Here is a 57,671-nt window from a genome sequence, read left to right as displayed (position 1 = left end):
TGCCGAGTTCTTCGTGCATCGCCGCCAGCGCCGGCGGCAGCGGACGCGCATCGAAGGCTTGCGCACGCAGCCACACGCCCTGATTGGCGGCGAGCAGAGTGGCGGCGGCGACCTGTTCGGTCAGCTCCAGCACACGAATCGCATCACGCGCGGCGATGGTGCCCATGCTCACCTTGTCCTGGTTGTGGCACTCGGTGGAGCGCGAGAACACGCTGGCCGGCATGGTGTTTTTCAGCGCTTCGGCGGTCCAGGCGCTGGTGCCGATCTGCACAGCCTTGAAGCCGTGATTGATCATCGCCCGATCCGCCGGCGCGCCGGAGAGGTTGCTCGGCAAGCCGTGGTTGTAGCGCTCGTCGACCAGCAGCGCCAATTGCCGATCGAGCAGATCGGCGACGTTGGCCACGAGGTTTTTCAGGCTGTCCATGGCGAACGCGATGTGGCCGCCGTAGAAGTGCCCGCCATGCAGAACGCGCTCGGCTTCGGCGTCGATGATCGGGTTGTCGTTGGCGCTGTTCAGTTCGGTTTCGATAAAGCCGCGCAGCCAGTTCAGGCTGTCGGCCAGCACGCCGAGCACATGCGGCGCGCAACGCAGCGAGTAGCGATCCTGTAGGCGATGCAGTGGCGCGGTCGGCGCGTCGATCGCCAGATCCTTGCGCAGCCATGCGGCCACCTGCATTTGCCCCGGATGCGGTTTGGCGGCGAACAGGCGTTCGTCGAAGTGCTCCGGATTACCTTGCAGCGCGACGACGTTGAGTGCGGTGATGCGTGTGGCCAGTTGCAGCAGGTAATCGGCGCGGGCGAAGGCGAGGCAGGCGAGGCCAGTCATCACCGCCGTGCCGTTCATCAGCGCCAGCGCTTCTTTCGGGCGCAGTACCAATGGCGTCCAGCCGAGTTGGCGATGCACATCGGCAGCCTGACGGCGCTCGCCACGGAACATCACTTCGCGCTCGCCGGACAGGGTTGCGGCGACATAGGACAACGGCGTCAGATCGCCGCTGGCACCGACCGAGCCTTCTTCGGGAATCAGCGGCAGGATGTCGTATTCAAGAAACGCATGCAGACGCTCGAGCAGTTCCACGCGCACCCCGGATACGCCATGACACAACGACTGCAAACGCGCCGCCAGCACCGCACGGGTGGCTTGTGCGTCGAGCAGTTTGCCCAGGCCGCAACCATGAAAGGTGTAGAGATGACGCGGCAGCGCCTCGACGTGATGCAGCGGCACCGCGACCACGCAGGAATCGCCGTAACCGGTGGTGACGCCGTAGATCACGCCTTCCTTGTCCAGCAGCGAATCGAGAAAACGCGCGCCCTTGGCGATGCGCTCGCGATAGTCGGCGTCAGCCTGCAACTGCACGGGCGCCTGACGGTTGGCCAGGGCCAGCACGTCTTCGATGCGCAAAGGGCGTTCGCCGAAGGTTACCGGCTCATGGGTTGGCGTCGTCATCGGTTTTCCAGAAAGGGTAGAAGTTGAACCATTGCTGCGGGGCTTCGAGGCAATAGTGACTCAGGCGCTGCGCGTAGCGGGTGGCCCACTGATGAATGACCTGCTCGCGCTCGCGGCGTGTCCACACCACGGCGTCGGCGAACGGTTCGAGGTTCAGGCGATAGTGGCCGTCAGGTTGCTTGAGGCACATCAGCAGATTGACCGGGCACTTGAGCAGACCGGCCAGCAGCCACGGGCCTTGCGGGAACGGCGCCGGATGGCCGAGAAAATCCACAGTGACACTGCGCCCGCCGTGCAGCGGCACGCGGTCACCGGCAATCGCCAGCCATTCGCCACGCTCCAGTCGTTCGTGCAGTTGCAGCATGATCACCGGGTCGAGTTCGCTGACCTGAATCAGGCGCAGATTGGTCGCCCCGGCCTCGCCGAGCAAACGGTTGAACTGCTCGGCGTGCTTGGTGTGCACCAGCACGTTCATGGTGACCTTTTCGCCGATCTCCGCCAGCGCCCGGCAGACTTCGAGATTGCCCAGATGCGCGCCGACCAGCAGTTGCCCGCGACTGCCGCGCAACTGCTTGCGCAGCAGCGCCGGGTCGATGATTTCGATCTGCTCGATGCTCAGCTTGCCGTTCCACACATCGAGCTTGTCGAGTAGCGAATCGGCAAAAGTCATGAACTGGCCGAACACCCGCCAGTGGCTCGGGCGCAGGTCGTCGCGCCGGCTCCACTCGGCCAGACGCTGCTGGTACTGCCAGGCACTGCGCCGGGCGACGCGGCCGAACAGGAAAAAATACAGCACGATGCCGTACAGCAACGGACTGAGCAGGCGCCGGCCAAGCACTTTGGCGGCGAACGCGGTGAATTTCATCAGCAGGAAACTGCCGCGTTCTTCGCGGTCGGCCCAGTGCTTTTTGTCGACTTCTTCGCTCATGGTTTCCACCGCCGCCAAAGAATCACCGGCCAACGCAGCAACATGCCGAAGAACAGCCGCGTGTGCATGCTCGAAATCAGCGCGTTGTCGTGGAACAGGCGAAAGTGCGACACGCCGTCCAGCGGGTAATGCACGCTGGTCTGCAGCCAGCGCATCGGCTGATTGCGCCAGGCCAGACGCACGAGAATATCCGAGTCGAAATCCATGCGCTTGCCGACTTTGGCCGAGTCGATCACCGCCAGAGTCGACGCCAGCGGGTAGACGCGGAAGCCGCACATCGAATCGCGAATCTGCAACGACAGGGTGTTGATCCACACCATTACGTGGGTCAGGTAGCGCGCGTACAAACGGCCTTTCGGCACGCTCTCGTCGTACAGCGGATAACCGCAGATCATCGCCGCGGGATGGGCGCGGGATTCGCCGACGAAGCGCGCGACATCGTGCAAATCGTGCTGGCCGTCGGCATCCACCTGCAAGGCATGGCTGTAGCCCAGGCGCGAAGCTTCGCGCAGACCGGTCATCACCGCGCCACCCTTGCCCTGATTGGCCGTCAGGCGCACCAGAAAAACCCTGTCGCGCTCGGCCAGGGTGTCGAGCACCCGTGCACAGGACGGCTCGCTGGCGTCATCCACCAGAATGCACGGCAGACCTTGCGCGAGCAGGGCATCGACTACGGTGGTGATTGCGGTTTCGTGGTTGTACACCGGGATCACAGCGCAAGGGTTATGCATGGAATACATCCCCTTTGTGGCGAGGGAGCTTGCTCCCGCTCGAGTGCGAAGCGCTCGCCTTCGATGGGCTGCCCAAAACCGGTGGGGCTGCTTCGCAACCCAGCGGGAGCAAGCTCCCTCGCCACAGATTATGCATTGCCAACTCCTAGCAAAATCCGCCCGCTGGAACAGGTCGCGGTGGCATTGCGATAAGCGAAATACAACTTGCTGCGCTCGGCATCGAAACGCAGGTGCAGCTGGATTTCATCACCGGGCCGTACCAGTTGCTGGAACTTCAGCACCTCCATTCCGGCAAACGCACCGTCAAGCTTCAGCAACTGCCGACCGAGATTCAGTGCCCACTCGACCTGTACCACGCCGGGCAAAACCGGCGCCTTGGGAAAGTGCCCGCTGAAGTAGGCCAGATCCGGCGGCACGCATAGTTGCAGGCTCCACTCGCCGTCGCTTGCGCTTTGCTCCAGTACTTCGGGGGCTTTCGGCCGTGCGGCCAGCAGCAATGCTTCTACGTCCGCCTGCGCCAGTTTGCCCTGGCTGTTCAATGGCATTTGCCGCAGCAGGCGCCAGCGCCGGGGCAGGGCGAGGGCTTCGCAATGTTGGCTGAGATGTTTGCGCAGGGTTTCGGTCAGGCCGCGACGGCCGTGCTCGCGCAGGGCGAACAGGCCAGCTTCGCTGAGCACCAGCAGCGCACCGAGCGAGGCGCGGTTTTCCTGCACGACACCGAGGCGCGCTTCGGCGACCCAGTCGTGTTCGGCCAGAGCCTGTTCGAGCATCGGCAACGAGATGCGTTTTTCTTCCAGTTTGACAATGCGGTCGAGCCGCCCCAACAGTTCGAAGCGTCCATCGGCGGCAATGCGCGCAGCGTCGGCGCTGTGTTCGACATGGCCGGCAGGCAGATACGGCGAGGCGATCAGCAGGGCGCCGTCGCTGTCCTGGCTCAGCTCGACGCCAGTGAACGGCTGCCACAACGATTCGCCCTGACGCCAGGCGATGCCGCCGGTCTCCGAGCTGCCGAGGATTTCCGTCGGCCATTGCTGCAAACGCTGTTGCAGACTTTGCGCGGCCTCCAGCGGCAACGCGCCACCGGAGGAAAACACCCGGCGCACGGCGCTCAAGGCTTGCCAGTCGAGGTTGTCGCCCATGCGCTTGAGCAGCGCCGGGCTGGCGACCCAGGCGAAGGCCGGGTGTTCGCGGCTGGCGCGTTGCAAGTCTTCGGAAAACGCCAGTTGCCGGCGCACGAATGGACGTCCGGCGCACAACGGCCATAGCACGCGAAACAGCAGACCATAGATGTGTTGGGTGGCGACGCTGCCGATGATGCAGGCTTCACCGAGGTCTGCGCCCCACAGCTGTTCCAGCGCTTCGACTTCATTGGCCAACTGGCGCAAGGTCTTGTCGATACGCTTGGGCTCGCCGCTGGAGCCGGAGGTGCACAGGCTCAGTCGGCATTGATCGAGATCCAGTTCGGCGCCGGGCAAACCCGGTTGAGCGAAGTCAGTGAGCTGCGCGTCACCCGGCTGATCGGTCAGCCACAGATCGACTTCAGGGGACCAGCGCTGGCGCGTCTGCGCTTGCAGATCCGCCGGCAGCAACACGCTGACGCCGGCACGCCAGGCACCGAGCAGCGCAATGGCGAGGTCGGCGGCATCTTCCAGATGCACTGCCAGCCTTTTCACGCCTCGGCTTTGCAGGCCAGCGGCAACGCTCAGGGCCTGCGCTCGCAGTTGCGTGTGATCGAGGGCCGGCGCCTGGCAGATCGCCCGTGCCGGCAACGCCTTGAGCAACAGCTGCTCAAGTTTTATCCAATTCATGTACGGCCTCTTACCCGTTGTCGTATCAGCCATTCAATGGCAAACATCAGGCCGATCAATCCATAGGAGATCAGGCCGGTGTACAACATCCACCAATCCAGCGGCGCCCACAGGGTGAGGAGGGCGGCGCACAAACCGTTGCAGAAGAAAAACACGCTCCAGGCCAGCGTGACCTTGCGCGTGTAGCGAATGGCGACGTCCGGCAGCTCCGGCTCGCGCAAGCGCGCCAGACGCTCGACCATCGGCGGGCCGTATTTCAGGCTGAAGCCGAACAACACCAGCATGAAACCGCTGATCAGCACCGGGTACCAGCGCAGCAGCTGCGGGCTGTCGAATACCGCCAGCAGCAGGCAGAACCCGATCGCTACGCAGGCCATCCACAGGCTGCCGGGTTTACGCTCGCCGGTCAGGGCGCGCGCCAGCCACAGGCTGCCCAGCAGCATCGCAAATTGCCACGGGGCGAAATGCTCCATGCCGAAATACACCGCAAAGGGGTACAGCAGACCGGCCAGCAGCAGGCCCAGGCCGATCAGTCGGCTCATGCGGCCGGTTGAACCAGACGGAACACCGCCTCGACCACGTCACCCACGGTGCGCACCGATTTGAACTCTTCGGCGGCGATTTTCTTGCCGGTCTGGCGCTTGATGTGATCAATGAGGTCGACCGCGTCGATGCTGTCGATTTCCAGATCCTGATACAGATTGGCGTCCATGCTTACACGGGCCGGATCCAGTTCGAACAGCTCGACCAGGGCATCGCGCAGGGTGTTGAAAATATCGTCACGAGTTTGCATGGTCCGGTCTCAAGCTGCCTGTTTTGCCGTGACGAACGCCGCAAGGCTGGCCACGTTGGTGAAATGGTTGCGGGTGTCTTTGGCGTCGGCGTCGATCTTGATGCCATATTTTTTCTGGATCGCCAGGCCCAGTTCCAGTGCATCCACGGAATCCAGACCGAGGCCTTCGCCGAACAGTGTCTGCTCGTCGCCGATGTCCTCGGGGCTGATGTCTTCGAGGCCGAGGGCCTCGATGATCAGCAGTTTGATGTCACGCACCAGGCTAGCGGTGTTCAGTTCGCTCATCTGCGGCGAGCTCCTCAATGAAATAGTCATGCAAATAATCGTTGAGCTTGCGCGAGGCCTGCGGTGCGGGGCCTTGCGCGGCGAAGGTCTGTGGGTCTATATCGGCCCCCACGCGAAAACTGAAGTGCACGCGGCGATGGGGGATGCGATACCACGGCTCGGCTTTGGTCAGCGTGGTCGGGCTGACCTTGATGATCACCGGGGTAACGATTTTCGCACCGCGCAAGGCAATCGCCGCCGCCCCCCGATGAAAGGCCGGCGCTTGCCCGGGCCGGGTGCGCGTGCCTTCGGGGAAAATGATCAGGGTCTGGCCGTCCTGCAACGCCTGCGCGGCGGCGTCCAGCATATCCATGCTGCCGTCATTGCTGATGTACTCGGTGCGGCGCAGCGGGCCACGGGTGAACGGGTTTTCCCAGAGCGTCTTCTTCACCACGCAATTGGCGTGGCGCACCAGACCGATGAGAAACACCACATCGATCAGCGACGGGTGGTTGGCAATGATCATCTGCCCCGGCCGCCCAAGTCGCTCGGCGCCCTCGATGTCGTAGGTGAGCACGCCGGTGCGGGCCATGAACCGCACGAAAAACCAGAACAGTCGGCTGACCGTACGCCGGGCGCGCAGGCGATGTTCAAGTGCGTCACCGGGCAGGCAACCGAGCAGCGGAAATACCAGCAGGCGCAGACACAGCCCGCCGAGCCCGAACAAGGCGAAGCTCGCAGCAGTGGCCAGCAGGCGCCAGTAATAGGCGTCGCGGTGTTTGGCGGTCACGGGTTGCGATGCCAGGTCCATACACGATTTTTCCACGCATGTTGGCAATCAGGTTGCTGGCCGAGCAGGGTTCGCAGCAGGTTGAGCGCGTGCGGCCAGTGCGCCTTTGACCGGGTTTCGGTGCTGCTGTTCAGGGTCAGCCGCCAGTCGGTACCGGGCGTGAGCAACAAACCCAGTGCATAAGGGAACGGCACGTCGTCGACCCACTGCGAATAGGCCTCGGGCGGTTGCTCTTCGGTGATCACCAGCAGCACCGCCGGGGCGCCTTCTTCGAGCAGTGCGGCGGCTTCAAGCATGCCGTGTTCCAGACCGTCGCCAGCGGCAGCGAGGGCAGTCATTTCGCTGGTTTCGCCGCGCATGATCGACCACAGGCCGATGATTGCGTTGTGCACTGAAAGGCTGAATTGGGTCGGCGACAGCGGCTGTTCAGTGGCCAGGTCGCGAAGGATTTCAAAGGTGCGCGGGGTTTCGCCGTGCCGCGAGACGAACACCAGCGGCAGATTGTCCCGTCCGTCGGCCAGCGGCCAGCCAACGCTGAAGGCCATCCGCGCCAGGCGGCTGAGGCGACGGCGTTGCATGGCCGGCAGAAACGACACATCGGGCGCGGCATCACTGCTCTGGAGCACGACCGGTTGGCGGCTCCAGGCCTGCCAGGCGTCCACGCTGTCGAGCCCCGGGGCCCACGCGCGCCATTGGGCGATGTTGAAGTTGATCACGGACATTCATCCCGCCCCTGCGGGCTTTCGTTGACGCGTTGAGTCGCCAGCGCCGCAGCAGGCTTGGCTTGGCGCAGGGCGCCGGGTGGCGCGCATTATCCCGGTGCGACGGGTGTGTAGCAAATGTTGGTTACATTTTGCCCAACAAAATGTAGCGAGCGGTTCGCTGGGGTGGCTATCACTTGGCCATTATCCATATTCCCCGCGGCCTGTCTGTCAGGTGTCTCTGTAATGGCTGGCGGTTTTTTCCATGGCTGAGCGGCGATATTTACACCTGACGGCGTAGTCCATGTCCGTGAAGGTAGCGAAGCGCGGTCGACGGCAACTACACTCGGTCATTCTTTGATACACGGAGGTTTGGTCATGCGGCGCGTGGTGTTCAATCAGAAAGGTGGCGTAGGCAAATCCAGCATCGCCTGCAACCTGGCGGCGGTCAGCGCCAGCGAGGGTTATCGCACGTTGTTGGTCGACCTCGATGCCCAGGCCAATTCCACTCAGTATCTGACCGGGCTCACTGGCGACGACATCCCCATGGGCATCGCCGATTTCTTCAAACAGACGCTGTCCTCAGGGCCGTTCTCGAAAAAGAATCAGGCCGACATCTACGAAACCCCGTTCGACAACCTGCACATCATTACCGCCACTGCCGAGCTGGCCGATCTGCAGCCCAAGCTCGAGGCGAAACACAAGATCAACAAGCTGCGCAAGTTGTTGGACGAGTTGTCCGAAGACTACGACCGCATTTATCTGGATACCCCGCCAGCCTTGAATTTCTATGCGGTATCGGCGCTGATTGCGGCGGATCGGGTGTTGATCCCCTTCGACTGCGACAGCTTCTCGCGTCAGGCGCTCTACGGACTGATCGCCGAGATCGAGGAATTAAAGGACGACCATAACGAGGGCCTGGAAGTCGAAGGCATCGTGGTCAACCAGTTCCAGGCGCGGGCCAGCCTGCCACAGCAGATGCTCGATGAACTGATTGCCGAAGGCTTGCCGGTACTGCCGGTGTACCTGAGCAGTTCGGTGCGCATGCGCGAGTCGCACCAGGCCAGCATGCCGCTGATCCACCTCGACCCACGGCACAAACTGACCCAGCAGTTTGTGGAGCTGCACAATCTGCTGGAAGACCACTGATTCCCCGAATGACACGCAAACTCCTAATGTGGGAGCGAGCCTGCTCGCGAACAGGCCGGCACATTCAATATCAGCGCTGAATGATCGACCGCCTTCGCGAGCAGGCTCGCTCCCACAGGGTGATCTTTAGTGTGTCAGATCCCCTGGCTACGCAACCACGCCATCAACTGCGGCAACGGAAACGCACCACTCTGGCGCGCCACTTCCCTGCCGTTTTTAAACAGAATCAGACTCGGAATCGAGCGAATCCCCAACTGTGCCGACAACTGCGGGTTCGCCTCGCTGTCGAGCTTGGCCAGCCGACACTTGCCCGCCAACTGCGCCGCAGCCTGTTCGAACACCGGCGCAAACGACTTGCACGGCCCGCACCAGTCCGCCCACACATCTACCAGCAACGGCAGATCACCCTTGATCTGACTGGCGTAATCACCTTGCTTGAGTTCGAAGGGTTTGCTCAACAGCACCGCAGATTTGCAGCGCCCGCATTTGGGCTGGTCAGCCAGGCGCTCGGCGGGGATGCGGTTGAGGCCGTTGCAGGTGGGGCAGGGGATGAGGAGTGGGGTGGTCATGATTGGTTCTCTGATAGGCAGTCTATAGAACTGATTTGGAGTCGATCTGCCAACTTATCAATGTCGCAACTGCTCACATTTTTCTCAAAACCGTTCCGGGCTCGATGGCTAGTCTGAAGACCAATTCGGCGTTTTACGCTTGTCGTGAGGAGATCGCTTTGTCTTTATCTGCGTGCTACTTTTGTTGCACTAATCCAGGGTCGATGATTCCTATGCATCAAATCGGAGCGACATAATGTCCGTAACTTCCAAGATACGCCGCCAAGGCGGCGCTGCCGTCATTACGATTCCGCCCACGCTTTTAAAGTTGTTGCATCTGGAGGTTGGCGCACAGCTAGAGCTGAATGTGGTCGATGGCGAACTGATTGCTCGTCCAGCCGTAGCCGCTACGCGTAAGCGTTATAGTTTGTCAGAGCTACTCGAAGGCGCAGAAGAATTGCAGAAACTTAACGCCCAGACTAGCGAGACTCTTGAAGGTGATTCTGTCGGCCGGGAGCTGGGTTGATGGTGCGCCGACAGCCCCCTCAGCGGGGTGACGTTTACTGGATTGATCCAAACCCAGTGGCGGGGCGGGAGATGATGAACAGACATCGCTTTGTGGTGATTACGCCCAGAGAGATCAACGCATTGGGCGTGAGCATGACGGTGCCTGTTACTAGCGGTGGGAATTTCAGCCGGAATATGGGTTTGGCGGTCGCCATTACTGGCCACGAAACCAATGGTGTAGCAGTGTGTAATCAGGTTCGCAGTTTTGACATAGAACAACGGGTACGAGACGGCACGGCCAAATTCATCGAGCGACTGGATGACGTGACAATGTCTGACATCGTCGACCGTGTAATCAGTGCAATCGACCCGCTAAGCTGAAGCGCCTACGACGAACAACTGATCTCCAAATGCTTGCCCCACTCCGGTGGCCGCTCGGCGTAACCTTCCATTCCCGGCTGTTCCTCAAACGGCTTGCTCAACACTGCATGCAGGCGGCGGACTTCGGAGTAGTCGCCTTGCTCAGCCGCATCGATGGCTTTTTGCGCGAGGTAATTGCGCAGGATGTACAGCGGATTGACCGCATGCATCCGCGCGCGGCGTTGTGCTTGATCGGCATTGCCGTCGCGGGTAACCCGGGCGACGTAGCGTTCGCCCCAGGCATCGAAGCCCTTGATATCGACGAAGTCGTCGCGCAGGCGGGCGACGGCTTGTTCGGCTGATTCTTCACCGAGGCGGCGGAAAAACAGCGTGTAGTCGACGCCGCTGTTCTGCATCAGTTGCAGGAGGTTTTCCAGCAGTTGCTGGTCATCGTCCTCGGCGGTGGTGAAGCCGAAGCGGCGGCGCATCAGGTCGAGGTAGTGCGCCTGGAACAGCGGCAGGTACAGGCCGAGGGTTTCACGCAGGGCTTCGACGCTGATGAACGGCGTCAGCGCCTGGGCGAGGGCGCTGAGGTTCCACTGGCCTACCGGCACCTGATTGCTGAACGAGTAGCGGCCCTGATCGTCGGAATGGTTGCATATGAAATGCGCGTCGAAGTCATCGAGGAAGGCGAACGGGCCGAAGTCGAAGGTGATGCCGAGGATCGACATGTTGTCGGTGTTCATCACGCCGTGGCAGAAGCCATAAGCCTGCCACTTGGCGATCAGTTCGGCGTTGCGCTCGACGATCTCGCGGAACATCGCCAGATACGGTTCCGGTTGCTCAAGGCATTCAGGGAAGTGCATCGCCAGCACATGCTCAGCGAGCTGTTTCTGCTGCTCGGGGCGTTTGGTGTAGTAGAAGTATTCGAAGTGGCCGAAGCGGATATGGCTCGGCGCCAGGCGCAGCACCATCGCCGCGCGTTCCTGCTTTTCACGCCAGACGGGCGTGTCGGAGCCGATCACGCAGGCGGCCCGGGAAGACGGAATGTTCAACGCGTACAGCGCTTCGGAAGCGAGAAATTCGCGAATCGAGGAACGCAGCACCGCGCGGCCATCGCCCATGCGTGAAAACGGCGTCTGCCCGGCGCCCTTGAGGTGCAAGTCCCAGTGCTCGCCGGCATTGTTGTAGACCTCGCCCAGCAGCAGACCGCGGCCGTCACCCAATTGCGGGGTGTAGCCGCCGAACTGATGCCCGGAATACACCATCGCTCGCGGTTCGGCGTCGGCCCAGAGTTTGTGGCCGCCGAACAGTTGCGCGAATTCTTCGGTTTCGGCGCTGGCCGCATCGAGATCCAGCAAAGCCAGGGCTGCGGGACTGGCGACCACCAGACGCGGGTTGTCGATCGGCTCCGGCAGTACGTGCGCAGAGAACGCGTCGCCGAGGCGGGCGAAGCGGTTGTCGAAAGTCAGGTCGTCGAGGGCTTTCACGGGCCGGCTCCAGCAGAATGTCCGAGCATTCTGCTGGGATCATGACGGTTAGTCGAGTTTGCTCGGCGGCGGTTCCGACAACGGTTTCTGCCCGTCGACGATCGGCACGATGGTTTTGTTCTCGGGTTCCACAGGCACCATCTTGTATTCCTGGCCGTGGAGGTTCTTCAGATAAACCTCCATCTGCCGGAACGAGATGTTGATGTGCTGCTTCTTGAACTCGCGGTTGATGAAGCGGTTGACCTCGTCGAGCACCGGGTTGCGGTCACCCAGATCGCGCACATGCATGCGCAGTTCGTGGTCGAGGGTGCTTTCGCCGAAGTTGAGGAAGTACACGTGCGGCTCCGGTTCCTTCAGCACGCGCGGGTTCTCCCGGGCTGCCTTGAGCAGCAGCTCCTTGACCAGATCCAGGTCCGAGCCGTAATCGACGCCGAGTTTCAACGTTACCCGGGTGATGGTATCGGTCAGCGACCAGTTGATCAGTTGCCCGGTGATGAACGTCTTGTTCGGGACAATGATGTCCTTGCGGTCGAAGTCGGTGATCGTCGTGGCGCGGATGCGGATCTTGCTCACCGTGCCCGACAGGTTGCCGATGGTGATGGTGTCGCCGATCCGCACCGGGCGTTCGAAGAGGATCATGATGCCGGAGATGAAGTTGGCGAAGATCTCCTGCATACCGAAACCGAGGCCCACTGACAGCGCCGCCACCAGCCACTGCAACTTGTCCCAGCTGACGCCGAGGGTCGACAGGGTGGTGACAAAACCAACGCCGGCAATCACGTAGGACAGCAGCGTGGTTGTCGCATAAGCGCTGCCCTGGGCCAGATTGAGCTTGGACAGGACGAAGACTTCGAGCAGGCCGGGCAAGTTGCGCGCCAGCGCGAAAGTGATGCCGATGATGATCAGCGCGCCGAGCATGTCGCCGATGCTGATCGGCACCATGCTCATGTTGGCGCCGGTGCCGCTGGTGTATTCGTAGAGAGTGATGTTGTCCAGATACGAGAACACCGAAATCAGGTCCGACCAGACCCAGTACAGCGCCGCGATGAAACCGCCGAGCAGGGCCAGACGGATCAGGCGCAGGGACTGTTCGTTGACCTTTTCGATGTCCAGCGTCGGCTCTTCGATCACCGCTTCGCCGTCGCCAGCCTCCTTCGCTGCCTGCCGTTTGGCCAGCGCGCGCTGGTAAGCCAGACGCCGCGCGGCAACGCTCAGGCCACGCACGAAAGTCGCCTCGATCACCAGCCAGAACATCAGCAGATACAGGGTGTTGATCAAGCGATCACTGAGTTTCAGCGCGGTGTAGTAATAGCCGAAGCACACCGCGACAAACAGGGCGATCGGCAGCAGGGTGAACATCACTCCGACAGCCTTACGGAACAGCGAAGCGTTCTGGTGCGTCGGGCTGCTGATCAGCAGGCGACTGAGCAGCCATGCCATCAAGGCGTAGCAAGTCAGCACCACCGGCATGCCGAGCACATCATCGGCCAGCGCCGCCGGTTGCAGTTCGGCAACGGCCACCACAGCCACCAGCGCCATGACCACCAGACCCAGTCGACGCACCCAACCTTGAAGGAACTCGACCTGCGGCTTCTCCCAGCGGAAGTGCAATTCCGCCACGCCGCCCGGCGCAAGAATCCGGTACGCGGTGTAGAACACCAGCCAGGCCTGACCCATCTGCAACAGTGCCGCGCCCATGTTGGCGTTCTGCCCGCGCGCGTCGATCTGCAAGGCCAGACCGCACAGCGCCAGACCCAGCGCCACCGGCATCGCCAACAAGATGTTGATCAGAATCGCCTGCGGCGTGTGCCACTGGCTGTCGCGCTTGAAGTGGCCGATGTCCTGGTGAACCTTGTTGAGTCGTCCGTACAGGGCCTTGCGTCGCCACAACAGGGCGCCGATCAGCAGCGCCAATGGCAGGAACAACAATGGGCGTTGGGTCAGGCCGTCAGTCAGTTCGCTCAGGCTCGACGCCCAGGGCAGGGTATTGACCTGCCGCTCCAGCCGCTCCGGCACACCACGCATCCATTCCACGTCCAGCGGCTTGTTGCTGGGGATCCAGAACATCTGTTCGTCGAGGGTCGCGCGCAGGCTCTGCGCAGTGCTGAGCAATTGTTTCTGATTGAGCTGCAGGGTGATCGACTCATTGAGCATCGCGCTCAACTCGCGGTTCAGTCGCTCGAGCAGATCGGCGCGGGTGTTGGCCAGATCGAGCAGGCTTTTGCGCAGTTGCGGGGTGACCTGCTCCGGCGGCTGCGTTGCCAGCAAGTTGTCGACATAAGTCGCCGGGTTGCTCAGCAGCTCGCGTTGCTGGCTGACATCGAACTGATAGAGGCGAATATCGGCAATCTGGTCGGCGAGGTCGCGGTCGACCTTCAGGTGCGGCAACGCCTGCTTCTGTTTATAGAGAATTTTCGACAGCAGCAGGCTGCCCTTGAGCACACTGATCTGCTCGTCCAGCGCCGAATCGCTCTGGGTCAGGGTGTCGAGTTGCTGTTTGGTCTGCAGGTTCTGCTGCGTGACTTCATTGAGACGGTCGGTGCTCTTGAGCAAATAGTCGGAAAGCTTGAGGTTGGTTGCGCTCTCGCTCGCCAGCAGGCTGCTGCCGCCGGCCTTCTGCGCTTCGATCGATTGCTGGGTAACGGTTTCCTGCGACTGCGCCAGACGCTTCTGGTTGATCAGGGTTTGCAGTTCCTGGATCTCGCGGTCGAGGCGGTCGGATTTTTCCGAGAGCAAGTCATGCTGGGCGTTGCCCAGATCCTGCAGCTGGGTGTTGCCGGCCAGTTCCTGACGGCGCAGCGGAATCAACGCATTGAGCGCGGCGAGTTCGGCATTCAATTGGTCGCGCTGTTCGGCGGTGACCGTTTTGCCAGTGTCCTTGCCGGACTTGAGGATGGTGTTGATCTGCTGGATGCGCGTCTGGCTGGCGGAAATTTCCGCCTGAGCGCGCTCGGGGCGAGTCTGTGCGGTGATGATCAGACTGTTGGCTTCGGCCAGGGCTTTTTGCAGATCGCTTTGCTGGGTCGAGCGATCGGTGAGGATCTGCTCCAGTTGCTGGATCGACTCTTTCGGAAAACGCTGCGCGACCGGCACTGGTGCGGTGGCCTTGAGGCGGCTCAGTTCGCGGGTGTTCTCGATCGTCAGCTTCGGCGCGTTGGCCAGCTGACGCTTGAGGTCGATCAGCTTCTGCTCGTAATCACGCTGGTTGTTCAGCTGATTGAGGGTGTTCTGCAGGACGGTCTGCAGGGTCTTCTTGTCGGCGTCCGGCAGTTTGCTGTCGGCCAGCTTGTCGAGGCTGGCCTGCACGGCATCGCTGGACGGTGGTTCGGCAGCATGCAGCGGGCCGACGACGAGACTGAGGCCCAGCAGGGCCGCGGCGAAAAAGGAGCGCAGGGTAGGCATAGAGACCGGTCAAGCAAGTGAGAGTGGAGGCAGTTTAGAGGAAGAGCCCGGGGCCCGGGCGACTTCCTTCGGGGAATCTGACGCCCACTTTGCCGATCTTGTTCCCGTCCATGACCGCCACCGTCCAGTGGGTGTTGTTCCACTCCACCTGGTCACCGACGATGGGTGCACCACCGACTTTCTGGGCAATGAACGCGCCCAGGGTCATGTCCGGATCGATGCCTTCGGCCGGCAAGCCATACAGCGCTGCAACCGCTTTAAGCTGGGCGTCTCCTTCGAGTACGAAGTCGCCGAAGAAACGCAGATCGAGGCCGCGTTGCGGCGCCTGGCTGAACAGTTTGCCGAGGGCCGGCAAGTTGTGTTCATGACCGATAACACACAGCAAATCATCGACTTCCAGCACCGTACTACCCGACGGATGGAGCAATTGCTGGCCACGAAACAGGGCGGCGATGCGTGTGCCTTCGGGCATTTTCAGTTCACGCAGGGGTGAACCGATGCACCATTTCTCGGCGCCGAGCTTGTAAACGAACAGTTCCCACTCGCTGGTCACGTGTACTTCCAGCGCCGCCCGGGAAATCGGCGCGGGTTCCGGCGGTACCGTCACTTTGAGCAATTTGGCCACCCACGGCAGGCTCGTGCCCTGCACCAGCAGCGAGACCAGCACGATGAAGAACGCCAGATTGAAATACAGCTGCGCTTGCGGCAATCCGGCCATCAACGGGAACACCGCAAGAATGATCGGCACCGCGCCACGCAGACCGACCCAGGAAATAAAGGCCTTTTCGCGACCGTGGAAGGCCTTGAACGGCAGCAGGCCGACCATCACCGACAGCGGCCGCGCGAACAGGATCATCCAAAGCGCCAGACCGAGGGCGGGCAGGGCGATCGGCAGCAGATCGTGGGGCGTGACCAGCAGGCCCAACACCAGGAACATGCCGATCTGCGCCAGCCAGGCCATGCCGTCGAGCATGTGCAGAATGCCGTGGCGGCTGCGCACCGGGCGGTTGCCGATGACCAGGCCGCACAGATACACGGCGAGGAAGCCGCTGCCGTGCAAGGCGTTGGTCAGGGCGAACACCACCAGGCCGCCGGCGATGATCAGGATCGGGTAGAGCCCGGCGGCGAGGTTGATGCGGTTGACCAGTTGCAGCATCACCCAGCCGCCGCCCAGACCGATTACGCCACCGATGCCGAACTCGCGGATTAGGTGGGTCAGCAGGCTCCAGTGCAGGCCGGTCTGGCCGCTGGCGAGCATGTCGATCAGGGTAACGGTGAGAAATACCGCCATCGGGTCGTTGCTGCCGGATTCGATTTCCAGACTGGCGCTGACCCGCTCGTTGAGGCCTTTACCGCCGAGCAAGGAGAACACTGCTGCGGCGTCGGTCGAACCGACAATGGCGCCGATCAACAGGCCCTGAATCAGATTGAGGTCGAACAGCCACGCCGCGGCCATGCCGGTCAGCCCGGTGGTGATCAACACCCCCACCGTGGCCAGCGACAGCGCCGGCCATAACGCCACGCGGAAACTCGAGACCCGCGTGCGCAAACCGCCGTCGAGCAGGATCACCGCCAGAGCGAGGTTGCCGACCAGATAGGCCGTCGGGTAGTTATCGAAAATGATCCCGCCACCATCGACCCCGGCACTCATGCCAACCGCGAGGATGATGACCAGAATGGGAATGCCCAGACGTGAAGACAGCGAGCTGACAAGAATGCTTGCGCCTACCAGCAACGCGCCGATCAAGAACAGGCTGTTGATGGTCGTCGCATTCAAAGGCAGTACTCCAGAAGCGTAAAGACGAGGCACAAACTGACCATGCAGTCTGCGTGCCAGCGATTCTAACCTGTTGAAATGTGATGCTGTCAAAAAGGATTTCAGGGGGGCATCAGAATTTGAGTTCGACACGGCATTGCTGCCCCTCACCCTAGCCCTCTCCCGGAGGGAGAGGGGACTGATCGGAGTGAATGTGCCTGCTGCGGCGCCCTGAACTACCGAGTCGAACGGGCATTTCGAAAGCCCCCGATCTGCTCCCTTCCCCCTCGCCCCCTTGGGGGAGAGGGCTGGGGTGAGGGGGTAGCTTTGGATCTTGCTTTCGGTTACAGACTGAACCGCCCAACCATGTTGTTCAGATCCAGCGCCAGGCGCGACAGCTCATTGCTCGCCGCGCTGGTCTGATTCGCCCCGGTCGCTGATTGCACCGACAGATCGCGGATGTTGACCAGATTGCGATCGACTTCCCGCGCTACCTGCGCCTGCTCTTCGGCGGCGCTGGCGATGACCAGGTTGCGCTCGTTGATTTCGACGATGGCGCTGTTGATGGTGTCCAGCGACATACCCGCGCCTCGGGCGATGTTCAAGGTCGATTCGGCGCGCTCGGTGCTGTTGCGCATCGAATCCACGGCGTGTTCGGTGCCGCTCTGGATGCTGCCGATCATGCGTTCGATTTCGCTGGTCGACTGTTGAGTGCGATGGGCCAGAGCACGCACTTCGTCCGCCACTACCGCGAAACCACGCCCGGCCTCACCGGCACGGGCCGCTTCGATCGCTGCGTTCAAGGCCAGCAGGTTGGTCTGGTCAGCGAGGCCACGGATCACGTCGAGCACCTTGCCGATGTCGCGGGATTCATTGGCCAGATCGCCGATCAACGAAGCAGTGCTCTGCACGTCGGCGCTCATGCGCTCGATGGCACTGACGGTTTCCTGCACCAGATCACGGCCGTCGCCAGCTGAAGTGGTGGCGTTTTTCGAGGCTTCCGAAGTGCTGACCGCGTTGCGCGCGACTTCTTCGACGGCGCTGGTCATCTCATTGACGGCAGTGGCCGCCTGCTCGATTTCGTTGTTCTGCTGAGTCAGACCGCGAGCACTCTCGTCGGTGACGCTGTTCAGCTCTTCCGCGGCAGACGCCAGTTGCGTGGCCGAACCGGAGATGCGCTGCAGGGTGTCGCGCAGCTTCGCTTGCATCTTCGCCATGGCCGCCAGCAGGCGCCCGGCTTCATCTTCGCCATCGACATGGATCGGCTGGGTCAGGTTGCCCTCGGCGATGGTTTCCGCCGCCTCAAGTGCCTTGGAAATCGGTTTGGTAATGCTCACGGTCAGCAGCCAGGCGAACAGCAGGGTCAGGCCGCTGGCGATCACCAGCAGAGTGACGACCAGATCGAACGACATCGAGTACTGGTCCTTGGCGCCCTGATCAGTCTCGGCAATTTGCTGAGTGTTGATCTCCAGCAGACGCGCCAGCGCGGTATTCACCGCTTCCGAATTGCTCAGCAAATCGCTGTTGAGCATCTGCCGCAACTCGTCGATCTGATTGTTGCGCGACAGGGTTTTCATGCGCTCTTCAAGCTGACGGTACTGCGCCAGCAATTGCACGTATTGATCGTACGCCGCGCGTTCTTCAGGCCCGGAGATCAGCGGCTCGTAGGCACGTTGCGCATCGCTGATCTGGCGGTTGCGCAGGTCGAACAGCTCGATGGTTTTCTGCTGCACGTCGGGTTCGCGGTTGATCAGCAAACGGTAGGACAGCACGCGCAGGCGCAGGGTCAGCTGGGTGAATTCGTCGAGGGCCTTGATCGATGGCACGCTGGCGGTGGCGATGTCTTCGCCGGCCGCGCGGATCTTGCTCATCTGGTTCAGCGCAAATACGCCGAGAATCAACATTAGGCCGCCGATCAGGGCGAAGCCGGTGAACGCCCGTGGGGCGATATTCATATTGCGAAGGGACATGGGCGGATACCGAAAAGGGCCGCATCCATGCGGGCTGAGACTGCTGTATGGGTGACTTATCGGTCATACGACTAAAGTCTTGAGGTGGTGTGCGTATTTGTCGCAGACGGCTCTGTGCGACGAAGTGCAGGAACCAGATCGACCAATCACAGTCTTTTAAACTCGCGAGAACGCTTGCCCGCCAGGAAAATCAAGGCCTTGCGCCGGTTTAACCCTGGCATCCGTGGTGACTTTTCTTTATCGTACGCGCCCTTTGAAAAACGCTTGGAAGATCAAAATGTTGGAAGCATCCCTCAGCCAATTGGAACAGCTCGTCAGCGACCTGGTGCAACAGAACCAGACCCTCACGCAGACCAACCAGACCCTGTCCACGGAACTGGCCCAGGCCAAGGATGAAAACGAAAACCTGCAATTGAACCTGATGGAGCAGGAAGAGAAACACGGCGCCACCGCCGCGCGCATCCAGGCGCTGGTCGATCGCGTCAACGCCGGTCCTGTCAGCGCATGAACCATGGCACAGCAGGGGTAAAAGTCATCTCCATCCTCGGCGAGGACTATTCGATCAAGGCGCCGGCCGGGGAAGAACAGACCCTGCTGGACGCGGCGATGATGCTCAAGGCAGCGCTGGAAGACACCAAGCGCAAATACCCGACGCTGATCGGCGATCGCTTGCTGGTCCTGGCGGCGATGAATCTGTGCTCGCAGCAGATCGAAATGAAGAAGCAGCACAAAGAAGAACTCGAGCGTTATCAAGAGCAAGTCAGCGCCACGGTCGAGACGATTGCCAAGACCATCAGCCAGGGCTGACCAGGTTGCGCACAACCAGGGAATAGATTGTCGGTTGGGATGTATACAATCGGCACGGCTGTTGCAGTGTTTCGGCCACTTATTCCTTGGGGGTGCTCCATGCAGTGGTGGCGACGCAGTATTCAGTGGCAGTTGATTCTCGGCATGGGCGCGGCCCTGCTGATCAGCATCGTGATTGTGGTTGGCATTTATACCCTGGTGGTCAACCGCCTCGCCCAGAGCTATCTGGTCGAACAAGCGCTGCCGTCAAGTATCGAAGCGACGCGCAACGATATCGAACGCATCCTCATACAACCGCTCACCGCCGCCAAGGACATCGCCAGCAACACCATGGTTCGCGATTGGCTGGCCTCCGGCGAGGACGGCAGCAAAACCGCGCTCTTCGCGCAGTATCTGGAAGGCATCCGCGCCGAACACAAAGCCTTCACCGCGCTGATCATCGGCACCGAATCCAATCACTACATCACCGAAAAGGGCCTGGATCGCACCCTCAGTCGTGCCAAACCGGCCGATGCCTGGTTCTATTCCTTTCTCGACAGCAATCAATCGCGCACGCTGAATATCGACAACGATGGCGCCACCGGCGAACTGGCCTTGTTCATTGATCTGAAGGTCGAGCAGGCTGGCAAAGTCGTCGGTGTCGCGGGGCTGGGGCTGAGCATGAAAGAACTGTCGGAGCTGATTCACAACTTCAGCTTTGGCGAGCGCGGCAAGGTCTATCTCGTGCGTTCCGACGGTTTGATTCAGGTCCATCCTGAGGCGCAGTTCAGCGGCAAGCGCACCTTGACCGAGCAGATCGGCGCCAACGCAGCGCAAGCGCTGATGGGACACAAAGATGCGGTGAACAGCAGCTTCCAGCGCGACGGTGAAGATTTTCTCGCCTTCAGCCTGCCGCTGCGCGATCTCGGCTGGACCCTGGTGGCCGAAGTGCCGCAATCGCAGATCTATGCCGAAGCGCGTCAGGCGATGTGGATGAGTGGCGGCATCGGCCTGGTGGTGGCGTTGGTTTGCCTGGCGCTGGTGGTGTGGCTGGCGCAGGGGCTGGTGCGACCGATTCGACAAGTAACACGGGCACTGGTGGCCATCGGTAGCGGTGGTGGAGATTTGACTCACCGGTTAGATTCCAGCCGTGCCGACGAACTCGGCGACCTGGCTCGCGGCTTCAACCGTTTTCTCGACAGCCAGCGCGCGATGATCGGCGAAGTGCTGACCACCAGCGAGCGTTTGCGCACGGCCGTGGGGCAAGTGGCGAAGGTGGTGGACAACACCGCCGAGCGCTCGGGCCGGCAGCAGGAAATGACCGACATGGTCGCTACGGCAGTTCACGAAATGGGCCTTACCGTGCAGGAAATCGCGCAGAACGCCGGCAATGCCGCGCTCGCCTCGCAGACCGCACGCGATGAAGCGTTGCAAGCGCGGGAAGTGGTCGGGGGTTCGATCCGACATATCGAAAGCATGTCCGATGAAATTGGTGTGGCGGCGGGCGCAGTGGGTGAGTTGGCGCAACAAGTGGCCTCGATCGATTCGGTGCTGGCGGTGATTCGTGGCGTTTCCGAACAGACCAATCTGCTTGCACTCAACGCCGCCATCGAAGCCGCCCGTGCCGGCGACATGGGCCGTGGATTCGCGGTGGTTGCCGACGAAGTACGCACTCTGGCACGCAGAACCCAGGCCTCGACCGACGAGATTCAACTGATGATCGGCAGCCTCAAGCAAGGTGCAGAAAATGCTGTGTCTTCGATGCGCACTGGTCAGGCCGCGACGGGTACCGGGGTTGAGTCGAGCCAGCGGACCGGCGCATCACTGACGGCGATCACCGGTCAGGTCGAGCGCATCAGCGACATGAACCATCAGGTGGCGACGGCGACCGAAGAGCAGTCGGCGGTGACCGAAGAGATCAACCGCAACGTGCAGGGGATTTCCGATCTGGCGCGGGCGACGGCTGGGGAGGTTCGTGCGTGTCGTGAGGATTGTCAGATGTTGCAGCGGCTGGCGGATGACCTGGCGCGGCAGATGGGTGGGTTCAAGTTGAGTTGAGTGTTGAGCCAGAAAAGCCCCTCACCCTAGCCCTCTCCCAGAGGGAGAGGGGACTGACTGTGGAGCATTCAGGAAGTACACCGACCTGAAAATGCTTTACCGAATCCATAATCGAAGCGGTTTTTCAGGTCGATGTATAGCGCAAGACATCTCGGTCGGCCCCCTCTCCCTCCGGGACAGGGCTGGGGTGAGGGTAGCGTTTCAGAACCACGCATCCTGCATCGCCAGACACGTATCATCCCGCGCCTCCAGCAAGTCCAGCTCGTGCTGGCAGCCCGGCACTTCCCACGTCAGGAAGTACCGCGCTGCCTGCAACTTGCCCTTATAGAAGTCGGCATCCGCCGCGTTCCCTTTGGCCAAGCCTTCCTCGGCGCGAATCGCCTGCTCCAGCCAGCGCCAGCCGATCACCGCGTGGCCGAACACTTTCAGATACAACGCCGAGTTCGCCAGACTGCTGTTGACCTTGCCCTGGGCCAGATCGGTGAGCAGGCCGATGGTCACGGTTTGCAGGCGGGCAACCAGTTTTTCCAGCGGTTCGCGCAGTGCGGTCAGCGAGTCGTACGCAGTGGCGCGTTCGGCGGTGTCGGCGATTAAGCGAATCAATTGCTTCAACCCGGCGCCACCGTTCTGCGCCAGCTTGCGCCCGAGCAAGTCCAGCGACTGGATGCCGTGGGTGCCTTCGTGGATCGGGTTCAGACGGTTGTCGCGGTAGTACTGCTCCACCGGGTATTCGCGGGTGTAACCGTGGCCGCCAAGAATCTGGATCGCCAGTTCGTTGGCTTTCAGGCAGAACTCCGATGGCCAGGATTTGACGATCGGCGTCAGCAGATCCAGCAGTTCGTGCGCCTGTTTACGCTCGGCTTCGGTTTTCAGCGTGGTGGTGTCATCAAACAGCCGCGCGGCATACAGGCCGAGGTCAAATGCGCCTTCGACGTAGGATTTCTGCGTCAGTAGCATGCGTCTGACATCCGCGTGCTGAATGATCGCCACCGGCGCCGTGGTCGGATCCTTGCTGTCCGGCACCCGACCCTGCGGCCGCTCGCGGGCGTACTCCAGCGAATACAGGTAACCGGCATAACCGAGCATCACCGCGCCCATGCCGACGCCGATCCGCGCTTCGTTCATCATCTGGAACATGTAGCTCAAGCCGTGGTGCGGCTTGCCCACCAAGTAACCGACGCACTCGCCGTTATCGCCGAAGTTCAGCGCGGTGGATGTGGTGCCGCGCCAGCCCATCTTGTGAAACAACCCGGCGAGCAGCACGTCGTTGCGCTGGCCGAGGCTGCCGTCATCGTTGACCATAAACTTCGGCACGATAAACAGCGAAATACCTTTCACCCCCGGCGGGGCGTCCGGCAGTTTGGCCAAGACCATGTGCACGATGTTTTCCGACAGCGGGTGATCGCCACCGGAAATGAAGATCTTGTTGCCCTTGAGGCGGTAGGTGCCGTCGGCTGCCGGCTCGGCGCGGGTACGAATATCCGACAGCGACGAACCGGCATGGGGTTCGGTCAGGGCCATGGTGCCGAAGAAACGTCCGTCGATCATCGGTTGCAGGAAGCGCTGTTTCTGCTCTTCGCTGCCAAAGCTCTCGATCAGATTGGCCGCGCCCATGGTCAGGAACGGGTAGGACGTCGAAGCGGCGTTGGCTGACTGGAAATGCGCAAAGCAGGCTTGCGACAGCAGGGTCGGCAGTTGCATGCCGCCGGCCTCGAAACTGCGTGCGGCGTTGAGAAAACCCGCTTCGAGAAAGGCATCCACCGCCGGTTTCACTTCAGGAATCAGGATCGCCTTACCGTCCTCGTAGCGCGGCTCGTTCTCGTCGCCCTTGCGGTTGTGCGGCGCAAAGTACTTCTCGGCGATGTTGCGCGCGGTGCCGATGGCGGCGTCGAAGGTCTCGCGATTGTGCTCGGCAAAGCGCTCACGCCGGGTCAGGCCCTCGGCATCGAGGACTTCGTACAGCTCGAAAGCCAGATTGCGGGAACTGAGCAGCGTCTCGGACATGGCGGCCTACCTTAAAGAAAGTATGCCGCAGTCTAGGTAGGCCCATAAAAATGGGGAAGGAAGATAGATAAGGGTGATGGGGCGGCACAAGCCACAAGCTTCAAGCTGCAAGCAAGGGCAGTTTGCTTTTACTTGCAGCTTGTCGCTCGAAGCTTGTAGCTGCTTTTATCCGATCGTCATCAAACTGGCATTACCGCCCGCCGCCGCGGTGTTGACGCTCAAAGCACGCTCGATCACCAGGCGCTCCAGGGCAATGTTGGTTTCGCCCTGGGACAGGCCCTGAACGCCAACGATTGCGCCGCCACGCTGGGCGATCTGCTGGCAGACGCCGCGCAACTGGTCGGAATGGCCGTGATGCAGCACGGCATCGAACACCACCTCGTCCTTGTTCCAGTCGGCAACGCGCTTGATCCGTGCCTGGACTTCTTTCGGCAAACGGGCGAACAAGGCCTTGGTCAACTCGGTTTCCGGCCACACCGCCGAACCGCCCACTGCCAGCACCGCCGCCAGTTGCGTCAGCAGATCACCTTCAACTTCCGCCAGGCACAGCACGTGCTCGCGCGGCAGGATGGCGTAGCTGTTTTTCTCGCCGGTCGGGCCGGCCAGCACGCGGGTGATGCCGCTCTGCGATTGCGCCGCGTATTGCACGCACAGGGTGCTCAGATCGGCGAACTTGTTGTTGTCGGCCCAGGCTTTCAGGGCGTTCAACGATTGGCTCATGGCATCGCGCAAACGCACGTCCGGAGCGACGATGGCGTCACCGCGAGCGAAGGATTGTTCGATGGCATCGGTCGGACGCGTCGACAGCAGACGGTACAGATACAGCGGGCCGCCGGCTTTCGGGCCAGTACCCGACAGGCCTTCGCCGCCGAACGGCTGCACGCCGACCACGGCACCGACGATGTTGCGGTTGACGTAGACGTTACCGGCGTTGACGTTGTCGATCACCTTGGCGATGGTCTCGTCGATGCGCGTGTGCACACCCAGCGTCAGGCCATAACCGGAGGCGTTGATCTGGCCGATCAGTTGATCCAGCTCTTTGCGCTTGTAGCGCACCACGTGCAGCACCGGTCCGAAGATTTCGCGTTGCAGTTCGTCGAAGCTTTCCAGTTCGATCAGGGTCGGCATGACGAAGGTGCCGCGTTTGACCTCTTCACTGTCGGCAATCGCAACCTGGTAAACATTGCGACCTTTATCGCGCATGCCCTGGATGTGCTTGTCGATGCCGGCCTTGGCTTCGGCGTCGATCACCGGGCCGATGTCCACGGACAGACGCTCCGGGTTGCCGAGGCGGCTTTCAGCCATGGCACCTTTGAGCATTTCGATGACGCGATCGGCGGAATCTTCCTGCAGGCACAGGACGCGCAGCGCCGAGCAGCGCTGACCGGCACTGTCGAAGGCCGACGACACTACGTCGATCACGACTTGTTCAGTCAGCGCCGAGGAATCGACGATCATCGCGTTCTGGCCACCGGTTTCGGCGATCAGCGGAATCGGACGACCCTGGCTGTCGAGGCGACCAGCGATGTTGCGTTGCAGCAAACGCGCGACTTCGGTGGAACCGGTGAACATCACGCCTTTGACGCGCTCGTCGCCTACCAGACCGGCGCCGACGGTTTCACCGCGACCCGGCAGCAGTTGCAGCACGCCTTCCGGAATGCCGGCTTCGAGCATCAGGCGCACGGCCTGCGCGGCGACCAGCGGAGTCTGCTCGGCAGGTTTGGCCAGTACCGGGTTACCGGCGGCCAGTGCCGCAGCGACCTGGCCGCTGAAGATCGCCAGCGGGAAGTTCCACGGGCTGATACATACGACCGGACCCAGTGGGCGGTGGGCGTCATTGCTGAAGTCATTGCGCGCCTGCACTGCGTAATAACGCAGGAAGTCGACCGCTTCGCGCACTTCGGCGATGGCGTTGGCGAAGGTCTTGCCGGCTTCGCGAGCCAGCAGGCCCATCAGCGGCTGGATTTCGCCTTCCATCAAGTCAGCGGCGCGTTCCAGAATCGCCGCACGTTCGGCCGGCGGGGTGGCCTGCCAGATCGGCGCGGCGTTCAGTGCGCATTGAATGGCGTTGTCGACATCTTCAACCGTAGCTTCTTGAACATGACCGACCACATCGCGGTGATCGGCCGGATTCAGCACGGCAACCGGCGTTTCGTTGCTGGAAGCGCAACCGAGCATCGGCGCAGCTTTCCAGTCGTTGTGCGCAGTGGCGAGGAGGGCGCAGGACAGCGAGGCCAGACGATGTTCGTTGGCCATGTCGATGCCGCTGGAGTTGGCGCGCTCGGCACCGTACAGGTCACGCGGCAGCGGAATGCGCGGGTGCGGCAGGCCGAAACCTCCTTCCACGGTGGCCATCTGCTCAATCTGCGCAACCGGATCGGCGACCAGTTCCTGAATCGAAATCGACTGGTCGGCGATGCGGTTGACGAACGAGGTGTTGGCGCCGTTTTCCAGCAGACGACGCACCAGGTACGCCAGCAGGGTTTCGTGAGTGCCGACCGGAGCGTACACGCGGCACGGACGGTTCAGCTTGCCTTCGGAAACCTTGCCCACAACCTGTTCGTAGAGCGGTTCGCCCATGCCGTGCAGGCACTGGAATTCGTACTGGCCCGGGTAATAGTTCTGACCGGCGATGTGATAGATCGCCGACAGGGTGTGGGCGTTGTGCGTGGCGAATTGCGGGTAGATGACTTCCGGCACCGACAGCAGTTTGCGTGCGCAAGCAATGTAGGAAACGTCGGTGTACACCTTGCGGGTGTAGACCGGATAGCCTTCCAGACCCTCGACCTGGGCGCGTTTGATTTCGCTGTCCCAGTACGCGCCTTTTACCAGACGGATCATCAGGCGATGGCGGCTGCGGCGGGCCAGATCGATCACGTAGTCGATCACGTACGGGCAACGCTTCTGGTAGGCCTGGATAACGAAACCGATGCCGTTCCAGCCAGTCAGCTGCGGCTCGAAGCACAGACGCTCAAGCAGATCCAACGACAGCTCGAGACGGTCCGCTTCTTCGGCGTCGATGTTCAGGCCGATGTCGTATTGCTTGGCCAGCAGGGTCAGCGACAGCAGGCGCGGGTACAGCTCGTCCATCACACGCTCGTACTGCGCACGGCTGTAACGCGGGTGCAGCGCCGAGAGCTTGATGGAGATGCCCGGGCCTTCATAAATCCCACGGCCGTGGGAGGCTTTGCCGATCGAGTGGATCGCCTGTTCGTACGACGCCAGGTATTTCTGCGCGTCGACTTCGGTGAGTGCCGCTTCACCGAGCATGTCGTAGGAATAGCGGAAGCCCTTGGCTTCGAACTTGCTCGCATTGGCCAGCGCTTCGGCGATGGTTTCGCCGGTGACGAACTGCTCGCCCATCAGGCGCATGGCCATGTCGACGCCCTTGCGGATCATCGGCTCGCCGCTCTTGCCAATGATGCGGCTCAGCGAAGAAGTCAGGCCGGCTTCGTTGTGAGTGGAAACCAGTTTGCCGGTCAGCAGCAGGCCCCAAGTCGCAGCGTTGACGAACAGCGAAGGGCTATTGCCCAGGTGCGGATGCCAGTTGCCGGTGCTGATCTTGTCGCGAATCAGCGCATCGCGAGTGCCCTTGTCAGGGATACGCAGCAGCGCTTCGGCAAGACACATCAGCGCCACGCCTTCCTGGGACGACAGGGAGAATTCCTGCAGCAGGCCCTGGACAATACCGGCACGACCGCCGGCACTTTTCTGGTTGCGCAGTTTTTCCGCGATGGTCGCAGCGAGCTTGTTGGTAGCTTCGGCCATCGGGGCTGGCAGGCGCGCCTGTTCGATCAGCATTGGCACCACTTCCGGCTCGGGGCGGCGGTAGGCGGCGGTGATCGAAGCACGCAGAACCGATTGCGGCAGGATGCTTTCGGCGAATTCGAGGAAGCATTGGTGAGCGTGATCGGTCTGCACTTCGCCTGCGTCATCGGCGTCTTTGGCGGTCAAACCGTTCAACTCGGTCAGGGTTGCACCACCCTCGAGTTTTTCCAGGTAATTGAAAATTGCCTGCTTGATCAGCCAGTGCGGCGTGCGATCAATCGAGGTTGCGGCAGCCTTCAGGCGCTCGCGGGTCGGGTCATCGAGTTTGACCCCAAGGGTGGTGGTAGCCATATTTTTATCCTCATGGTTGCCACAGTTGCGTGGCATCAGCTGGCCGCAAGATTAGCCGTGCGCTGAATGAGGTGCAACCGGGTGCAACCCTTTTTTTGCCGGAATAATACGCAGCTCGTCAGGAATTAAATTCTGGAACGAAAGTGCTGCTCCTGCTTGGTGCTTTTGCTTCTAGCAAAGCGCCATGACTGCCACAAAAGGGAGCAAAAACACGGTGATCGTCGATTAATCCGACTGGGTGCAACTAATTCTGGCGAAACTGGTTGCACCTTATTTGCTTTGTTGCATAGCATTCGCCGCCAAGGTGCAACCGGGAATAACCCGGTGTACCGGCTGATGGCTTTCCTGGGGAAACATCAGTCTTAAATGCGCGGGATCCCGGATCGTCTGCCAAACGTCGTCGTTTGCGAGCGGTTCACCACCGCCGCTACATAAAAACAAAGCCAGGGCGTAACTCAATGAGCGTAAGCAATCCAACCCTGATCACATTCGTGATCTACATCGCAGCAATGGTGCTGATCGGCTTCATGGCCTATCGCTCCACCAACAACCTTTCCGACTATATTCTCGGCGGTCGCAGCCTCGGCAGCGTCGTAACCGCATTGTCGGCCGGTGCTTCCGACATGAGTGGCTGGTTGTTGATGGGCCTGCCGGGCGCCATCTACATGTCCGGTCTGTCCGAAAGCTGGATCGCCATCGGCCTGATCGTCGGTGCCTACCTGAACTGGCTGTTCGTCGCCGGCCGTCTGCGTGTGCAGACCGAGCACAACGGCGATGCCCTGACTCTGCCGGACTACTTCTCCAGCCGTTTCGAAGATAAAAGCGGCTTGCTGCGGATTATCTCGGCGGTGGTGATTCTGGTGTTCTTCACCATCTACTGCGCTTCCGGCATCGTCGCCGGTGCTCGTCTGTTCGAAAGCACCTTCGGCATGTCCTACGAGACGGCGCTGTGGGCCGGTGCTGCGGCAACGATTGCCTACACCTTTGTCGGCGGTTTCCTCGCGGTAAGCTGGACCGACACCGTACAAGCCACCCTGATGATTTTCGCGCTGATCCTCACGCCGATCATCGTGCTGCTGGCAACCGGCGGCGTCGACACCACGTTCCTGGCGATCGAAGCCAACGATCCAAGCAATTTCGACATGCTCAAGGGCACTACTTTTATCGGCGTGATTTCGCTGTTGGGCTGGGGCCTGGGTTACTTCGGTCAGCCGCACATCCTCGCGCGTTTCATGGCGGCGGACTCGGTGAAATCGATCGCGAATGCACGTCGCATCTCCATGACCTGGATGATCCTGTGCCTGGGCGGCACCGTGGCGGTGGGCTTCTTCGGTATCGCTTACTTCTCGGCACACCCGGAAGTGGCCGGTCCCGTGACCGAGAACCACGAGCGTGTGTTCATCGAACTGGCCAAAATCCTCTTCAACCCTTGGATTGCCGGGGTGTTGCTGTCGGCGATTCTGGCGGCGGTGATGAGCACCCTGAGCTGCCAGTTGCTGGTGTGCTCGAGCGCGCTGACCGAAGACTTTTACAAGACCTTCCTGCGCAAGTCCGCTTCGCAACTGGAGCTGGTCTGGGTTGGTCGTGCCATGGTGCTGCTGGTGGCGCTGATCGCTATCGCACTGGCTGCGAATCCGGACAACCGCGTACTGGGCCTGGTGTCCTACGCCTGGGCCGGTTTCGGCGCTGCGTTCGGTCCTGTCGTGCTGATCTCGGTCATCTGGAAAGACATGACCCGCAACGGCGCACTGGCCGGTATCCTGGTCGGCGCGGTCACCGTGGTGGTCTGGAAGCATTTCGAACTGCTGGGTCTGTACGAAATCATTCCTGGCTTCATCTTCGCCAGCCTGGCCATCTACTTTGTCAGCAAGGCAGGTGAGCCGACTCGCGGCATGGTTGAGCGTTTCCAGGCAGCGGAAAAAGACTTCCACCTGAACAAGTAATGCGCTGAGCTTCGGCTTACACGAAAACGGCCCGTCTCCTACCGGAGGCGGGCCGTTTTTTATTGCCTGTGATTTCTCGAATCCTGTGGAGATCCAGTGTGGGAGCGAGCCTGCTCGCGAATGCGGTGTGTCAGGCAATGTTGATGTCGACTGACATTCCGTCTTCGCGAGCAGGCTCGCTCCCACAGGGTTCGGCGGTGGTTTTGGAGATTTGTCTGTAGTCGAAGGCGCCGCGTTCTCAGGTCCTTTCAGCAAACAACGTAGGGCAAATCTGAATTTCCCGTCACCTGCTCATCACTCCTTGCCCCTCATGCAGAATCGCCCGCCCTCACACTGCAGAGAGACATCGGATGTTCGCGCCTGCCAATCAACCGCGTTTCACGTTGACCCTCGAAGGCGCCCAGCATGACCTCAAGGTCCTTGAGTTCACGGGCAGGGAAGCCATCAGCCAACCCTTTCGCTTCGAACTGGAACTGGTCAGCGAGCGGCCGGACCTGGATTTGGAAAGCCTGCTGCACGGTCAGGCGTTTTTGAGTTTTGATGCTCAGGGTTGCGGTATTCACGGTCAGATTTATCAGGTCGGACAGGGCGATTCCGGGAAACGTCTGACACGCTATCACCTCAGCCTCGTCCCGCGTCTGACGTATCTCGGCCATCGCATCAACCAGCGGATTTTCCAGCATCAAAGCGTGCCGCAGATCGTCACGCAGATCCTCAAGGACCATTCGATCCTGCGCGATGCCTTTGAGTTTCGCCTCGGCAGCGAATACCCGCAGCGCGAGTACTGCGTGCAATACGCTGAAAGCGATCTGGCCTTTATCCAGCGCCTGTGTGCCGAAGTCGGGATTCATTACCACTTTCAACACAGCCCCGAAGGCCATCTGCTGGTGTTCGGCGACGACCAGACCGTATTCCCCAAGCTGCCCGAGCTGACGCTGTATTTGCCGGGCAGCGGCATGTCGGCGGGCGCGCCGGCGATTCAACGTTTCAACGTGCGCGTGGAAACCCGTACCAGCGTGGTTACCCGGCGCGACTACAACTTCGAAAAGCCGCGGCTGTCCCTGCAAAGCCGCAGTGATGGTGAACAGCGTCCGGTGCTGGAGGACTATCACTTCCCCGGCCAATTCAACGATCGCGAAACCGGCAAACACTTGACCCGCCGCGCGCTTGAACGGCATGTCGCCGATTACCGTCAGGCCGAAGGCAGCAGCGATGAGTCCTTACTGGTTTGCGGGCATTTCCTGCAACTCACCGAGCATCCGCGCAGCGACTGGAACGATCTGTGGTTGCTCACTGCCGTCGAACATCGCGGCCGCCAGCCGCAAGTGCTTGAGGAGTCGGTGACCAGTGATGGCGAATCCTTCCAGGGTTACCGCAATACCTTCGTCGCCACGCCGTGGGATGTGATCTTTCGCCCGGCACTGGCGCCGGACAAGCCGCGCATGTCCGGTTACCAGCCCGCCGTGGTCACCGGACCGAAAGACCTGGAAATCCATTGCGATGAATATGGCCGGGTCAAAGTGCAACTGGCCTGGGATCGAGATGGCGAACTGAACGAGCACTCCAGTTGCTGGCTGCGCGTCGCCACCGGTTGGGCTCACGATCACTACGGCAGCGTGTTGATTCCGCGCGTCGGCATGGAAGTGCTGGTCGGTTTCATCGATGGCGATGCTGACAAGCCGCTGGTCATGGGGTGCCTGCCCAACGCCGCAACACCGGTGCCGCTGGATCTGCCGGCGGACAAGACCCGCAGCATCTTCCGCAGCCAGAGCAGCCCCGGCGGTGGCGGCTATAACGAACTGCGCATCGAGGACAAAAAGGGCGCCGAGGAAATCTACCTGCGTGCCCAGCGCAACTGGACCCAGCATGTGCTCAATGACCAGCAACTGCAGGTCGACAACCAGCGCAGTGTGGTGGTCACCGGCACTGCCCGGCATGAACTCAAGGCCGACGAGCAGCGCATCACCCATGGTCAGCGGCAGACCGAGGTCCGGCAGGATGATCATTTGTCCGTGCTTGGCGATCAGCAGGTTCGGGTGAACAGTCAGGCCACCAGCGCCTCGGCGCAGATCCATATCAGCGCGGGCCAGCAAGTGGTCATCGATGGCGGCGCGAGTGCGACAATTCAGGCCGGCGGGCAGTGGATCAATATCGGCCCCGGCGGGATTTTCAGCAGCGTGCCGATTGTCGTGGGCGGCGCGCCGATGGCAGCAATGAGTGCGGCACCAGTGGCGCCGGGATTGCCGGAGACACTGGCCGCTGCGCCGGCGGCGATTCTCACCGCCGCACAAATCATGAGTCTCAAAGGTGATGCGCCATTCTGCGAAGAGTGTGAGCGGTGCAAGGACGGTGTTTGTGCAGCCTGAAGTATTAACCCCCGAAGGTTGGCTGGCGCGTCAGCCGCTGCTGGCGTCGGAACAGCTGTTCGCGATTTTCAGCCGTGCCAGCGACGCCGATGCGTTCAAAGCCTGGCAGGGCTCGGCTCATCCGATCTGGGCCGAGACCATTTATGCCGAGTGGGATGCGGTGATGCCCTATGTGGGAATTGTCGCTGCGGACAGTGAGTTTTTACGCTGGGTAGCGGAAACCGACTCGCGGGACTGGGGTTGGCTGGCGGTGTCTTCGGCGGATCTTGAAGTGCTGGTCGAACATTTTCGCAGCCTGACTCAAGTGCTGATGCCGGACGGTAAGGCGGTGTTTTTCCGCTTTTGGGACGGTCGGTTTTTGCTGCCTCTTTTGCAGGCTGGCGAGGTCAATTCCGCGCAATTGCTGCCGGTGATCTCGCGAGGTTTGGTTAATGGGAAAGCCTTTGAAATCGGCGGCCGGGCGCTGGTTTCGGGGCGGGTCTTTCCGTGGTGGAGCGTGCCGCAATCGGTGTTGACGCAGACTGATGCCGGCGTGCTAATCGCCAATGTTCTGCAATGGCTGAGCGAGGAGCAACCGGCCATGTTCGAGGCATTTCCCGAGGCGGTGCTGCGCTGCAAGATCGGGCAGTTTTTCAAATTATCGATGTCGGAAGATTCGTCACGATCTGCGCTTCTGGAGTTTTTGCTGGCAGAGGCAGAGTGAAATTTCGGGGCAAACGCTTCGGACGTTTCCTTCGAATTGCGGCGGTTTTCATGAACTGGTGCGCGGTGGGTTGCAGGGATAGTCTTTCGTTGTCACTGCGAGAGTGGTGACAGGGTGAAGGATCTCCCGCAATCATGACGTTACAGTTCGTTGGTTTTTTGCGGCACTTGGTTTCAAGTTCGTAAGATCGTTCGCGGCGGCTGTGCGTGGGACACGCTTCGGCGTGGCCGAGGTCCATGATTGCTCGGTTCCTACTCTTGCGCACAGCTGCCACCCAAACCCGTAGGAAGGTGTGGCGGCGGCTCACGTTAATCAATCATGGAACGACAAAAATGGCCAATATGCATACTGATCCTCCCTACGAAAAAATCACCCCCCACCCCGACAACCGCTTCATGGCCCTGACCGGCAATTGCAGCGACATGCCCAGCCTGTTCATCGACACCCACGTGCCCCTCGACATCCTCATGGACGCCGCCAACTACCGCATTCGCGCCGTGGCCCAGGTCCTGGAAAACATGTGCATGCGCGGCTCGATCGAATGCGACTCCGTGATCCTCAGCGACTTTGCATTGCTGTGCGCCATCCCACTGCGCGATGGCTGCGATGTGCTGGACGTCATCGGCAAGCGCCTGCGCAGCTTGCCCGCCTGAAGATCAAAAGATCGCAGCCTTCGGCAGCTCCTACACGGAACCATCAATAGGAGCTGCCGAAGGCTGCGATCTTTTGATGTTGATGAAATCAGTGAGTCAGTCAGAGATGTAGGCATCTTGAGTTTTGATAAAGCGGTTGAACGCTTCGGAGTTGTAGATTTTCAGGCACGCAAGGAACACTACTTTCTCATTTGAGTGTTTGCTGCGTGAGGGTGTCTGCTCGTAAGCCGCCAACACGTAGCTCAGTGTTTCTTTATAGGGGTCGTGCAGCACTTGGAGCGTGTCTTCATTTTGCAGGATGGAATGCAGACCGTTGCCCATGAACGAATAGGCATTGGCGGACAGCGCGACGTCGTTTGCCATCGCGGAACGTTCGTTGAATGGCTTCAGGACGCAATGGCTCAGGCCATAGTTTTTTAGTGCCTGACGTGCTTGTTCAATATGGGTTTCGCCGAGGGCGAGGCATGGGTTTATCAGGCTGAGCAGGAAAATGATCAGATAGCGCATGAGTTTTTGACTTCCTGTCGTTCATGGTTAGCCAGTTTAACGCCATAAAAGCAAAGCCCCTCACCCTAGCCCTCTCCCAGAGGGAGAGGGGACTGACCGAGTTGCCTGGGTGAGGTACGCCGACCTGCGACTTCAGTGGTTAACTTCGCTTGGCCAAGGCTGGATGGTGGTGTTCTTTCTGGGGACTGACCGAGGTGTCTGGGTGTTGTACGCCGACCTGCGACTTCAGCGGTGACCTTCGTTTGGCCAAGCCTGAGATCACGTCGATCATTCAAGTCGATGTAACTCGCAAGATCACCACCGTCAGTCCCCTCTCCTCCGGGAGAGGGCTAGGGTGAGGGCAGGCTTTTGTCCGCTCGGCCGCCAACCCCTGACTTGCCGCCCGGTAAAAGGTAAACTTTGCGCCCTTCGCAGGAGCAGCCATGAATTATCGTCACGCCTTCCATGCCGGCAATCACGCCGATGTGTTCAAACACCTGACCTTGACCCGCCTCATCGCCCTGATGTCGCGCAAGGAACAGCCGTTTGCCTATCTCGACACGCACGCCGGCATCGGTCTGTACGACTTGCAAGGCGATCAGGCCAATCGCACCGGCGAGTACCTGGAAGGCATTGCGCGGTTGTGGGGTCAGCCGGATCTGCCGGCGCTGACCGCCGACTATATGAAGGTGCTGCACGAGATGAACCCCGATGGCCAGTTGCGCTATTACCCGGGGTCGCCGGAACTGGCGCGGCGTCTGACGCGGCCGCAGGATCGGGTGATGCTCAACGAGAAGCACCCCGAAGATGGCGTGTTGCTCAAGGACAACATGGCCGGCGATCGTCGGGTGAAAGTGCATCTGGGCGAGGGCTGGCATGTGGCGCGGGCGATGTTGCCGGTGCAGGAGAAGCGGGCGGTGATGTTGATCGATCCGCCGTTCGAGCAACTGGACGAGATGCAGCGTTGTGCAGCGTCGATGAAAGAAGCCATCGGCCGCATGCGCCAGACCGTGGCGGCGATCTGGTATCCGGTGAAGGATCAGCGTGCACTGCGCCGTTTCTATCAGGACCTGGCAGGCACGGGTGCGCCGAAGTTGCTGCGTGTGGAGTTGCTGGTGCATCCGTTGGACACGCCGAACAGCCTGAACGGTTCCGGGCTGGCGATCGCCAATCCGCCGTGGGGGCTGGAGGAAGAATTGCGTGAGCTGCTGCCGTGGTTGTCGAAGAAGCTGGGGCAGACCCAGGGCGGGTGGCAGATGGATTGGTTGATAGCGGAATGAAGCTGCAAGCTGCAAGCTGCAAGCTACAAGCTACAAGCTACAAGCTACAAGCTACAAGCTACAAGCTACAAGCTACAAGCTGAAGCGAGCACAGTGCTTGCAGCTTGCAGCTTGCCGCTTGCAACTTTAAGTGGGCATACACACGCCGGTGCCGCCGATTCCGCAATAACCTTCCGGATTTTTCGCCAGATACTGCTGGTGATAGGCCTCGGCAAAGTACACGGTCGGGGCCTGGTCGATCTCGGTGCTGATTTCACCCAGGCCGGCCTTGGCCAGTTCAGCCTGATACAGGTCTTTGCTCTTCAGCGCGGCATCCAGTTGCTCCGGTGTGGTCGCGTAGATCACTGAGCGGTACTGGGTGCCGATGTCGTTGCCCTGACGCATGCCCTGAGTCGGGTTGTGCAGTTCCCAGAACATCGCCAGCAATTCTTCGTAGCTGACCTTGGCCTTGTCATACACCACCAGCACCACTTCGGCGTGGCCGGTCAGGCCGGAGCAGACTTCTTCATAAGTCGGGTTCGGCGTGAAGCCCCCGGCGTAACCGACCACCGTGCTGACCACACCTTCGCGCTGCCAGAAGCGTCGTTCCGCGCCCCAGAAGCAACCGAGACCGAAAATCGCAAAGTCGACGTCCTGGAAGAAAGGACCGAGCAGCGGGGTGTCTTCGAAGACGAAGTGTTTTTCCGGCAGCGTCATCGGGGTTTCGCGGCCGGGCAGGGCTTGTTCTTTGGTTGGAAGCACGTTTTTGTTCACCAGAATTTCCGAGCGCAGAACCATGATCGTTCCTCTCAGTCAGGTTGGAGGTAAAAAGTCAGACCGCCAGTGTGCCGAATGATGCCGGAATTCGCACTATCCAATGTAGGAGCTGCCGAAGGCTGCGATCTTTTGATCTGTCCTTCAAAACAAGATCAAAAGATCGCAGCCTTCGGCAGCTCCTACAGGGATCTACGGTGTTTTAGAGACAGAGCGGCCCGCGCGGGTAACGCCTGAGCGCTTTGATCAGCTCGTCACCGGGAATCGGTCGGTCGAACAGATAACCCTGGCCGACGTCGCAACGATGCCGGCGCAGGAACGCCAGTTGCTCGGCGGTTTCGATGCCTTCGGCGACGACCTTGAGTTTGAGGTTGTGGGCCATGGCGATCACCGCGGAGGTGATTTCCATGTCGTCCTGGTTGTCCGGAATTTCGTGAATGAAGCTGCGATCGATCTTGATGATGTCGATCGGGAATTTCTTCAGATAGCTCAGCGACGAGTAACCGGTGCCGAAGTCATCCATGGCCAGGGTCAGGCCCAGACGCTTGAGCTGGTCGAGCTGCAAATGCGTGTCTTCGGTGGCTTCCAGCAGCAGGCCTTCGGTCAGCTCCAGCTCGAGCAGATTGGCCGGCAGCGCTTCTTCCTTGAGGATGTTGGCGATCGAGGCGACCAGATCCGGATCGGAGAACTGTTTCGGCGACAGGTTGATCGCCACTTGCAGATTGCCCAGGCCGGCAGCGGTCAGGGACTTGCTCATGCGGCACGCCTGACGGGCGATCCATTTGCCAATCGGAATGATCAGGCCGGTCTCTTCGGCGACGCTGATGAACTGGTCCGGGCGGATCATGCCGCGCTCCGGGTGGTTCCAGCGCAGCAGCGCTTCCATGCCCAGCAGACGTCCACTGCGCAGGCACAGTTTCGGCTGGTAGAACACGTCCAGTTCGTTCTGCGTGAGGGCGCGGCGCAGGTTGTTCTCGACGAACAGTTTGTAACTGGCTTCGGCGTTCAGCGCTTCGGTGAACACCTGCAACTGGTGTTTACCGTTGGCCTTGGCCTTGTGCAGCGCCAGGCCGGCGTTACGCATCAGGGTTTGCGGGTCGCGCCCGTGCAGCGGCGCGCAGGCGAGGCCGACGGAGCCGGTGACGCTGATCAACTGATTGTCGACGAACATCGGCTTGTCGAGGGTCATCAGCAACTGACTGGCGATCTGCTGCCCGGCCTCAAGGTCGGTGTCGTCGAGCAACACGGCGAACTCGTTACTGGCAAAACGCGCGAGGCTGCCACTCGGGCTGAGGCTGTTGCGCAGGCGCCGGGCGAGGCTGATCAACAGTTTGTCGCCGGTCTGGTGGCCGAGGCTGTCGTTGATCCGCTTGAAATTGTCGATGTCCACCAGCAACAGGCTGATCGGCGTATCGCTGTCGCGGGCGAAACGCTCATCGAGATTGCGGATGAATGCCGGACGGTTGCCGAGGTTGGTCAGGTTGTCGGTGTAGGCCAGGCGCTCGATACGTTGCTGCGCGAGTTTGGTCTGGGTGATGTCTTCGTAGATGCCGATGTAATGCGTCAGCTCACGGTTATCGCCATAGACCTTGGAAATCGACAATTGCCCCCAGTACGGTTCGAGGTTCTTGCGCCGACTTTTGAATTCGCCCTGCCAGCTGTTGCTCTGGGCCAGCGCCGAGGGCGCATCGAACAGCAGCTCGCTAAGATTTTCCAGGGCGGGCAGTTCCGACAGGCGCTGACCGTGGACTTCCTCGGTGGTGTACTGGGTGATCGCGGTGAAGCTCGGGTTGACGTACTCGACCACGCCGTCGCAGTTGACCAGCAAGAAGGCGTTGGCGCTTTGCTCGACCGCGCGCTGAAACAGGTGCAGGGCGCTGGTGGCGGTGCGCCGGTTGTGATTGTTGATCACTTGTGCGAACTGGTCGGCCAGCTCGCCGGCAAAGGCGATTTCGTCGGACTGCCAGGCGCGGGTGGCGCCGGTCTGTTCCAGACACAATACGCCGACAACCTGGCCGTCGACGCGAATGCTGGCGTCGAGCATGGCGTTGACGTCACGCGGGCGCATCGCCTCGGCCATCTCGCGGGTGCGCGGGTCGTGCATGGCGTTGTGCGCATCGATGGCGCGGCTGCTGTGCAGCGCTTCCATGTAGTCGGGGAAGCCGCTGATATCGATCGGCTCCGGCAGGATGTATTCCTGGGTCGCACGATGGTAGGCGGAAATCGGCAGCAGGCGCTGACCGTCGAGATTCCACAGGCTGGCGCAGTCGATCTCGTAGATGTCGCAGGCGCAGCGGGTGATCAGTTCGGCGGCTTCCTGCAGCGAGTTGTGCGTGCTGTAGCGCTGGCGGGCGAGCAACAGAATCAGATCCTGCTGGGCGCGCACGCGCTCCAGATGCTGCAGTTGTTCCTGCTGGGCACGCTGGTTCAGCTCAAGGGCGATTTGCAGGCGCGAATTCTGCGTTTCCAGATCCACCGAAGGCAGCGCCTGGTTCTCCTCGAACACCTCATCGACCGCCAACAGATAGCCGCGCAGCAAGTGCCGGTTGTGCTGTTTGTAGGCTTCGCCCAGTTCGAGGATGTTCAACGCCCCGGCGGCGGTGTGCAGGGTGTAGCGCACCACGTAATGCGCGCTGGTGCTCAGTTGCTGCTGGATCGCGTCGTGCAGTTGATAACGCGCTTCGGGCTCCATCAGGCTGGCGTAGGGCGAGCCGACCAGGGCGCAGAGCTCGACGGCCGGCTGGCCGAACTGGCGTTCGCAGTTGGGATCGAGGAACAGCATCGCCCAACTGGCTTCATTCAAGCGCTCGAAACGCAGCATGCCGAGCCGCGAGGGCACAGGCAACTGCGTCACTACCTCGGCCGCCATACGGCTGGCGGCATCGGGTTGGCTCTTCATGAAAGGAACTCGCTTGGAAATATGCTGAATGCGCCGGGCTCTCGCCCTCTTGTCTGTTGGCTGCGGCAAGGTTGCATCATTGCGACACCGACTGACAAGAGAGATGAAGGCCAAGTGCTATAAGAATATGTCGGCTGCAGTGAACATTTCTCCAGCGTCTGGGGCAAAAGAACAAAAGATCGCTGCCTTGAACTGCTCTTGCAGGCGCCACGTAGCCATGTAGGAGCTGCCGAAAGCTGCGATCTTCTGGTATTTCAACGCAATTTCATACTGATCGACTGCAACTTCTTGCCATCGCGGTCATGGTAATTGACCAATATCTGATCAGCCTCAACGACCACATGCGCAAAATTGTCCTGACTCACCACGGCACTGGTCAGCTCGTGCCGATAATCCCCGGCTGCCGTGCGCACCAGCGGTTGATCGAGGATAAACGTCGAGGCCTTGGCGTACGGCAGCAATTTGCTGTTGTGCAACGGCGAGGACACGATGGTGTGCACTTCGAAATCCGCGTCTTCGCTGTGACTCAGGCGACTGGTCAGTGAGCCATGAACGTCGCCGGAGACGAACACCACGTTCTTGATCCGCTGGCTGCGGATGGTTTCCAGCAGGCGCAGACGCTGTTCGGGAAAGGCTTTCCAGGCATCGTCACCGTTGAACTTGCGATCGGGATAGAACATCACGCTGGTCACCACGAACTTCACCCGTGCCGGGTTGTGGATCAGCCAGTCGAGCAGCGCCTGTTCCTGCTCAGCGTCGAGAATGCGCCGGTCTTCTTTCGACAGGTCGCGCCGCGTGCGACTGTCCGTCACGAACCAGGCGATATCGCTGTCGCCAAACTCATACCAGTAATGCTTCAAGGTATCCCGGTCTATCTGGCCCTCCTCATTACATGCATAAACCGGGCTGTGGCTGGCTTGATAAAGTTCATAAGCGGCCATGGCGTTGCGATATAAATCCTTATCCGCTGCTTTGGCATTGGCGGGCCAGTTATCTTCGATCTCATGATCGTCGAGCATCATGTAAGTCGATGTATTGGACATCAGTTGTTGAATATTCGGTTGCGAGAATGCCGTTCGATACTTTTTCAGAATGTCTTTGGCTTCGCGATCCGGTGCAATGATATTCAAATCATCTACATAAACTTGATCGCCGGTCATTATCACCGCACTGACCGGTAAATGACTGTTCTCGACGAGTTGATTGATCGAGCCAAAGATGCGGTCGCCCAGTTGCGGCAAGGAAGCGATACCTGCGGTGATCCGCAGATAACGGCACGAACCGACGATAAAGCCCCGCGGCTGGCTGGCCTGCGCGGTGCGCGTGCGAAAGCGGTAGAGCTGTCGCGGCCACTGCAATGGGAACTCCACCACCGTGTCGATGGTGTGCACCGGATTCATCGGGCTCAACCATCCGGCTTGATATTCGTATTCACAATCGGCTTCGAGATCCTGCAATACCAGGACACCCGACATGTCATTGGCTGGATTCAAAAGTGCAAATACGCTGTTGGACCATTTGTCCGCGCCGGCTTTGCGAGCGCGAACTCCGGCAAATACGCGTTTGCCGTCCTGTTGTTCGCCACGAAGAAAAATACGTACTTCGTTAGTTGTGGTGTGGCCCACGATGGGGCCGATAGTTGGTTTGAACATGATCGATTCCGTTCGAGATTTGAATAAACAAGAATTAAATAAGCGGAGCGCGTTGATGCAACTTTCCTGAGCAGAGGTTAGTTGGCCGGCGGCGGAAAATATTGGCGTGAAGTGGACCAGACCTGTGGCCGATGTCAGCGCAGGTTGTAGGAAAGAGGCGCGGTCCGGTTTATTTCGGGCAAAAAAAGCCCCGTCAATTGACGGGGTTGAGGTACGAGCGTGTGGCGCTCGAAAGGGTGCAGCAAGCGGCCCTCCGTTGCCGGAGGGCCGTTGGGTTACAGCAGGATGGTGCGGATGTCGCCCAACAGGCTGCCCAGACGCTGGGTGAAGCGTGCGGCTGCAGCACCGTTGATCACACGGTGATCGTAGGACAGCGACAGTGGCAGCATCAGTTTCGGCTGGAAGGCTTTGCCGTCCCAGACTGGCTGGATGGTTGCCTTGGAAACACCAAGAATCGCCACTTCCGGCGCGTTGACGATCGGCGTGAAGCCGGTGCCGCCAATGTGGCCGAGGCTGGAAATGGTGAAGCAGGCGCCCTGCATCTCGTCCGAGGACAACTTCTTGGTGCGGGCTTTTTCAGCCAGCGAAGCTGCTTCGGCAGCGAGTTGCAGCAGGCTCTTCTGGTCGACGTTCTTGATCACCGGCACGAGCAGACCATCCGGGGTGTCGACGGCGAAGCCGATGTTCACGTACTTCTTGCGGATGATCGCTTTACCGCTTGGCGCCAGCGAACTGTTGAAGTCCGGCAGTTCCTTGAGCAAGTGCGCGCAGGTCTTGAGCAGCAGCGGCAGGATGGTCAGCTTGACGCCAGCCTTCTCGGCCACGGCTTTCTGTGCAACACGGAAGGCTTCCAGCTCGGTGATGTCCGCGGAGTCGAATTGCGTTACGTGTGGCACGTTCAGCCAGCTGCGGTGCAGGTTGGCAGCACCGACCTGCATCAGGCGGGTCATCGGCACTTCTTCGATTTCGCCGAAACGGCTGAAATCGACCACCGGAATCGGCGGGATGCCCGCGCCACCGGTAGCGCCGCCAGCAGCGGCCGGTGCTTCCTTGGCCTTCTGCATCATCGCCTTGACGTAAACCTGCACGTCTTCCTTGAGGATGCGACCGTGCGGGCCGCTGGCGCCAACAGCGCTCAGCTCGACGCCGAACTCACGGGCCAGTTGACGCACGGCAGGACCGGCGTGAACTTTGGCGCCCGGTTTCGCTGGTGTAGCAGCCGGTGCGGCGGCTGGCGCGGCAGCAGATGCAGCGGCGGCCGGAGCAGCCGCGGCAGGTGCCGGAGCGCTCGGTGCAGCAGCCGGAGCCGGGGCCGCAGCAGGTGCGGCGCCTTTGACTTTGAGCTTGAGAATCAGGTCGCCGGTACCGACTTCGTCATCCAGCTTGATCGAAACGCTTTCGACCACGCCAGCGGCAGGCGATGGAATTTCCATGCTCGCCTTGTCAGATTCCAGGGTGATCAGCGACTGGTCGGCTTCGACGGTGTCGCCGGCCTTGACCAGCACTTCGATGATCTTCGCCTTGCCGGCCGAACCGATGTCCGGGACGTGGATGTCCTGAACACTGTCAGCGGCCGCTGCTGCCGGAGCAGCAGCCGGGGCTGGCGCAGCGGCGGCAGCAGGCGCAGCAGCCTGAGCCGGAGCGGCAGCAGCAGGGGCCGCAGCACCTGCCACTTCCAGATCCAGAATCAGGTCGCCGGTGCCGACTTCGTCGTTGAGCTTGACGCTGATGGCCTTGACCACGCCAGCGGCAGGCGAGGGGATTTCCATGCTGGCCTTGTCGGATTCGAGGGTGATCAACGACTGATCAGCTTCGACGCTGTCGCCGACCTTGACCTGGATCTCGATGATCTGCGCCTTGCCCGACGAACCGATGTCCGGCACGTGCACTTGCTGTACCGAAGCGGCAGCAGGGGCAGCGGCAGGCGCGGCAGCAGCAGGTGCGGCAGCCGGTGTCTCCTCGGCTTTCGCAGCAGGTGCGGCGGCAGGTGCAGGGGCCGCTTCAGCGGCGCCCTCGACTTCCAGCTCGAGCAGTTCGTCGCCTTCTTTCAGACGGTCGCCCAGCTTCACTTTCAGGCTCTTGATGATGCCGGCTTTCGGGGCCGGCACTTCCATGCTGGCCTTGTCCGATTCCAGGGTCAGGATGCTCTGGTCGGCTTCGATGCGGTCGCCGACCTTCACAAACAGTTCAATTACTTCACCTTCACCGCTGCCGATGTCAGGTACGCGAATGAGTTCGCTCACAAAATGTCTCCTCAGCAGTCCAGTGGGTTGCGTTTTTCCGGGTCGATGCCGAACTTGACGATGGCCTCAGCCACAACCTTAGGTTCGATATCACCACGGTCAGCCAGTGCTTCCAAGGCTGCCAACACCACGAAATGACGGTCGACTTCGAAGAAATGACGCAGTTTCTTGCGGCTGTCGCTGCGGCCGAAACCGTCGGTGCCCAGGACTTTGAATTCCTTGGACGGTACCCACTGACGGATCTGCTCGGCGAACAGCTTCATGTAGTCGGTAGAGGCGATGACCGGACCCTTGCGACCGTTCAGGCACTCTTCGACGTAGCTCAGCTTCGGCTTCTGGCCAGGCTTGAGACGGTTGCTGCGTTCTACAGCGAGGCCGTCGCGACGCAGTTCGTTGAAGCTGGTGACGCTCCACACGTCAGCGCCGATGTTGAACTCTTCACGCAGGATCTTCGCCGCTTCACGCACTTCGCGCAGGATGGTGCCAGAGCCCATCAGCTGAACGTGGTGCGCCGCATCGCGAGTGTCTTCCTCGAGCAGATACATGCCTTTCTTGATGCCTTCTTCGGCACCAGCCGGCATGGCTGGCTGCTGGTACGACTCGTTCATCACGGTGATGTAATAGAAGATGTCCTGTTGCTCTTCGGTCATCTTCTTCATGCCGTCCTGAATGATCACTGCCAGCTCGTAGCCGTAGGTCGGATCGTAGGTGCGGCAGTTCGGGATGGTCGCGGCCAGCAGGTGGCTGTGACCGTCTTCGTGCTGCAGACCTTCACCGTTCAGGGTGGTACGGCCGGCGGTGCCGCCGATCAGGAAGCCACGGGTACGGCTGTCGCCGGCGGCCCAGGCCAGGTCGCCGATACGCTGGAAGCCGAACATCGAGTAGAAGATGTAGAACGGCAGCATCGGCTGGTTGTGGCTGGAGTACGAAGTACCGGCAGCGATGAACGAGCTCATGGCGCCAGCTTCGTTGATGCCTTCTTCAAGGATCTGACCTTTCTGGTCTTCCTTGTAGAACATCACCTGGTCTTTATCGACTGGCTCGTAGAGCTGGCCGACCGAGGAGTAGATGCCGAGCTGACGGAACATGCCTTCCATACCGAAGGTGCGGGCTTCGTCCGGGATGATCGGGACGATGCGCGGGCCGATTTCCTTGTCCTTGACCAGTTGCGCGAGGATCCGCACGAAAGCCATGGTGGTAGAAATTTCACGGTCGCCCGAGCCATCGAGGATGGCTTTGAGAGTGTCCAGATCCGGAGTCGGTACGCTGAAGCTCTGCGCGCGGCGCTGTGGCACGAAACCGCCCAGTGCGGCACGACGCTCGGCCAGGTAGCGGCCTTCGGCGCTGTTCGGCTCTGGCTTGAAGAACGGCAGGTTTTCCAGCTCGTCGTCCTTGACCGGGATGTCGAAACGATCGCGGAACAGCTTCAGGCTCTCGACGTCGACCTTCTTGGTGTTGTGCGCGGTGTTTTTCGCTTCGCCGGCACCGGTGCCATAACCCTTGATGGTCTTGGCGAGGATGACGGTCGGTTGTTCCTTGTGGTTGACCGCTTCGTGGTACGCCGCGTAGACCTTGTACGGGTCGTGGCCGCCACGGTTGAGTTTCCAGATCTCGTCGTCGGACAGATCGGCAACCATTGCCTTGAGTTCAGGCGTGTTGAAGAAGTGCTCGCGAACGAACGCGCCGTCTTTGGCTTTGTAGTTCTGGTACTCGCCGTCGATGACTTCGTCCATGCGGCGTTGCAGGATGCCATCGACGTCCTTGGCCAGCAGCGGGTCCCAGAAACGGCCCCAGATGACTTTGGTCACGTTCCACTGTGCACCGCGGAACACGCCTTCGAGTTCCTGGATGATCTTGCCGTTGCCGCGAACCGGGCCGTCGAGGCGCTGCAGGTTGCAGTTGATGACGAAGATCAGGTTGTCCAGCTTCTCGCGGCCGGCCAGGGAGATCGCGCCCAGGGATTCCGGCTCGTCGCACTCGCCGTCGCCCAGGAAGCACCAGACTTTCTGTTTGCCCGGCTGAATGAAACCGCGGTGCTCCAGGTACTTCATGAAGCGCGCCTGGTAGATCGCCTGGATCGGACCCAGACCCATCGATACGGTCGGGAACTGCCAGAAGTCAGGCATCAGCCAAGGGTGCGGATAGGACGACAGGCCTTGACCATCGACTTCCTGACGGAAGTTGTTCATCTGGTCTTCGGTGATGCGGCCTTCCATGAATGCACGGGCGTAAACGCCTGGCGAGGTGTGGCCCTGGAAGTAGATCAGGTCGCCGCCGTGTTCGTCGGTCGGGGCCTGGAAGAAATAGTTGAAGCCGATGTCATACAGGGTCGCGCTGGAAGCGAAGCTGGAGATGTGACCACCCAGGTCCGAATCTCGCAGGTTCGTGCGCATTACCATGGCCATCGCGTTCCAGCGTACCAGCGAGCGAATGCGGCGTTCCATGAACAGGTCGCCAGGCATGCGTGCTTCGTGGGTAACGGGGATCGTGTTGCGGTAAGGCGTGGTGATCGCGTAAGGGAGCTGCGAGCCGCTGCGGGTCGCGAGTTCGCCCATACGGGTCATCAGATAGTGAGCACGGTCTTCGCCTTCTTTGTCGAGAACCGATTCCAGGGCGTCCAGCCATTCCTGGGTTTCGACGGGATCGAGGTCTTGCATGGCTTGCTCCAGGGCGGAAAGGCTTCCAGAATCGGTTGCCTGAGTTTGCGACTGGCCTTGTGGGCAGACGATTTAAAATTCTTGGATTGCCGACAGGTTGTTCCGGCGGCGTGTAGTTTTACTACAAATCTTCCGGCATTTCAGCCTTTCGAATGTATAGACGAGTAGTAAAACTACAGATGAAAGGCTTGTGGCCTCCGACTGCGTTGTGAGAATAATCGTTAAGGCGGCTCGATTTCCATCCGAATAAGGTGAAAGTTTGATGCTGGATGCCAAAGAAGAAGAAATTTCAGCTATTTCTAACTTTTGTTCGACAGTCCTTCGCGTAGCGGGTTTTCATCATTCACTACAAGCGGCCCTTTATACGCCGATCAAGGATAGACCATGACCCTGCCCGCGCTTGCCGAACTGCCCGCCATTCTCCTGCCGTTGGTCAGCCGATCCGAGCAGTCGTTCCGTACGGCCGTCGCCGCCCTTGAAGATGATCACGGCCTGTCGAACTGGACCCCGGAGCGCTGGGCGCAATTCGCCCGCGTCACCGCCGCCAGCGAGTTTGTCATTGAACAGAGCATTCGTGACCCTTTGATGTTGCTGGCGCTGGTGGCGTCCGGCGAACTCGACCGACCCTTTGCGCCCGGCGAGTTGCGCGCGCAGATCGCTGCCGCCGCGAACAGCGCGCAGTACGAAGATGAGCTCGGCCGCGCCTTGCGTCGCCAGCGCGCACGGCATCAGGTGCGGATCATCTGGCGCGACCTGACCCGTCAGGCCGATCTGGTGCAGACCTGTCGCGACCTCTCGGACATGGCCGACGCCACCATCGATCAGGCCTATCAATGGCTGTACAGCCGCCATTGCGAACAATTCGGCACGCCGACCGGGCGGCGCAGCGGTCTGCCGCAGCAGATGGTCATCCTCGGTATGGGCAAGCTCGGCGCCGTCGAACTGAATCTTTCTTCGGACATCGACCTGATCTTCGCCTACCCCGAAGGCGGCGAAACCGTTGGCGTGAAGCGCTCGCTGGATAATCAGGAATTCTTCATCCGCCTCGGCCAGCGTCTGATCAAGGCACTCGACCCGATGACAGTCGATGGTTTCGTTTTCCGCGTCGACATGCGCCTGCGCCCATACGGCTCGTCCGGCGCATTGGTGCTGAGCTTCAATGCGCTGGAGCAGTATTATCAGGATCAGGGCCGCGACTGGGAACGCTACGCGATGATCAAGGCGCGGGTGGTGGCTGGCGATCAGGTCGCCGGAGCGCAGTTGCTCGACATGCTGCGGCCGTTCGTTTATCGGCGCTATCTGGACTTCTCGGCGATCGAAGCGCTGCGCACCATGAAGCAGTTGATCCAGCAGGAAGTGCGGCGCAAGGGCATGGCCGACAACATCAAGCTTGGCTCCGGCGGCATCCGCGAAGTCGAGTTCATTGCTCAGGCCTTTCAATTGATCCACGGCGGTCGCGATCTGAGCCTGCAACAGCGTCCTCTATTAAAGGTGCTGAGCACGCTGGAAGGGCAGGGCTATCTGCCGCCGGCGGTGGTCAGTGAATTGCGCGAGGGTTACGAATTTCTGCGTTACACCGAACACGCGATTCAGGCGATTGCCGACCGTCAGACGCAGATGCTGCCGGACAGCGCGCAGGATCAGGCGCGCATCGCCTTCATGCTGGGTTTCGCCGATTGGCCGGCCTTCCATGAACAGCTGATGTACTGGCGCGGACGCGTGGCCTGGCATTTCGCCCAGGTGATTGCCGATCCTGACGAGGAAGAAGGCAGCGAAAGCGAAGTGGTGGTCGGCGGTGAATGGCTGCCGTTGTGGGAAGAAGAACAGGACGAAGAGGCCGCGTGCCGGCAGTTGGAAGAGGGCGGTTTCGTCGATGCCGGCAAAGCCCTGAAGGCGCTGGCCGGTTTGCGCGGCAGTCCGCAGTTGCGCGCGATGCAGCGGCTGGGGCGCGAGCGTCTCGACGCTTTCATTCCGCGACTGCTTGCGCAAGCGGTTGAGCATGACAATCCCGATCTGGTGCTTGAGCGTGTGCTGCCGCTGGTAGAGGCGGTGGCGCGGCGTTCGGCGTATCTGGTTTTGCTCACGGAAAACCCCGGCGCGCTGCGACGTTTGTTGACCCTGTGTGCGGCGAGCCCGTGGATTGCCGAACAGATCACTCGCTTCCCGTTGCTGCTCGACGAATTGCTCAACGAGGGCCGCCTGTTCAAGCCGCCGCTGGCGCCGGAGTTGGCGGCCGAGTTGCGCGAACGCTTGACCCGAATTCCAGAAGACGACCTCGAACAACAAATGGAAGCCTTGCGCCATTTCAAACTGGCGCATCGCTTGCGCGTGGCTGCCTCGGAAATCGCCGGCAGTCTGCCGTTGATGAAGGTCAGCGATTACCTGACCTGGCTGGCCGAAGCGATTCTCGAACAAGTGCTGGCGTTGGCCTGGCGGCAGACGGTGGCCAAATACGGCACACCGCTGCGCACCGACGGCACCTTGTGCGATCCCGGTTTCATCATTGTCGGTTATGGCAAGGTCGGCGGTATTGAATTGGGGCATGGTTCGGATCTGGACTTGGTGTTCATCCATGACGGCGATCCGCAGGCGGAAACCGACGGGCCGAAATCCATTGATGGCGCGCAGTTCTTCACGCGCCTGGGGCAGCGGATCATTCATTTGCTCACGGCGCAGACCAACTCCGGCCAGCTCTATGAAGTGGACATGCGTCTGCGGCCGTCCGGCGCTTCCGGGTTGCTGGTGAGTTCCCTCGGCGCGTTCGCCCGCTATCAGGAAAATGAAGCCTGGACGTGGGAGCATCAGGCTTTGGTGCGCGCGCGGGTGCTGGTGGGCAGTCAGGATGTTGGCCAGGCCTTCGAGAAAGTCCGTGCGCAGGTGTTGGGCAAGCCGCGGGATCTGACCAGACTGCAACAGGAAGTCAGCGAGATGCGCGCGAAGATGCGCGATAACCTCGGCACCCGCAGCACTGCGGCGGGGACGGCGGCAAATGCTTTTGAGGCTGGTGTGCCGTTCGATCTCAAGCAGGACGCCGGAGGTATCGTCGATATTGAATTTATGGTGCAATACGCGGCCCTGGCGTGGTCGCACAGCCATCCGCCGCTGCTGCGCTGGACCGATAACATCCGCATTCTGGAAGAGCTGGAACACGAAGGGCTGATGCCCGCCGAAGATGCCAGTCTGTTGCGCGAGGCCTACAAAGCCTACCGCTCCGCCGCCCATCGGCAGGCCTTGCAGAAAGACGCGGGCGTGATCGCGGGAGACCAGTTTGCCGAAGAGCGGCAACAGGTGTTGCGAATCTGGCGTGAGTTGGGACTAAGCTGAAACGCGCCAATAAAGGCAATGAGATTCAAACGGTGGGAGCGAGCCTGCTCGCGAATGCGCAATGTCAGTCAACATCAATGTTGAACGTGCCGGCCCCTTCGCGAGCAGGCTCGCTCCCACAGTGATCTGCGGTGAGCGCAGTGATGTGAACAGATGCAAAACCCTGTAGGAGTGAGCCTGCTCGCGATAGCGCAGTGACAGTCGACAGTCATGTTGAAGGAAGTGACCCATCGCCAGCAGCGCCGCTTCCACAATGATTATCGAGGCGGGGAGGCGTAGATGCCTCCCCGGTTCGTTTTTGGAAACCACATGAATATTCTGATCGTTGGGCCCAGTTGGGTCGGTGACATGGTGATGGCGCAGACACTGTTTCAGTGTCTCAAGCAGCGCCACCCGCAATGCGCAATCGACGTGCTGGCGCCAGAATGGAGCCGGCCGATCCTTGAGCGCATGCCCGAAGTGCGCAAGGCCTTGAGCTTCCCGCTCGGCCACGGTGCGCTGGAACTGGCGACGCGCCGGCGCATCGGCAAATCCCTGCGTGGTCAGTACGATCAGGCGATCCTGCTGCCCAATTCGCTGAAATCGGCACTGGTGCCGTTTTTCGCCGGCATCCCCAAGCGCACCGGCTGGCGCGGCGAATTCCGCTACGGTCTGCTCAACGACGTGCGCATCCTCGACAAAGAACGCTATCCGCTGATGATCGAGCGTTTCATGGCCTTGGCCTATGAAGCGAACGCTGAATTGCCGAAGCCGTACCCGCGCCCGAGTCTGCAAATCGACCCGGTGACCCGCGAAGCGGCACTGGTCAAGTTCGGCCTGACGCTCGATCGTCCGGTCCTGGCCCTGTGCCCCGGCGCCGAGTTCGGCGAATCCAAACGCTGGCCGTCTGAACATTACGCGAAAGTTGCCGAAGCACGCATTCGCGAAGGCTGGCAGGTATGGCTGTTTGGCTCGAAAAACGATCATGCCGTGGGCGAAGACATTCGCGCCCGGCTGATCCCGGGTTTGCGCGAAGAGTCGGTCAACCTCAGCGGCGGTACCTCGCTGGCCGAGGCCATTGATCTGCTGTCCTGTGCCGATTCCGTTGTGTCCAACGATTCCGGCCTGATGCACGTCGCCGCGGCGTTGAATCGTCCACTGGTCGCGGTCTACGGCTCGACCTCGCCGGGCTTCACCCCGCCGCTGGCCGAGCAGGTCGAGATCGTTCGCCTGGGCATCGAATGCAGCCCGTGCTTCGATCGCACCTGCCGTTTCGGTCATTACAACTGCCTGCGCCAGCTGATGCCGGACGCGGTCAACGATGCCTTGCAGAAGTTGCAGGGCTCCGTGGTCGAGGTTCATTAACTTGCGGGTATTGCTGATCAAGACTTCATCGTTGGGCGACGTGATTCACGCGTTGCCGGCGCTGACCGACGCCGCCCGCGCGATCCCGGGGATCAAGTTCGACTGGGTGGTGGAAGAAGGCTTCGCCGAGATACCAACCTGGCACCCGGCGGTCGGTAAAGTGATTCCGGTGGCGATCCGCCGCTGGCGCAAGAATCTGTGGAAAACCATCACCAGTGGCGAGTGGAAACGCTTCAAACAGAGCGTGCGCGCGAACAAATACGATCTGGTGATCGATGCCCAGGGCCTGTTGAAGAGTGCCTGGCTGACCCGCTACGTCAAAGCCCCAGTGGCGGGCCTGGATAAAACCTCGGCTCGCGAGCCGATGGCTGCACGCTTCTACGACCGTAAACTCGCCGTCGCCCGTGGCCAGCACGCCGTCGAGCGCGTGCGCCAGTTGTTCGCCATTGCTCTGGGATACGACTTGCCCAAAGGCCTCGGCGATTACGGTCTCAACGTCGAACGTCTGGTCGAGTTGCCGCGCAAGAATGCCTTCGTGGTGTTCCTGCACGGCACCACCTGGGACACCAAGCACTGGCCGGAAATCTACTGGCGCGAGCTGACCGAGCGGGTCGGCTACCTCGGCGTTGGCGTGAAGCTGCCGTGGGGCAACCCGCAGGAAAAGGCCCGCGCCGAACGCATTGCCGCCGGCTTCAAACACGCCGAAGTGCTGCCGAAGCTGAATCTGGCCGGCGTCGGCAAAGTCCTCGCCGGCGCGCAGGCTTGCGTGGCGGTGGACACCGGTCTCGGCCACTTGGCCGCTGCGCTGGATGTGCCGACGATTTCGTTGTTCGGTCCGACCAACCCGGGCCTGACCGGCGCCTACGGCAAGCTGCAGATTCATCTGGCCAGCGACTTCCCGTGCGCGCCCTGCCTGCAGAAAAAATGTACCTATCAACCGACCGAGCAGGATGCCCGTCAGTTTGACCTGAAACGCGAGCAGCCCTTGTGCTTCACGCGTGTAAACCCCGAGCGTGTCGCCAGCAGACTGAGCACGTTATTGATGGCTGAGGAGCTGCGCTGATGCAATTGGCATTCGTCCTGTACAAATATTTCCCGTTCGGTGGCTTGCAGCGCGACTTCATGCGCATCGCCCTCGAATGCCAGAAGCGCGGCCACCGGATTCGCGTTTATACGCTGATCTGGGAAGGCGACGTACCGCCGGGATTCGAAGTGCTGGTGGCGCCGGTCAAAGCGTTCTTCAATCACCGCCGCAACGAAAAACTCAGCGCGTGGATGGCAGCGGACCTGGCCAAGCGCCCGGTCGATCGCCTGATCGGCTTCAACAAGATGCCGGGCCTGGACGTCTACTACGCCGCCGATGGCTGCTTCGAAGACAAGGCGCAGAACCTGCGCAACTCGCTGTACCGCCGCTGGGGCCGCTATCGCCATTTCGCCGAGTACGAGCGCGCGGTGTTCGCCAAAGACGCGAAGACCGAAGTGCTGATGATTTCCGAAGTGCAACAGCCGCTGTTCATCAAGTATTACGACACGCCTCTCGAGCGCTTCCACCTGCTGCCGCCGGGCATCGCCCAGGATCGTCGGCGTCCGCCGGATGCCGATGAGATTCGCGCCGGGTTCCGCGCCGAATTCGATCTCAAGGACGACGAGTTGCTGCTGGTGCAGATCGGCTCCGGCTTCAAGACCAAGGGTGTCGATCGCAGCCTGAAAGCGCTGGCCGCGTTGCCAGCCGAATTGCGCAAACGCACGCGGCTGTTTGTAATCGGCCAGGATGACCCCAAATTGTTCCAGATGCAGAGTGCGACGCTGGGCCTGGGTGACAACGTGACCTTTCTCAAAGGGCGCAGCGATATCCCGCGTTTCCTGCTCGGTGCCGACCTGTTGATTCATCCGGCCTACAACGAAAACACCGGCACCGTGCTGCTGGAAGCGCTGGTGGCCGGGTTGCCGGTGCTGGTCAGCGCGGTCTGCGGTTACGCCCATTACATTGCCGATGCCGATGCCGGGCGAGTGCTGGACGAGCCATTCGAGCAGGCGCAACTGACGCAATACCTGAACGAGATGTTGAGCAACGACGCTGCACGTGCGGCCTGGCGCCGCAACGGTCTGGCCTTCGCCGAGACGGCCGACCTCTACAGCATGCCGCAGCACGCGGCCGATGTGATTCTGGCGGAGCACGCTTAATGAAGTTGATGCTGGCTGAACCGTTCAAAAGCCTCTGGGCCGGACGCGACCCGTTCGCCGCAGTCGAAGGTTTGCAGGGCGAGGTATACCGCGAGCTGGAAGCGCGCCGGACATTGCGCACGGAAGTCGACGGCCATGGTTTTTTCGTCAAGATTCACCGAGGCATCGGCTGGGGCGAGATCTTCAAGAATCTGCTGACCGCCAAGCTGCCGGTGCTCGGCGCCGGGCAAGAGTGGAAAGCCATTCAGCGCTTGCAGGAAGCCGGCGTGCCGACCATGACTGCTGTCGCGTACGGCGAAAAGGGCAGCAATCCGGCGGATCAGCATTCGTTCATTGTCACCGAAGAACTGGCGCCGACCATCAGCCTCGAAGACTTCAGCATCGACTGGGTCAAGCAGCCGCCCGAGCCAAGGCTCAAGCGCGCGCTGATTGCAGAGGTCGCGCGGATGACCGGCATGATGCACCGCGCCGGGGTCAATCACCGCGACTGCTACATCTGCCACTTTCTGCTGCACACCGACAAACCGGTCACGCCGCAAGATTTCAAACTCTCGGTGATCGATCTGCACCGAGCCCAGACCCGCGCAAAAATCACCCGGCGCTGGCGCAACAAGGATCTGGCGGCGCTGTACTTCTCCGCGCTGGACATCGGCCTGACCCGTCGCGACAAGCTGCGTTTCCTCAAAGGCTATTTCCAGCAACCGCTGCGGCGGATTCTGGCAGAAGAGGCGCCACTGCTGAGCTGGCTGCAAGGCAAGGCCGACAAGCTCTACGCGCGCAAACAGCGTTACGGGGATGCGCTCTGATGGCGGGCTGGACTCTTGAGCCGCAGTACAGCGACCTCGCCGAAGACTTCGGCAGCCTCGAAGCTGTGTTTGCGTTACAGGGCGAACGCCTGACTCGCGACCCGCTGTCGGAAGTCGTTCGGGTGCGGCGCGCCGGCGTCAATTACTACGTCAAGCGCTACGTCGGCGCCGGTAAAGGCCTGCGCCGCTACCTCGGCAAGCCGCGCGTGAAGATGGAATGGCAGAACCTCAAGCGCTTCGCCAAGTGGGGCATTCCAACCGCTGAAGTGGTGGCCTGGGGTCTGGAGCGGCGCGGCGCCGCTTATGACCGTGGTGCGATGATCACCCGCGAGTTGCCCAACACCGAGGATCTCTCGGCGCTGGCCGAACGCAAGGATCCCAAGCTCAAGGATCGTGCCTGGGTTGACGGTGTCAGTCGGCAACTGGCCGGTTATACCCGGACAATGCATGATCACCGTTTTACCCATAACGACCTGAAATGGCGCAACCTGTTGATCGACGATCAGGCGCGCATCTTCCTCATCGATTGCCCAAACGGTGAGTTCTGGCGCGGCTTCTGGCTGAAGTACCGGATCACCAAGGACCTGGCCTGTCTCGACAAGCTGGCCAAATATCACCTGTCCAATACCCAGCGCCTGCGCTTCTATAAGCAATACCGCCAGTGCGATCGGCTCGATGTCGCCGACAAGAAACGGATTCGGCACGTGGTGAGATTTTTTGAGGGACGTGAATGACTGATTTTCTCGCCGAACAAGACCGTGCGCTGCTGGAGCGTCACGGTCTCGGCACTTTCGACGCGCTGTGGGCCAAGCAGCTTGAGGCGGTGGATGAGCCCAACACCGCCGGCGGCGGCTGGAGCAGCGTGTTCCGTCTGGATCTGGAAGGCCAGGGTTATTACCTCAAGCGCCAGAGCAATTACCTGACGCGGACCTTGCATGCGCCGTTTGGCGAGCCGAGCTTTGCCCGGGAGTTTCGCAACATCAGCCGCTACCGCAAGCTTGGCATCCCGGCATTGCAAGCGGCGTATTTCGGTGAGCGCAAGGTAGAGGGTGAAGTGCGCGCCATTCTGCTCACACGCGCACTGGATGGCTGGAGCGATCTGGATTCGCTGCTGGCGCGCTGGGCGCAGCTCAGTGCCGCGCAGCATTCAGCCATTCTCAATGCTTGCGGGCTTCTGGCGCGGCGGCTGCACGGCGCGCGTCAAGTGCATGGCTGTTTCTATCCCAAACATATTTTCCTGCGCGCCACCGGCGACGCCTTTGAGGCGCAACTGATCGACCTGGAAAAAACCCGGCCGCTGTTGTTCGGAATGCGTGATCGGGTCAAGGACCTGGAGCCATTGCAACGTCGCGCGCCGCAGTGGAGCGAGGCAGACTTGCGCCAATTGCTCGCGGCTTATCTCGATCAGCCGACTGACAGCTCGCTGCTCGACAGCTGGCTTGTGCGGCTGACGGCGCGGCGCAGCCACAAGGAGACCCGCTGATGCAATTGTCCGAGCTGGCCCGCTCCGGGCGCGCACCTTCACTGCCCCTTACCGTGACCCTGGCGGACGCCGCCGGCACGGCGGATCTGCAATTGCTGAGCCTGCTGCGGGTATTGCCAGGGCAGCGCTACGTTGGTGCAGGGGTCTGGCGCGGTCGGCCGGTATTGGCAAAACTGTTGGTTGGGAGCAAGGCCGCCCGGCATTTCCAGCGTGAGCTGGAAGGCGTGCGATTGCTCGCCGCACAGGGCCTGACCACGCCGCTGCTGCTGGCCGATGGACTGCAAGACGGCGAGGGTGGCTGGCTGCTGTTCGAATTTCTCGAAGGTGCCGAAAGCCTTGGTGATGCCTGGGCCAAGGTCGAGTCTCTGCCGGCGCTGGCCGATGAGCAGACGGCCGTATTGGCCGAAGCGCTGGATGCTATCGGTCGGATGCACGGCAAAGGACTCTGGCAGGAGGATCTGCATCTGGACAACCTGCTGCGTCATGGCGGTCAGTTGTATCTGATCGATGGCGCCGGCGTTCGTGCGGAAACGGCAGGGCAGCCATTGTCCCGACAAAAAGTGCTGGAAAACCTCGGGGTTTTTTTCGCTCAGCTACCCAGGTTACTTGAGCCGTTCACCGAAGAGTTGCTGGTGTATTACCTGTTGAGCAACAGCGAGCATGCCTTGCCGCTGGAGGCATTGCAGAAGCAGATCGACAAGGTCCGTAGCTGGCGACTCAGGGATTATCTGATCAAGGTCGGCCGCGACTGCACCTTGTTTGCGGTTCGCCGCGGCGCATTCGCCTTGCGCGCCATTCGCCGCGAAGAAGAAGCCGCCATGCTGCCGGTGCTCGAACAGGCCGACGCGTTGCTTGATCGGGGGCATCTGTACAAAACCGGCGGCGCGGCCAGCGTCGGCCGAGTCGAGGCAGACGGCCGTATGCTGGTGATCAAGCGCTACAACATCAAGGGTTTCGCCCATTGGCTCAAGCGCTTCTGGCGCCCGAGCCGGGCCTGGCATTCGTGGCGCGAAGGCAATCGCCTGGCGTTCCTTGGTATCGCCACGCCGAAACCGCTGGCGGTACTGGAACAGCGCTTTCTGTGGTTGCGCCGCAGTGCCTATCTGGTAACCGAATTTCTGCCGGGGCCAGACATCATCGAGCGCTTTGCACCGTACGTGGAAAATGGCCAGGCACCGGAAGCCGAATTGCACGCGCTGGACCAACTCTTCGCACAATTGATCGCTGAGCGGATCAGCCATGGCGATTTCAAAGGCCATAACCTGTTCTGGCACGCGGATCGCTGGGCGCTGATCGATCTCGACTCGATGTGCCAGCACGGCTCTGTCAGCAGCTTTGCCCCGGCCTACGCCCGGGATCGTGCGCGGTTCATGCGCAACTGGCCGCCAGGCAGTGCGTTGTATCAGGTCATTGATCAGCGCCTGCCGAAAGAGGTCTCGAGCGCGGGGTGACTCCTGTTCGCGAGCAGGCCGCTTCCTGCGATGGACTCGATCCCCTGCGGATCCGAGTCCGCGGGCAGTAACGGACAAAACACAGCGACTTGTCCTACAGTTTCTCCAGAAGCCATGAACTGTGCCCTGCTCGATCTCGATGCTAATTTGCCTGACGATATCGGAGGGCGAATCTTGAGCATGAAAAAAATTCTGACGCTGAGCGTAATGTCTGCGGTTCTGTCCGGCTGCGGCAGTGTTTCAACCGTTTTACAGGGCGACGCCGATGCTGCCCGTGACTTGCGCAAAAAGAAGACCTATTGCCAGTCGATTCCGCGCATTTACAGTGGACTGGCCTTCGATTTTTGCACTTTGAATGCGCCGCCCGATCCGACGGGGATGCTGGCGCCCTTCGTGTTGCTCGATCTACCGCTGTCCGCGGTGTTCGATACGCTTTCGCTGCCTTACACGGTTTATCGGCAGATTACCGATTCAAATCTGAGTATTTACTGGCGCAGAGACGGCTATTGAGTCGTTGAGCCTGTTGATTCGGACCAATCGTGCAGGTCGCTATTCGCACCGGGTAATTCCCCTGATGTTTACGCTATAATCCCGCCCTTTAGCTGCCACTCGTCCTGTGCGAGGGCACATCAATACTCAAGGCGCATCGCGCCTGCATGCAGACTAAAGAGGCTAGACCCCTGTGGCATTGACGATTCTTGGCCTGTCCGGCGCCCTTAGCCATGATCCTTCCGCAGCGTTGTACATCGACGGCAAGCTGGTCGCGGCGGCTGAGGAAGAGCGCTTCGTACGCGATAAACATGCAAAGAACCGCATGCCCTACGAATCGGCGAAATTCTGCCTCGAGCAGGCCGGCATCAAACCGTCCGACGTTGACGTGGTAGCGATTCCATTCGCGCCGATCAGCCTGTTCGGCAAGGCCCGCTGGCATTACGCCAAGCGCTACTGGTATGCGCCGGATCGTGCTCTTGATGCGATCCTGATGGGCAACCGTCGCTACAAGCGCTATCGCAACAAGATCGTCTGGTGCCTGGAGCAACTGGGCTTCGATCCGAAGAAAATCAAGATCGAGCCGGTCGAGCACCACTTGGCCCACGCTTCCAGCGCCTATCACTGCTCGGGTTTCAAAGAGAAGACCGCGATCCTCGGCATCGATGGCAAGGGCGAATACGCCACGACGTTCTTCGGCTACGGCGAAAACGGCAAGATCCACAAGATCAAGGAATTCTTTGATCCGGACTCCCTTGGTGGTCTGTACGGTGCGATCACCGAATTCCTTGGCTTCGAGATGCTCGACGGCGAGTTCAAGGTCATGGGCATGGCGCCATACGGCGATGCCAGCAAATATGATTTCTCGCGTCTGGCCTCGTTCGAGAATGGCGAACTGGTGATCAACACCGATTACGCCAACGTGATCGGCCTGCGCCGCTATAAAGAGAAGGGCAAAGGCTTTTACTTTTCGCCGAAGCTGATCGAGTGGCTGGGTCCGAAGCGCGAAGGCGACATCGCTGACGAGCCGTACATCCACTACGCCGCGAGCATGCAAGCGCTGTTCGAAAAGCTGGCGTTGCAGATGATTGACCACTATCTGGGCGACGTCCTCAAGGAAACCGGCAAACTGGCTTTCGCCGGTGGCTGTGCGTTGAACGTCAAGCTCAACCAGAAAATCATTGCGCGCGACGACATCAAAGAGCTGTTCGTACAGCCTGCGTCCGGCGATGCCGGCACCGCCGTCGGCGCTGCTGCTTACGTGTCGCACGCCCGTGGCGTACCAGTCGAGAAGATGGAGCACGTCTACCTCGGCCCGTCCTATAGCAACGAAGACGTGATTGC

43 protein-coding genes and 3 pseudogenes (2 of these 46 only partly in view) are annotated in these 57,671 nt (G+C 60.7%); 23 read left to right on the top strand and 23 right to left on the bottom strand.

Annotated features, from left to right (window positions below; all coding sequences use genetic code 11):
• The 9 genes from GXB78_RS01150 to GXB78_RS01110 all read right to left on the bottom strand — a co-directional run.
• Window positions 1-1,447, bottom strand: the 5' portion of a protein-coding gene (locus tag GXB78_RS01150) for an HAL/PAL/TAL family ammonia-lyase (RefSeq protein ID WP_329513811.1). The gene continues 98 nt to the left of window position 1, outside the view; the window shows 1,447 of its 1,545 coding nt (coding positions 1-1,447); its start codon is at window positions 1,445-1,447; its stop codon lies beyond the left edge, outside the window.
• On the bottom strand, window positions 1,428-2,375 hold the full coding sequence (locus tag GXB78_RS01145; RefSeq protein ID WP_252877294.1) for an LpxL/LpxP family acyltransferase: 948 nt from the start codon (window positions 2,373-2,375) through the stop codon (window positions 1,428-1,430). The genes GXB78_RS01150 and GXB78_RS01145 overlap by 20 nt, the downstream gene beginning before the upstream one ends.
• Window positions 2,372-3,106, bottom strand: a complete 735-nt coding sequence (locus GXB78_RS01140) for a glycosyltransferase family 2 protein (protein ID WP_329513810.1) — start codon at window positions 3,104-3,106, stop codon at window positions 2,372-2,374. Before GXB78_RS01140 ends, GXB78_RS01145 begins: the two co-directional genes overlap by 4 nt.
• Before the next feature lie 128 nt (window positions 3,107-3,234).
• Window positions 3,235-4,914, bottom strand: a complete 1,680-nt coding sequence (locus tag GXB78_RS01135; RefSeq protein WP_329513809.1) for an AMP-binding protein — start codon at window positions 4,912-4,914, stop codon at window positions 3,235-3,237.
• Window positions 4,911-5,456 (bottom strand): COG4648 family protein, encoded by a 546-nt coding sequence (locus tag GXB78_RS01130; RefSeq protein WP_329513808.1) that lies wholly within the window; start codon window positions 5,454-5,456, stop codon window positions 4,911-4,913. Before GXB78_RS01130 ends, GXB78_RS01135 begins: the two co-directional genes overlap by 4 nt.
• On the bottom strand, window positions 5,453-5,707 hold the full coding sequence (locus GXB78_RS01125; RefSeq protein WP_016772026.1) for an acyl carrier protein: 255 nt from the start codon (window positions 5,705-5,707) through the stop codon (window positions 5,453-5,455). Before GXB78_RS01125 ends, GXB78_RS01130 begins: the two co-directional genes overlap by 4 nt.
• Window positions 5,708-5,716: 9 nt before the next feature.
• On the bottom strand, window positions 5,717-5,992 hold the full coding sequence (locus GXB78_RS01120) for a phosphopantetheine-binding protein (RefSeq protein WP_285408209.1): 276 nt from the start codon (window positions 5,990-5,992) through the stop codon (window positions 5,717-5,719).
• Window positions 5,970-6,782, bottom strand: a complete 813-nt coding sequence (locus GXB78_RS01115; protein WP_329513807.1) for a lysophospholipid acyltransferase family protein — start codon at window positions 6,780-6,782, stop codon at window positions 5,970-5,972. The genes GXB78_RS01120 and GXB78_RS01115 overlap by 23 nt, the downstream gene beginning before the upstream one ends.
• A complete protein-coding gene (locus GXB78_RS01110; RefSeq protein WP_329513806.1) occupies window positions 6,758-7,483 on the bottom strand; it encodes a beta-ketoacyl synthase chain length factor in 726 nt (241 codons plus the stop codon). Before GXB78_RS01110 ends, GXB78_RS01115 begins: the two co-directional genes overlap by 25 nt.
• Before the next feature lie 357 nt (window positions 7,484-7,840).
• Here GXB78_RS01110 and GXB78_RS01105 point away from each other — a divergent pair, with 357 nt between their 5' ends.
• Window positions 7,841-8,611 (top strand): ParA family protein, encoded by a 771-nt coding sequence (locus tag GXB78_RS01105; protein WP_024011296.1) that lies wholly within the window; start codon window positions 7,841-7,843, stop codon window positions 8,609-8,611.
• Window positions 8,612-8,745: 134 nt separating this feature from the next.
• Here GXB78_RS01105 and trxC read toward each other — a convergent pair whose 3' ends face one another.
• On the bottom strand, window positions 8,746-9,180 hold the full coding sequence (gene trxC / locus GXB78_RS01100; RefSeq protein WP_329513805.1) for a thioredoxin TrxC: 435 nt from the start codon (window positions 9,178-9,180) through the stop codon (window positions 8,746-8,748).
• A gap of 235 nt (window positions 9,181-9,415) precedes the next feature.
• Here trxC and mazE point away from each other — a divergent pair, with 235 nt between their 5' ends.
• Window positions 9,416-9,685: a type II toxin-antitoxin system antitoxin MazE gene (gene mazE, locus GXB78_RS01095; RefSeq protein WP_008077592.1), complete on the top strand. Its 270-nt coding sequence runs from the start codon at window positions 9,416-9,418 to the stop codon at window positions 9,683-9,685.
• The gene (gene mazF / locus GXB78_RS01090; protein WP_041477600.1) at window positions 9,685-10,047 is read left to right on the top strand and encodes a type II toxin-antitoxin system toxin MazF; all 363 of its coding nucleotides are present in this window, start codon (window positions 9,685-9,687) and stop codon (window positions 10,045-10,047) included. The genes mazE and mazF overlap by 1 nt, the downstream gene beginning before the upstream one ends.
• Window positions 10,048-10,052: 5 nt before the next feature.
• Here the strand turns inward: mazF and selO are convergent, their stop codons facing one another.
• The 5 genes and pseudogenes from selO to GXB78_RS28055 form a co-directional block, all read right to left on the bottom strand.
• Complete coding sequence (gene selO, locus GXB78_RS01085; protein ID WP_329513804.1) at window positions 10,053-11,516, bottom strand: protein adenylyltransferase SelO; 1,464 nt, start codon at window positions 11,514-11,516, stop codon at window positions 10,053-10,055.
• A gap of 48 nt (window positions 11,517-11,564) precedes the next feature.
• A complete protein-coding gene (gene mscK, locus GXB78_RS01080; protein ID WP_329513803.1) occupies window positions 11,565-14,918 on the bottom strand; it encodes a mechanosensitive channel MscK in 3,354 nt (1,117 codons plus the stop codon).
• Window positions 14,919-14,952: 34 nt separating this feature from the next.
• Complete coding sequence (locus GXB78_RS01075) at window positions 14,953-16,695, bottom strand: potassium/proton antiporter (RefSeq protein WP_329513802.1); 1,743 nt, start codon at window positions 16,693-16,695, stop codon at window positions 14,953-14,955.
• Window positions 16,696-17,018: 323 nt separating this feature from the next.
• Window positions 17,019-17,618 (bottom strand): annotated as a pseudogene (locus GXB78_RS28060) (methyl-accepting chemotaxis protein); the annotation flags it as partial.
• A gap of 303 nt (window positions 17,619-17,921) precedes the next feature.
• Window positions 17,922-18,578, bottom strand: a pseudogene (locus tag GXB78_RS28055) (MCP four helix bundle domain-containing protein); the annotation flags it as partial.
• A gap of 343 nt (window positions 18,579-18,921) precedes the next feature.
• Between GXB78_RS28055 and GXB78_RS01065 the strand changes: the two are divergent.
• The 4 genes and pseudogenes from GXB78_RS01065 (at window position 18,922) to GXB78_RS28045 (ending at window position 21,488) form a co-directional block, all read left to right on the top strand.
• Window positions 18,922-19,152 carry a hypothetical protein gene (locus GXB78_RS01065; protein WP_227973519.1) on the top strand — a complete coding sequence of 77 codons (231 nt, stop codon included), beginning with the start codon at window positions 18,922-18,924 and terminating at the stop codon, window positions 19,150-19,152.
• A complete protein-coding gene (locus tag GXB78_RS01060) occupies window positions 19,149-19,451 on the top strand; it encodes a cell division protein ZapA (protein WP_039756738.1) in 303 nt (100 codons plus the stop codon). Before GXB78_RS01065 ends, GXB78_RS01060 begins: the two co-directional genes overlap by 4 nt.
• A 39-nt stretch (window positions 19,452-19,490) precedes the next feature.
• A pseudogene (locus GXB78_RS28050) lies at window positions 19,491-20,621 on the top strand (cache domain-containing protein); the annotation flags it as partial.
• A 21-nt stretch (window positions 20,622-20,642) separates the two neighbouring features.
• The gene (locus GXB78_RS28045) at window positions 20,643-21,488 is read left to right on the top strand and encodes a methyl-accepting chemotaxis protein (RefSeq protein ID WP_408005097.1); all 846 of its coding nucleotides are present in this window, start codon (window positions 20,643-20,645) and stop codon (window positions 21,486-21,488) included.
• Between the two features lie 201 nt (window positions 21,489-21,689).
• Here GXB78_RS28045 and GXB78_RS01050 read toward each other — a convergent pair whose 3' ends face one another.
• Both GXB78_RS01050 and putA read right to left on the bottom strand, forming a co-directional pair.
• On the bottom strand, window positions 21,690-23,492 hold the full coding sequence (locus GXB78_RS01050; protein WP_329513799.1) for an acyl-CoA dehydrogenase: 1,803 nt from the start codon (window positions 23,490-23,492) through the stop codon (window positions 21,690-21,692).
• A gap of 165 nt (window positions 23,493-23,657) precedes the next feature.
• Entirely contained in the window at window positions 23,658-27,611 is a 3,954-nt protein-coding gene (gene putA / locus GXB78_RS01045; RefSeq protein WP_329513798.1) for a trifunctional transcriptional regulator/proline dehydrogenase/L-glutamate gamma-semialdehyde dehydrogenase, read from the bottom strand.
• A gap of 458 nt (window positions 27,612-28,069) precedes the next feature.
• Between putA and putP the strand changes: the two genes are divergently transcribed.
• The 4 genes from putP (at window position 28,070) to GXB78_RS01020 (ending at window position 33,276) form a co-directional block, all read left to right on the top strand.
• A complete protein-coding gene (gene putP / locus GXB78_RS01040) occupies window positions 28,070-29,554 on the top strand; it encodes a sodium/proline symporter PutP (RefSeq protein WP_329513797.1) in 1,485 nt (494 codons plus the stop codon).
• A 350-nt stretch (window positions 29,555-29,904) separates the two neighbouring features.
• Window positions 29,905-31,920, top strand: a complete 2,016-nt coding sequence (gene tssI / locus GXB78_RS01030) for a type VI secretion system Vgr family protein (protein WP_329513796.1) — start codon at window positions 29,905-29,907, stop codon at window positions 31,918-31,920.
• Window positions 31,910-32,623, top strand: a complete 714-nt coding sequence (locus GXB78_RS01025) for a DUF4123 domain-containing protein (RefSeq protein WP_329513795.1) — start codon at window positions 31,910-31,912, stop codon at window positions 32,621-32,623. The genes tssI and GXB78_RS01025 overlap by 11 nt, the downstream gene beginning before the upstream one ends.
• 332 nt (window positions 32,624-32,955) lie before the next feature.
• Entirely contained in the window at window positions 32,956-33,276 is a 321-nt protein-coding gene (locus tag GXB78_RS01020) for a hypothetical protein (protein ID WP_039756751.1), read from the top strand.
• 96 nt (window positions 33,277-33,372) lie between these two features.
• Here the strand turns inward: GXB78_RS01020 and GXB78_RS01015 are convergent, their stop codons facing one another.
• Window positions 33,373-33,783 (bottom strand): hypothetical protein, encoded by a 411-nt coding sequence (locus tag GXB78_RS01015; RefSeq protein WP_329513794.1) that lies wholly within the window; start codon window positions 33,781-33,783, stop codon window positions 33,373-33,375.
• A 422-nt stretch (window positions 33,784-34,205) separates the two neighbouring features.
• Between GXB78_RS01015 and GXB78_RS01010 the strand changes: the two genes are divergently transcribed.
• Window positions 34,206-35,042 carry a 23S rRNA (adenine(2030)-N(6))-methyltransferase RlmJ gene (locus GXB78_RS01010; protein WP_329513793.1) on the top strand — a complete coding sequence of 279 codons (837 nt, stop codon included), beginning with the start codon at window positions 34,206-34,208 and terminating at the stop codon, window positions 35,040-35,042.
• A gap of 126 nt (window positions 35,043-35,168) precedes the next feature.
• On the opposite strand, the gene msrA is transcribed toward GXB78_RS01010, so the two are convergent.
• The 5 genes from msrA to aceE form a co-directional block, all read right to left on the bottom strand.
• Complete coding sequence (msrA, locus tag GXB78_RS01005) at window positions 35,169-35,819, bottom strand: peptide-methionine (S)-S-oxide reductase MsrA (protein WP_329513792.1); 651 nt, start codon at window positions 35,817-35,819, stop codon at window positions 35,169-35,171.
• A gap of 178 nt (window positions 35,820-35,997) precedes the next feature.
• Window positions 35,998-38,694 carry a putative bifunctional diguanylate cyclase/phosphodiesterase gene (locus GXB78_RS01000; protein WP_329513791.1) on the bottom strand — a complete coding sequence of 899 codons (2,697 nt, stop codon included), beginning with the start codon at window positions 38,692-38,694 and terminating at the stop codon, window positions 35,998-36,000.
• A 254-nt stretch (window positions 38,695-38,948) separates the two neighbouring features.
• A complete protein-coding gene (locus GXB78_RS00995; protein ID WP_329513790.1) occupies window positions 38,949-40,346 on the bottom strand; it encodes an alkaline phosphatase D family protein in 1,398 nt (465 codons plus the stop codon).
• Between the two features lie 275 nt (window positions 40,347-40,621).
• The gene (gene aceF, locus GXB78_RS00990; protein WP_329513789.1) at window positions 40,622-42,589 is read right to left on the bottom strand and encodes a dihydrolipoyllysine-residue acetyltransferase; all 1,968 of its coding nucleotides are present in this window, start codon (window positions 42,587-42,589) and stop codon (window positions 40,622-40,624) included.
• Window positions 42,590-42,600: 11 nt separating this feature from the next.
• Window positions 42,601-45,246 carry a pyruvate dehydrogenase (acetyl-transferring), homodimeric type gene (aceE, locus tag GXB78_RS00985; RefSeq protein WP_329513788.1) on the bottom strand — a complete coding sequence of 882 codons (2,646 nt, stop codon included), beginning with the start codon at window positions 45,244-45,246 and terminating at the stop codon, window positions 42,601-42,603.
• A 262-nt stretch (window positions 45,247-45,508) separates the two neighbouring features.
• Here aceE and GXB78_RS00980 point away from each other — a divergent pair, with 262 nt between their 5' ends.
• The 11 genes from GXB78_RS00980 to GXB78_RS00930 form a co-directional block, all read left to right on the top strand.
• Entirely contained in the window at window positions 45,509-45,634 is a 126-nt protein-coding gene (locus GXB78_RS00980) for a hypothetical protein (protein WP_329513787.1), read from the top strand.
• Window positions 45,631-48,570 (top strand): bifunctional [glutamate--ammonia ligase]-adenylyl-L-tyrosine phosphorylase/[glutamate--ammonia-ligase] adenylyltransferase, encoded by a 2,940-nt coding sequence (glnE, locus tag GXB78_RS00975; RefSeq protein ID WP_329513786.1) that lies wholly within the window; start codon window positions 45,631-45,633, stop codon window positions 48,568-48,570. Before GXB78_RS00980 ends, glnE begins: the two co-directional genes overlap by 4 nt.
• A gap of 309 nt (window positions 48,571-48,879) precedes the next feature.
• Entirely contained in the window at window positions 48,880-49,914 is a 1,035-nt protein-coding gene (gene waaF / locus GXB78_RS00970) for a lipopolysaccharide heptosyltransferase II (RefSeq protein ID WP_329513785.1), read from the top strand.
• A 1-nt stretch (window position 49,915) separates the two neighbouring features.
• Window positions 49,916-50,977 carry a lipopolysaccharide heptosyltransferase I gene (waaC, locus tag GXB78_RS00965; protein ID WP_329513784.1) on the top strand — a complete coding sequence of 354 codons (1,062 nt, stop codon included), beginning with the start codon at window positions 49,916-49,918 and terminating at the stop codon, window positions 50,975-50,977.
• On the top strand, window positions 50,977-52,098 hold the full coding sequence (locus GXB78_RS00960) for a glycosyltransferase family 4 protein (protein ID WP_329513783.1): 1,122 nt from the start codon (window positions 50,977-50,979) through the stop codon (window positions 52,096-52,098). The genes waaC and GXB78_RS00960 overlap by 1 nt, the downstream gene beginning before the upstream one ends.
• Window positions 52,098-52,904, top strand: a complete 807-nt coding sequence (gene rfaP / locus GXB78_RS00955; RefSeq protein WP_329513782.1) for a lipopolysaccharide core heptose(I) kinase RfaP — start codon at window positions 52,098-52,100, stop codon at window positions 52,902-52,904. Before GXB78_RS00960 ends, rfaP begins: the two co-directional genes overlap by 1 nt.
• Entirely contained in the window at window positions 52,904-53,638 is a 735-nt protein-coding gene (locus GXB78_RS00950; RefSeq protein WP_329513781.1) for a lipopolysaccharide kinase InaA family protein, read from the top strand. Before rfaP ends, GXB78_RS00950 begins: the two co-directional genes overlap by 1 nt.
• Window positions 53,635-54,387, top strand: coding sequence for a lipopolysaccharide kinase InaA family protein (locus GXB78_RS00945; RefSeq protein WP_329513780.1), 753 nt, complete (start codon window positions 53,635-53,637; stop codon window positions 54,385-54,387). The genes GXB78_RS00950 and GXB78_RS00945 overlap by 4 nt, the downstream gene beginning before the upstream one ends.
• A complete protein-coding gene (locus GXB78_RS00940) occupies window positions 54,387-55,838 on the top strand; it encodes a lipopolysaccharide kinase InaA family protein (RefSeq protein WP_329513779.1) in 1,452 nt (483 codons plus the stop codon). Before GXB78_RS00945 ends, GXB78_RS00940 begins: the two co-directional genes overlap by 1 nt.
• A 180-nt stretch (window positions 55,839-56,018) precedes the next feature.
• Window positions 56,019-56,348: a YceK/YidQ family lipoprotein gene (locus GXB78_RS00935; protein ID WP_408005092.1), complete on the top strand. Its 330-nt coding sequence runs from the start codon at window positions 56,019-56,021 to the stop codon at window positions 56,346-56,348.
• 172 nt (window positions 56,349-56,520) lie between these two features.
• A protein-coding gene (locus GXB78_RS00930) for a carbamoyltransferase family protein (RefSeq protein WP_329513778.1) crosses the window boundary here: on the top strand, window positions 56,521-57,671 show its 5' portion. The gene runs 604 nt beyond the window's last position; the window shows 1,151 of its 1,755 coding nt (coding positions 1-1,151); its start codon is at window positions 56,521-56,523; its stop codon lies off the right edge, out of view.

This window comes from Pseudomonas moraviensis subsp. stanleyae, assembly GCF_036283065.1.
Lineage (GTDB): Bacteria > Pseudomonadota > Gammaproteobacteria > Pseudomonadales > Pseudomonadaceae > Aquipseudomonas > Aquipseudomonas stanleyae.
The sequence above is the reverse complement of the archived record's forward strand: the minus strand, read 5'-3'. Positions and strand labels throughout refer to the sequence as shown.

Bases quoted from the DNA above. Each gene is read 5' to 3' on its own strand.
- GXB78_RS01145 (WP_252877294.1), bottom strand. From the start codon at position 2,375: ATGAGCGAAGAAGTCGACAAAAAGCACTGGGCCGACCGCGAAGAACGC.
- GXB78_RS01140 (WP_329513810.1), bottom strand. From the start codon at position 3,106: ATGCATAACCCTTGCGCTGTGATCCCGGTGTACAACCACGAAACCGCA.
- GXB78_RS01135 (WP_329513809.1), bottom strand. From the start codon at position 4,914: ATGAATTGGATAAAACTTGAGCAGCTGTTGCTCAAGGCGTTGCCGGCA.
- GXB78_RS01130 (WP_329513808.1), bottom strand. From the start codon at position 5,456: ATGAGCCGACTGATCGGCCTGGGCCTGCTGCTGGCCGGTCTGCTGTAC.
- GXB78_RS01125 (WP_016772026.1), bottom strand. From the start codon at position 5,707: ATGCAAACTCGTGACGATATTTTCAACACCCTGCGCGATGCCCTGGTC.
- GXB78_RS01120 (WP_285408209.1), bottom strand. From the start codon at position 5,992: ATGAGCGAACTGAACACCGCTAGCCTGGTGCGTGACATCAAACTGCTG.
- GXB78_RS01115 (WP_329513807.1), bottom strand. From the start codon at position 6,782: ATGGACCTGGCATCGCAACCCGTGACCGCCAAACACCGCGACGCCTAT.
- GXB78_RS01110 (WP_329513806.1), bottom strand. From the start codon at position 7,483: ATGTCCGTGATCAACTTCAACATCGCCCAATGGCGCGCGTGGGCCCCG.
- GXB78_RS01105 (WP_024011296.1), top strand. From the start codon at position 7,841: ATGCGGCGCGTGGTGTTCAATCAGAAAGGTGGCGTAGGCAAATCCAGC.
- trxC (WP_329513805.1), bottom strand. From the start codon at position 9,180: ATGACCACCCCACTCCTCATCCCCTGCCCCACCTGCAACGGCCTCAAC.
- mazE (WP_008077592.1), top strand. From the start codon at position 9,416: ATGTCCGTAACTTCCAAGATACGCCGCCAAGGCGGCGCTGCCGTCATT.
- mazF (WP_041477600.1), top strand. From the start codon at position 9,685: ATGGTGCGCCGACAGCCCCCTCAGCGGGGTGACGTTTACTGGATTGAT.
- mscK (WP_329513803.1), bottom strand. From the start codon at position 14,918: ATGCCTACCCTGCGCTCCTTTTTCGCCGCGGCCCTGCTGGGCCTCAGT.
- GXB78_RS01065 (WP_227973519.1), top strand. From the start codon at position 18,922: ATGTTGGAAGCATCCCTCAGCCAATTGGAACAGCTCGTCAGCGACCTG.
- GXB78_RS01060 (WP_039756738.1), top strand. From the start codon at position 19,149: ATGAACCATGGCACAGCAGGGGTAAAAGTCATCTCCATCCTCGGCGAG.
- GXB78_RS28045 (WP_408005097.1), top strand. From the start codon at position 20,643: ATGATCGGCGAAGTGCTGACCACCAGCGAGCGTTTGCGCACGGCCGTG.
- GXB78_RS01050 (WP_329513799.1), bottom strand. From the start codon at position 23,492: ATGTCCGAGACGCTGCTCAGTTCCCGCAATCTGGCTTTCGAGCTGTAC.
- putA (WP_329513798.1), bottom strand. From the start codon at position 27,611: ATGGCTACCACCACCCTTGGGGTCAAACTCGATGACCCGACCCGCGAG.
- putP (WP_329513797.1), top strand. From the start codon at position 28,070: ATGAGCGTAAGCAATCCAACCCTGATCACATTCGTGATCTACATCGCA.
- tssI (WP_329513796.1), top strand. From the start codon at position 29,905: ATGTTCGCGCCTGCCAATCAACCGCGTTTCACGTTGACCCTCGAAGGC.
- GXB78_RS01020 (WP_039756751.1), top strand. From the start codon at position 32,956: ATGGCCAATATGCATACTGATCCTCCCTACGAAAAAATCACCCCCCAC.
- GXB78_RS01015 (WP_329513794.1), bottom strand. From the start codon at position 33,783: ATGCGCTATCTGATCATTTTCCTGCTCAGCCTGATAAACCCATGCCTC.
- GXB78_RS01010 (WP_329513793.1), top strand. From the start codon at position 34,206: ATGAATTATCGTCACGCCTTCCATGCCGGCAATCACGCCGATGTGTTC.
- msrA (WP_329513792.1), bottom strand. From the start codon at position 35,819: ATGGTTCTGCGCTCGGAAATTCTGGTGAACAAAAACGTGCTTCCAACC.
- GXB78_RS01000 (WP_329513791.1), bottom strand. From the start codon at position 38,694: ATGAAGAGCCAACCCGATGCCGCCAGCCGTATGGCGGCCGAGGTAGTG.
- GXB78_RS00995 (WP_329513790.1), bottom strand. From the start codon at position 40,346: ATGTTCAAACCAACTATCGGCCCCATCGTGGGCCACACCACAACTAAC.
- aceE (WP_329513788.1), bottom strand. From the start codon at position 45,246: ATGCAAGACCTCGATCCCGTCGAAACCCAGGAATGGCTGGACGCCCTG.
- GXB78_RS00980 (WP_329513787.1), top strand. From the start codon at position 45,509: ATGCTGGATGCCAAAGAAGAAGAAATTTCAGCTATTTCTAACTTTTGT.
- glnE (WP_329513786.1), top strand. From the start codon at position 45,631: ATGACCCTGCCCGCGCTTGCCGAACTGCCCGCCATTCTCCTGCCGTTG.
- waaF (WP_329513785.1), top strand. From the start codon at position 48,880: ATGAATATTCTGATCGTTGGGCCCAGTTGGGTCGGTGACATGGTGATG.
- GXB78_RS00960 (WP_329513783.1), top strand. From the start codon at position 50,977: ATGCAATTGGCATTCGTCCTGTACAAATATTTCCCGTTCGGTGGCTTG.
- rfaP (WP_329513782.1), top strand. From the start codon at position 52,098: ATGAAGTTGATGCTGGCTGAACCGTTCAAAAGCCTCTGGGCCGGACGC.
- GXB78_RS00950 (WP_329513781.1), top strand. From the start codon at position 52,904: ATGGCGGGCTGGACTCTTGAGCCGCAGTACAGCGACCTCGCCGAAGAC.
- GXB78_RS00945 (WP_329513780.1), top strand. From the start codon at position 53,635: ATGACTGATTTTCTCGCCGAACAAGACCGTGCGCTGCTGGAGCGTCAC.
- GXB78_RS00940 (WP_329513779.1), top strand. From the start codon at position 54,387: ATGCAATTGTCCGAGCTGGCCCGCTCCGGGCGCGCACCTTCACTGCCC.
- GXB78_RS00935 (WP_408005092.1), top strand. From the start codon at position 56,019: ATGAAAAAAATTCTGACGCTGAGCGTAATGTCTGCGGTTCTGTCCGGC.